Origin of the sequence: Chitinibacter sp. GC72 (genome assembly GCF_009760905.1) — a bacterium.
Taxonomy (GTDB): domain Bacteria; phylum Pseudomonadota; class Gammaproteobacteria; order Burkholderiales; family Chitinibacteraceae; genus Chitinibacter.
Genome location: NZ_VIRW01000015.1, coordinates 1 through 56,717, shown reverse-complemented (window position 1 = coordinate 56,717; position 56,717 = coordinate 1). Strand labels below are relative to the sequence as shown.

The window sequence follows — 56,717 nt, the reverse complement described above, 5'->3', positions numbered from 1 at the left end:
CATAAGGAGCCTCTTTATGAATGACTGCATTTTTTGCAAAATCGTCAAAGGCGAGATTCCTGCCAGCAAGGTGTATGAAGACGATGATGTGATTGCCTTCAAGGACATTCGTCCGGCTGCACCTGTTCATTTGCTGTTGATCCCTAAGCGGCATATCGAATCACTGCTCGACTGCACTGCAGACGATCAGGCGCTGCTGGGCAAAATGCTGGCGCTCACGCCGGTGCTGGCACGCGAGCAAGGACTGGGTGCGGGCTTTAAAACCGCAATCAACACCGGGCTGGCCGGAGGACAGGAAGTCTTCCACCTTCACCTGCACATACTAGGTACCCCACAACAGTAATTAACTGTAGGCCAGATATATACTGGCTCTGACAGCGATACCCCTAATAGAGAGTTCATCATGGGTTCATTCAGCATTTGGCACTGGCTTGTTGTACTGGCCATTGTGGTTTTAGTGTTCGGCACCAAAAAGCTGGGCAATGTCGGCAAAGATCTGGGCTCGGCCATCAAGGGCTTTAAAGATGGCGTGAAGGGTGAAGACGACGCTAGCAAAAAACCGGATACGGCGCGGGTGATTGACGCCAGCGAAAGCGACAAGAAGTAAGCCGTGTTTGATGTCAGCATGGGGGAGCTACTCCTCGTCGGGGTCGTGACGCTGGTCGTGATCGGCCCTGAGCGAATGCCCAAAGTGGCACGCACGGCAGGGATGCTGTTCGGACGCTTGCAACGCTTTGTCAATAATGTGAAAAGCGATTTGCAGCGGGAAATGCAGGCGAGCGAGCTGGCACAGATTCAGCAGGAAATCGAAGCTGAAACAGCGGCGATTAAAAACACCATCCATCAGCCGCTGGCTGAAACCCGTCAGGCGCTCAGCGAGCTTGAAGCCGATTTCAGGCTGACCCACAGCGATGACACCCCTCCAGCTACCAGCAATGCACCAAGCAATGCTGTAGCGGCACCCCAAGATACCGCAGCCAGTGATCAGCCAGCTGCCTCAGGCCATGAGCAGCAGCCGGATCTGTTTGCCGGGCTGCAGGCAGGCCCTCGCCCGGCTTCGGATCGGCGTTAAACCACAATGAAAGCAAGCCATGAGTGATCTGAGTGATAATTTGCAGCCGCTAATCAGCCATCTGGTCGAGCTGCGCACCCGCGTTGTACGCGGCATGCTGGTTTTTATTGTGGGGTTTGCAATTGCCTTTGCCTTCTCGGCGCAGCTCTACGATGTGCTGGTAGCGCCGCTGTCCTCGGTTTTGCCGGGACAAAAGCTGGTCACCATCGGCATCGCATCGCCTTTTCTGGTGCAGGTTAAAATCGCCGCGCTAGTCGCTTTTGTGGTGACGCTGCCGCATACGCTGTACCAGATCTGGGCTTTTGTCGCGCCGGGGCTGTATACCCACGAGAAAAAGCTGGTCGCACCGCTGGTGATTGCTTCCACCTTGCTTTTCCTGCTGGGCATGGGCTTTGCCTATTTCCTGGTGTTTGGCGTGGTGTTCAAGTTTATCGCCTCTGTGGTGCCTGCCAGCATGCAGTGGCTGCCCGATTCGGGCGAATATCTTGATTTTGCGATGGGCATGTTTGTGGCGTTCGGCGTGACCTTTGAAGTGCCGATTGCGGTGATTGTGATGGTCAGGATGGGCTTTGTCACCGTGGCCAAACTCAGGGAAATCCGCTCCTACGTCATTGTGGGTGCTTTTGTGATTGCCGCCGTGGTGACACCACCTGATGTATTATCGCAATGCCTGCTGGCCATCCCGCTCTGGCTGCTGTACGAAGCCGGCGTGCTGGTCGCATCGTGGTTGTATCAGCCCAAGCTGAACGAATCACAATCATCCTGAACCGAGTCTAACCATGCCATTCCAACTCCGCCTTTATCAAGGCCTGCTCTTTCTATTGGCCGCCGTTCCATGCGGCATTCCGTTTCGCTGGGATCCCAACCCGGTCTTTCCGTCCGAGCTGGCGGCATTTTTCTTTTGCATACTGATTACGCTAACTGGCGTATTAGTGCCTAGCGACACTCGCGAGAAAGCAAACCCGCCCTGGCTGGCACTAATGTGGCTGGGTTTTGCGCTGATGATCGGCGTACAGGCGCTGATCCTGCCGCACGGCTACGGCACCGAGCGGCTGTACCCCATTATTTACTCGCTAGGCGCTGCGGGTGCCGCATGGTCGCTTTCGCGTGCGATCAGCGTTTATGGTGCGCCGCAATTACTCAATATGTTTGCCTGGGGCTTGCTGGCTGGGGCAATTTTCAATTCCGGTCTGGCTGTGCCGCAGATTATGCAGCTGATTCAGGATGGCCCGCGGCTGATCTTTGGCAATATTGGCCAGAAGAATATGTACGGGCATTACCTCGCCTGGGGTTTGGCCAGCGCGGTCTATCTGGTGTCGCAAAAAGATGAAATGGCCAAGTGGGTATTCTGGATTGTGGCCGCATGGTTGTCGCTATCGCTGGCCTACTGCGGCTCGCGCTCGCCGCTGCTGTACGCGCTGGCCTGGTTGCCAATGGGTTTATTGCTGTGGTGGCGTGGCGCAGAAACACTACGCGATTTTGGCCGCGCGCTAAGCATCACCGCCTTGCTGATGATTGCCATGCAGTTTATCGCCCCATTGATCACCGATATTTTGCAAAGCCTGCTCAAAGCACAGAACGAAGTGCCCACCGGGCTGGCGCGGCTCGATTCCAATGGTTCGCGCCGTCTGGTTGAATGGGAAAAAGCCTGGCTTACCTTTCTGCAGCATCCGCTATTGGGCACAGGCTGGGGCAGCTATGCCGCGCACAGCAATGCGCTGCAAACCCGCCCCGAATTTGCCATCGTCTCGGAAAGCGTGCTCTTTACCCACGCGCACAACTCGGTGCTCAATCTGCTGGCCGAAACCGGCGCTATCGCCACCGGCATCATTCTGGCGGGCATTAGCTATGCCTACAGCAATGTGCTGCGCGCCTGGCGCAATCCGGTGGTGATGTACGCCGCAGCACTGGCTACAGTCTCGGTGCTGCACAGTCTGGTTGAATATCCGTTGTGGTACTTCCATTTTCTGGGGCCTTTTGCGCTGATTCTGATCTTTATGCAATCGGGCACGGCCAAGCTGGGCTTTGCTGCCACCTGGGCCAGAATGAGCTGGGCGCTATGGGGCGGCATGGGACTGGCGCTGTGCGTACTGGGTGGGCAGATTTACCTCAATATCTACCCCATCATGGATCCGGCACAGGACGAAAGCCTGAACGCAGACCGGATTGCCCGGCTGGAAGCCATGCGTAGCAATCCGCTGATCGATTATTACGCCGAACATGGTTTGTCCAATTACATTGTCGCCAGCAAGAGCGAAATGCCGTGGAAGCTGGCCATTTTGCGCGCACAAAATGCGGTACGCCCCTACCCTGGGCAGATGACCGATCAGGCCGTGATGGAGGCGCTGAGCGGTAATCAGGCACTAGCACATGAACTGATACGCCGTGCAGCGTTTGCCTACCCGGAAAGCTTTGATTATTTCTATCAGACCATCGATGGCTTTAGCGAGCCCGCCGTGCGCGCCCTGCTCAAAGACGTCGATGAAGCTCGTGACTTTTTCAATGCCAAACTGGACTTTAAAATCAAGCGCCCGCTGCTGCGCGACGAGCTGACCGCTAGCGCGGTGCAAGCGTCAGCCGCACAGTAAAGCGCCATTATGAAAAAAGCTGTCGCACCGCTCCCCCCGATTGATGGCCTTGCACCGAGCTGCGTCGCGCTCATTCCCGGCCCCTGGCCGACAGTACTGGCGTTTCTGGAAGAGAAATTCCCGTATCTGGAGCCGGGCGTGCTGGCCACGCGGCTACAAAATGGCGAAATCTACGATGATAACGGGCAAGCCATCCCGGCGGATTCGCCCTATCAGCCCGGTAACTATCTGTGGTACTACCGCACCGTGCGCAGCGAAACGCGCGTGCCATTTGAAATTGACGTTTTGTACCGCGACGACAGAATTATCGTGATTGATAAACCGCATTTCTTGTCGGCGATTCCGGCCGGGCGCTTTGTCAAAGAAACCGTGCTGGTGCGGCTACGCGTACTGCTCGGCCAGCAGGATATTGCGCCTGTGCACCGGCTGGACCGGGAAACGGCGGGCGTGATGATGCTTTGCCTAGATAAAAACAGCCGCAGCGCCTATCAGCAGCTATTCGAAAGCCGCAATGTGCAGAAAACCTACGAAGCGATTGCGCCGTATCGCGCCGATCTGGCGCTACCGCTGGTTCACCGCTCTCGCCTGGCGCATGAAGGCAGCAAAGAAGACGGCAAGTTTTTCTCGATGTCCGAAGTCGCAGGCGAGCCCAATAGCGAAACACGAATCAGCTTGCTGGAGCGGCGTGGCGACTGGGCCCGCTATCAGCTTGAGCCGCACACCGGCAAGAAACACCAGCTGCGCGCGCATCTGGCGGCATTGCAGATCCCGATTCTGAACGATCCCTGGTATCCGGTGGTACTCGACGATAAAGGCGACGATTTTAGCCAGCCGCTGCAATTACTCGCCCGCGAGCTGAAATTCATCGACCCGTTTAGCGGCCAAGAGCGTGTCTTCACCTCGCGCCGACACTTGCAGTGGCCTGCCGACGCCAACATGACAAAGGCATGATTACCCGTTACTTTGTCATGCCCACAGCCACAAAAACTACCGCGACACCGGCAGGCGCAGGCCATAGAATGAATCTCATGGAATACGCCTTGAACACGGATTCCAAACCAAGAGAGTTAAACCCGCGCAAGCGGGCTATTTTTTTGGGTATACGCCTGAAGGGCAATTACAGAAAAGGCCGCAGAGCAATACCCTGACAGCAAAGCAATCAGATTGCGCGAGCGTAGATAAAGAATTCGCGATTGCCATCGCCACCAGCGATCGGGCTGGCAAAGTAATCGAGTACCGCAAACCCTGCATTCTCGGCAGCGGTGCGGATTTTGGCTTCAACCTGCGGATAGAGCGCCTCATCGCGCACAATGCCGCCGCGCGCGAGTGCTTGAGGGCCTAGCTCGAATTGCGGCTTAACTAAAAACAGCAGCAAGCCATCGACCGAAAGCACCGAGCGCAGCGCGGGCAGCACCAATGTGAGCGAAATAAACGACACATCACCCACAATCAGCTCAACCCGCGCGGCTTGCGGCTCGTCGATCAAAGCTGGCGCAATTACTTCAGGGGTCAGGTTACGCGCATTCACGCCTTCAAATTGCGTCACACGCGCATCGGTGAGCAAGCGCGGATGCAATTGATCATGCCCGACCTCAACGCCAATCACCCGGCGTGCGCCTGCTTGCAGCAGGCAATCGGTAAACCCGCCGGTCGAAATGCCGACATCCAGCGCCAGCATGCCGCTCACATCAAGCTGAGCACTGGCCAGCGCGCCAGCCAGCTTCAGCCCACCACGCGAGACATAGCGATCCACCTCATCGGGGGTAACCGTAATCTCGGCTTGCGCATCAAGCTTGAACGCCGCTTTGCTAACCGGTTTGCCATCGGCAAACACCCGCCCAGCCGCAATCATCGTTTGCGCCTGCGTGCGCGACGCGGCGTAGCCTTGTTCGACCAGAAATAAATCAGCGCGTTGTAGACTCATTGCATCATCCGTATCAGATGAAGCTTTCATCACTGCGCAAATACCGCCACTGCCCTCGCGGCAAGTCGCCAAGCAGGATGCGACCGATACGGATACGCTGCAGGCCCACCACTTGCAGGCCGACCAACTCGCACATGCGGCGAATCTGGCGCTTTTTGCCTTCGCGCAGAATAAAACGCAGCTGGTCTTTGTTCTGCCACCAGACGCGAGCCGGCTTGAGCGCTTCGCCGTCGAGCGACAGGCCATGATTGAGCAAACGCAGACCGTCGGCTTTCAGATGGCCGGAAACGCGCACCAGATATTCTTTCTCGACTTGTGAGTTTTCGCCAATCAGCGTTTTGGCGACCACGCCATCCTGTGTCAGCACCAGCAGGCCTACAGAATCAATATCAAGCCGCCCGGCTGGCGCGAGGCCCTGGAAATGCACTGGCGAGAAACGAATCCCGCTGGTATCGCCTTCCCAGTGGTTTTCCGGCTGCACCAGCACGACCGCTGGCTCGTAGCCGTCTTCGGCCTGCCCCGATACATAGCCCACCGGCTTATTGATCAGAATGGTGACGCGATTGTCCTGAATCTGCTTGGCAATCGGATCGAGCTCGACCGTCTGGCTGGGCAATACCTTGGTGCCGAGTACATTGACCACTTCGCCATCAACACGCACCCAGCCTTTGGCAATGTATTCGTCGGCTTCGCGGCGCGAGCACAGACCCAACTGCGCCAGGCGTTTAGACAGGCGCAACATGTCCTCTGCGGGTTGTTGCTCTACTTGATCTTCCATGATTTTTCTACGTTTGAAGCCGACAATCCGCTATTTTACTGGTTTAATCGCAGGCATAGAACATGTTTTCTGACTGGTTTTCAGACGGGCGAACTTATCCGGCGGGCATGTTGTCTGAGCAAGCAGCATATTGCCAGCAGTAAACCAAGTCGCCTTTACCCATTCAATAGGATTTTCTGTGGAACATTATCTCGCCCTCAAACACCTGCATATGACGTTGGCGCTGCTCTCTGGCGCATTTTTTGTTTTTCGTGGCGTTTTAATGCTGCGGCAATCGGCATGGCTACAACATAAAATCTGCAAAATTGCGCCGCATATCATTGATACAGGGCTATTGGCCTCGGCGATTTATCTGGCGATCACCCTGCAACTCAGCCCCGGCAATTCACCATGGATCGCCGCCAAAATCGGTGCTTTGCTGCTGTATATCGTACTGGGAACGATTGCCCTCAAGCGCGGCAAAACCATGCCCATCCGCTGCACGGCACTGATCGCAGCATTGGCAAGCTATGGCTATATTGTGGCGGTGGCGATCACCAAGAATCCGCAACCTTGGCTGGCCTGATGCAGTGAGCACGAGGTATATCAATACAGGCCATGAATAGAAACAGCTTTAGCGATATACCCATCACACCCAACTATTCTTGAATGCTCCCGATGGGGCTGAATAAACTCAGCGGAATAGCGTTTAGTCTGGCTTGAGATTAAGTTGGACTAATTCTTGCTCATTGGCCACACGCCAGCGCGGCCAAGTTTTGGTCTGACTATGAAACTGCCAGCAAAAATAGGCTACACATGCGACGAAAATGATTGAAAGCCCAACTGCCACACTATTCTTGGCGGTAGCGGGTATCCACCGCCAAAACTCCGGCTGCAGCATTGCAAAAACAATCAGCATAGGCAGCATAATCACTTTGCTACCTTCAACCGAATGTCCATTGGGCACAATCACCGTTTCGCAAGCTCGACACAAGAAATAGGTCCGAGTCGGCAGAAACTTGCACTCGCCAGGATATGGGCGACGAATTGGACCCTTAAATCGCAGATTCACCCCGCAATGCGGGCAAGCATAATTCATTGTTCAGAATTCAAATCAAGGGCGAAGTCGAAAGCGTTGCTGCTGGCGCAGCCATCGTCCAATGCCCCGATTTACCGCCAATTTTCTCGACCAGCCGTACATCGGTCATCACCATGCCTTTATCAACGGCTTTGCACATATCGTAAATGGTCAGCAGCCCGACTTGCACTGCGGTTAGCGCTTCCATTTCGATGCCGGTGCGACCAAAGGTTTCGCAGGTCACCGAGCAGCGTACCGTTGATTTCACCCGGTCAATGCTAAATTCGACTTCCACCGCAGTCAGCGGCAAAGGATGGCATAGCGGAATCAGATCACTCGTTTTCTTGGCGGCCATAATCGCCGCAATGCGGGCAATACCGAGAACATCGCCTTTTTTATGCGAGCCGCCTTCGATCAAGCGCAGCGTATCGGGCAACATGCGGATATCACCTTGCGCGGTGGCGCTGCGCTGGGTTTCGGCTTTACCGCCCACATTGACCATATGCGCCTGACCTGCAGCATTAAAGTGCGTCAATTCGCCCGCCATTGGGATCGCCTCGGCGCCGGACAGGCGGCTAGCCAGGCTGGACAAATCCTCAGGCGTATTCAAATTGGGAAACAGGTTTTCCGGGAAGGTCACAAACACTGCGCCCTGCGCTTTGAGCCAGTCGCCCAGGCGGTTCTGTCCGCTGGACAGGCACTCGACCAGCGATGGCAAGACATCACGGCGCAGCAGGCAGATTGACCAGTGCACCTGGCCATCGGGCGTGCGTGCCACCACGGCGGGTGCGCCAGTGGCATTGAGCGCGGCGCGAAATTGCAGTAGCAGATCGCCGGGCAAAAAAGGCACATCGCAAGGCACAACCAGCATCCAGTCTGCCGGAGAGGCGAGCAAGGCGGCATGAATGCCCGCCATTGGCCCTGCCTGATTGGGGTAAACATCGCGCAGAACAGCATGGCCAAAGCTGGCGTAGTCGGGCAGATTGCGGTTGGCAGAGATCAGGATGTGATCAACCAGCACGGATTGTTTTTGCAAGGATTCGAGCACCCAGGCCACCATGGGTTTGCCCGATAATTCGATCAAGCCCTTGTCACGCCCCGCCATTCGGCGCGCTTCGCCCCCCGCCAATACCACTGCATCCAGCGTCATTTTCTCTTTCCCAGCGTTGCTGCGCCTCTTGGTCACTCTCTCTGGCCTCAACCCAGACACTGTGGGCGGCCGAGACTTCTTTTTTCCAAAAAGGCGCCTTGGTTTTTAAGTAATCCATAATATAGGTATTCGCCGCGTAGGCAGCAATTCGGTGCGCACTTGCAGTCAAAACCAACACAATTTGCTCGGCGGGCTGCAGCGCTCCGACACGATGAATCACCGTCACCGCATCCAGCGGCCAGCGCTCGCGGGCGCTCTCGACAATCTGCTGCAGCGCCTTGGCCGTCATCGCCGGATAGTGCTCCAGATGCAGGCTGACCAGCTCGGGCTGCGGATTCAAATCGCGTACGCGCCCGACAAACATCACGACCGCACCAATCGCCGGATCGCCAGCGAGCCGCTGGTATTCGGCGGCGACGTCAAAATCGGCTTCCTGTACGATGATTTTATCCACCGCCAAATCAGTCTGCATCTTAACCCCCGGTCACGGGAGGAAACAGAGCGACCTCGGCATTCGCCGGAATGGCGTCATCAAGCTGCGCCATCTCCTGATTGATCGCCACCCTGAATACGCGTGCGCCGCCGAGCTCTTGCTGCCAGACTTCACCACGCGCGACCAATTGCGCGACCAGCTCACGCACCGTCGCAGCACCTTCGGGTATCTCTTCCTGCGCCACACCGAGCGCATCGCGCAGGCGAGCGAAATACAGCACATTCAACATTTATGCCCCCAGAGCCGTAAAAGGAAGATAGCTGACCACATCGCCGCGAGCGATGGTTTGCCCGGCAGGCAGGTCGACCAGCCCGTCGCCCCAGACCATCGAGGTCAGCACGCCCGAGCCTTGCTTGGCAAACAGCTCGACTTGCCCAAACGAATTAAGCCGGGCGCGCAGAAATTCGCGCCGGTCTCCGGCTTTTTTCCAGTCAAAATTGGCGATCAGCGGCAAACGTGTTGGCAACACCTGCCTCACGCCTTGGCGCGCCAGAATAAACGGCCGCACCAGCATCAGGAAAGTGACCAAGGCCGACACCGGATTGCCGGGCAGGCCGATGAAATCGCAGCCGCCAATCCGGCCGAAAGAGTCCGATCTATCTACTTTGCCGTAGGCAAAGGGTTTACCCGGTTTGATGGCGATTTTCCATAAATTTAATTCACCTAGGTATTCGACTGCAGCCTTGACATGATCTTCCTCACCGACCGATACCCCGCCCGATGTCATCAAGACATCATGAGTTTCTGCCGCTGTTTTAAGTGCTTCAATCGTTGCGCTGCGGTCGTCGGCAACAATCCCCAGATCGCTGACGACACAGCCCAAAGCTTTGAGCGCATTGATCAGCACATAGCGGTTCGAGTTGTAAATCTGCCCGCCTCCCAGCGGCTGCCCCGGCTCGACCAGCTCGTCGCCAGTACTGAGCAGCGCAACGCGCAGCGGCGCCATGACCGGCAGTTCGGCAACACCGACTGACGCCGCCAGCCCGATCATTGCCGGCGTCAACACGCTGCCGCGAGTCAAAATGACCGCGCCAGCGGCAATATCATCACCGATTCGGCGAATATTCGCGCCGTCTTGCAAAACCAGATCGACGCTCAACTGACCATCGTTGACCGTACACACTTCCTGCATCGCCACCGCGTTCGCGCCAGCCGGAATCGGTGCGCCGGTAAAAATCCGCGCCGCCTCACCAGCCGCCAACGTTACGCCAACCTCACCAGCCGCAATACGCTGTACTACGGGGTATTGCTCCGGAGGGCATGCAAAATCTGGCACATGCAGGGCATACCCATCCATCGCGCTGTTATCAAAGCCGGGTACATTGATCGTCGAGCTTAAATCATCAGCCAAAACGCGACCCAGGGCGTCAGCCAGAGCAACGGTTTCAATCGTCGTGACCGGATGCGCTTGTGCGAGCAACTGCTCAAGGGCGGATTCAAAATCAAGCATCTGCTTTTTCCGAAAAATATTGAAGGATAAATCGCGCCAGTGCGGCGACGTCGTTCAGATCGAGTCTGGGTAGCTGGCACGCAGGCAGTAGATCGGGAGTATCGGTTGCGATGGCCATCACGTACTCGTCGTCAGGAAACAAGGGCGGCTTACCATTGTCGGCGCGCCAGACTTCGATTTTCGGAATGGCTTCGCGCTTGAAGCCTTCGACCAAGGTCAGATCGGCAGGCGCAAGCCGGGCGATCTGCTCGGAAAGGGTCGGTATTTCAGCCTGTGCCAACTCATGAAAAATTGCGTAGCGGTACGGCGAAACGACCATCACTTCACCAGCACCAGCTGAGCGAAAACGCGCAGAGTCTTTGTGCGGCGGCTCGAATTCCAGATCGTGATGCGAGTGCTTGATCACATTGACGCGCCAGCCGTAGTTGGCGAGCTCAGGCAATAATGCGGTAATCAGCGTGGTTTTGCCGCTACCGGAAAAGCCGGCGATGGCGAGGACGTGGGACATACAATACCTATGGATGTATCTTCATGCGATTTAGATCTAGCATGCGCTGCATGAATATACCCTAACCACCCGTTTGCGACATAAAACGGATCAGCTTGGCGGGCTGCTCGACAAATTCATGCCGTTCGGGCTTGAGTTCAATGGCATGCAAAATCGCCGCTTCCAGCTCGGCATCCGATGCGCCGCCACGCAGCAGTGGGCGAAATTCAAACGAGCTTTCCTGCCCCAGACACATATACAAAGTGCCATCGACGGTCAGTCGGACTCGGTTACACGTTGCGCAAAAATGCTGTGACATCGGCGTGATAAAGCCAATCCGCCCGATACCATCGCGCGTTTTCCAGTAGCGCGCCGGGCCACCACCCAACTCGATTACTTCGGGAATCAAATCGTAACGCGCCACCAACCGGTCGCGAATCGGTCCCAGATCGAGGTATTGCGTATTGCGCCCGGTATCGCCCATCGGCATTGCTTCGATCATGCGCAGAATATAACCGTGCGCAAAAGCAAACTCGGCCATCGTGTCGATTTCAGCGTCGTTCACGCCGCGCATCGCGACCATATTGAGTTTGATCGGACTCAGACCGACCTCGGCGGCAGCGTGCAAACCCGCCATCACATTATCGAAAGAATCACTGCCGGTGATTTGCGAAACGCATTTTCTATCGAGGCTATCGAGGCTGACATTGACTCGCGTGACGCCAGCGTCCTTGAGTGCCTGTGCGTGTTTGGCCAGCTGCGTCGCGTTGGTCGACAGCGCCAGATCGGCTAGCCCCAATCCGCTCAAGCGGCCTGCCAATTCGGGCAGATTGCGGCGCAACAGCGGCTCGCCCCCGGTCAGCCGTACACGGCGAACACCCAAGCGGGCAAAAGCGCCAACCAGCCGGGTGATTTCGTCGAAAGTTAGCCAGTGCTCGGGTTCCTCAAAGCCTTTAAAGCGTGCAGGCAGGCAGTAACTGCAACGCAGATCGCAGCGATCCGTCACTGACACCCGCAAATAATCAATCGCCCGAGCAAACCTGTCCTGCAACATCGTGCGCCCCTTCAAGCCGCCTTCAACCTAGGTTTTGAAAGCCGCTTCGAAAGCAACTTCAAAACCCACTTCAAAACCATCTCCAAATCATAGCCTGAGTATGCACCAAGCCTGCGCCGTACTGAATACCTATTCCGAGAGACCAGCACCAGTCATACTCTATTGGGTATATCCACGTAAACAATAGCTAAAAACAACTCTAGAAATATACCCCAGAGAAGTTGATTCAGTAGCCTTGCATCAGCGCATTCAGTAACCATACTCAGTCGGACTACGACCCACTTTCTGACAGTCGCACGACGGTTTTTCGATTAATGGCTGAGCTTGCTCTCTAGACAAGTCATACCAAGTACTTAGCTCAATAGCGCGCGGTATTGTTGAGCAAAGACCTCGATCGCGGTTTGATGCACCTTGTCAAACGGAGAGCGGGGCAGGTGCTCGACATCGTGCAGCACCAGCGGTGTCTGCCAGTGCAGCCCCAGCGCTTCAGCGGTCAGGCGCATCGGATACCATAGGGCTTCGCTGGAAATATCAGTGGCACCATCGTACAAAGCGCCAATCGACGCCGTACTCACCACCAGCAGCAGGTTTTTTCCGGCCAGCGCCTGCTTGGCACCATAGGCCCAGTCCAGCTCAAATACCTCATCCTGCCAGCGCTTGAGCATGGCCGGGCAGGCGTGCCAGTACAACGGAAACTGCCAGATAATCCGCTCGGCCTTCTGGCAGGCTTGCTGCTCGGCCAGCACATCAATCTGCCCATCCGGGTACATGCTTTCCAGATGATGGATTTTCACTTGTGGCAACTCGGCAATCTCGTCAAGCAAAGTGCGATGCGTTTGCGAAGTGGCCAGATGCGGATGCGAAAAGATAATCAGGTTTCTCATGGCTTATCCCCGGATCAATACGTCTTGAAAAAGTTTGAATAAAGATTTCACGCAGCGCACACCGTCACAGACCGAAACCAGACGGCGGGGCGAAGCAAGAAAGCCTGAGCAGTTTTGCTTTATTCCTTATGAGTATGGTTGCCAGCAAAACAATTGCCCCCCATTAGCCGGGAAATAAAGTGATAGGTGGCACGCACGAAAAGCGTATTTTTGCGCCCGAACACTGGCATTTCATCGGCAATTTGACAAAATCCCCATCCCCCACGGTTGATATTGGCTAAAATGCCCCCCATTGTCATAGCACTGACAAAGCGCTGGGCATTCCAGCGGGTACACAAGCTTGCAAACGGCGTCTCAGAACCCCTTGCAACCGGGCGCCACTGCAAGCGCGGCGGCTTCATTTTTTTGAACAGGATTAATTAAACTCATGGCTATTATCGTAAACGGCGTTGAAATCAAAGAAGACATGATTGCAAGCGAACAAGGCAATCACACCGAAGCGCCAAGCGCGCGCGACGCTGCCATTCAGGAACTGATCCTGCGTGAATTGCTGCTGCAAAAAGCCACTGCCGCTGGCATCCACACCGAAACAGCCGAAGAAGCCATCGGTACTTTGCTGGAAAACGAAATCAAGGTCACAGAAGCAGACGAAGCAGCTTGTCAGGCTTTCTACGACAGCAACCCGGAAAGCTTTACCCGTGGCGAAATGGCCGTTGCCAGCCATATTCTGTTCCCGCTGGGTGAAGGCCTTGCGGCCAGTCTGGCCAAGTCCAAAGCCGAAGGCGTACTGGCTGAAGTGCAGGCCAATCCGGCGCGTTTTGCTGCTTTGGCGAGCGAGCACTCAACTTGCCCGTCTGGCAAACAAGGCGGCAGCTTGGGTCAATTCGGCCGCGGCCAGATGGTGCCTGAATTTGAAGCGGCAGTATTTGCCACTGAAGCGGGTCAAATCACACCCGCTCTGGTAGAAACTCAGTTTGGCTACCACATCATTCAGGTGAACGAGCGTAGCAGCGGCGACAAAGTCAGCTTTGAAGAAGTGAAAGAACGCCTGCAGGCTTTTCTGACCGATATGGCGGGTCGCAAATTGATGCACGACTATCTGGCCAAACTGGTTGCCGACGCCAAAATCGAAGGTTACACCCTGCCTGCGATGGCTTAAAACCCGGCTGCGGTATGCCAATCACCGCGCCATACTGCTTGCAGCTCCTAGTACATCAGGAGCTGCAAGCAGTCTGCCTGAGTAAAGCTAGGCAGTGAATCCGCAGCGCGGCAATTTCGTCCATACCTGGCTTTTGCAATAATGGATTGGCCTCGAACAAAGCCCAATTTTTTGCCAGCGCCAGCGCACCCAGTTGTGAAGCGATGCCCTTGGCGCTATGGGCATGACGTTTGGCCTCATCAAGCTGCCCTTGCTGCAGCGCCAGCACAAAATCCTGCTCCAGATCTTGCAGACGGACAAAACCTTTTTCGGCCAGCGCCAGAAAGCGCTCATTCGAAAAACCCAGATAGGCCTGTGCCTGTTGCCAGGCCATCACCTTATCATCGGCATCCTCAACCGCCTGCACCAATATGCGCGAGCCATTAAGCCCTAACATTTCAAGCAGATCTTGCGCCTGATAAGGCTTGCTCAGATACCCGGCCAGCAAGGCAAACTCGGGGCGCTGGCGCAATTCGTACTCCGGTGAGGCCGAAATCAGATAGACCGGCTGTGTCATTCCCTGCTCTCTCATCTGCGCACACGTCAGCAAGCCGTCTGGTCCGGGCATGTGAAAATCCATCAGCACAAAATCGATCTCGGGCTTTTGCCGCAAAATCTGCAAGGCATCCAGCCCATTTTCTGCCCCCAAAGGCTTGGCGCCAGCTTCATCCAGTATTTCACAGAGCAAATCCCGGTTCACTTCCTGATCTTCCACCACCAGAATAGTTTTGCCCAAGGCAGACAAGCCTTCATGGTGAGTGACTGGCTGGGTCTGAGCCTGGGCTTCCTCAGCAATGGCAGCGATCAGTGTGACGATAAATTCACTCCCCTGCCCTTGCGTGCTACTGGCTTGAATATCACCGCCCATCAGGCGGGCAAAGTCGCGGCTTAAGGCCAGCCCCAAACCAGTACCGCCCAGATGTTTGCCGCTTTCGGTTTGCTCGAAAGGATGAAACAGGTTAGCTAGCTCGTGCGTGGCGATACCACAACCACTGTCACTGACTTTGGCGCGCAACAAATACTGCCGATTCGCGAGTGCCAAACCGCTAATTTCAAGTCGGACAAAACCCTGCTCGGTAAATTTCATGCTGTTGCCGATCAAATTGATCAGGATTTGCCGTAATTTGCCAGCATCAAGCAATAAGGAACCCGGCAAATCAACGGCATAATGAATTGAGAAAGTCAGTGCTTTTTGCTGCGCCATCAGCGCAAACATGCCTTCTAGCTCGCTTTTCAGATTTGCCAGGCGCAATGGCTCATTTACCAGCTCGAGCTTACCGCTTTCGGATTTGGACAAATCCAGCACATGGTTGAGCAAACTGAGTAAATGCTCGCCGGAATGCGCGATATGACCAAGATGCAATTTTTGCGTTTCGCTCAGCTCGCTATTTTGGCGCAAGCGTTCGGTGTAACCCAGAATCGACGTTAATGGCGTGCGGATTTCATGGCTGATATGCGCCAGAAAACGGCTTTTGGTCGCGTTGGCGGCCTCGGCCTGTTGACGAGCTTCGAGCAAGGACTGATTCAATTGCTGCAGTTTTCGCCGCTGCTGCTCGCTGCGCCACAAACCCCTGAGCGCCAGCGCAGCAAAGGCCAGCAGCAAAACCACCTGCAAAGACGCCAGCAGCATACGCCAAAAGCCCAGCTTGGCCAGCCGGTCTTTTTTTAGGTCATTGCGCTTGGTTTCTTCGGTGCGAATGCGCTGCACCATATCCTCGATCGGCTCTTGCTGGGCGTTAACTTGCTGCTGCAGCTGCGCCCAACGCGCTGGCGAGAGTGGTCGGGTGTGGATTTGCTGATCAATCGAGGTGACCAGTTGCTTGAGCGAGGGCAATAAGTCGGTTCGCAACACCGGATCGCTAAACTGCTTTAGCGTTGCATCCATTTCAAAGCTGTGAACTCGGCTGAACACAATATCGAACCGCAGCGACAGATCATCCTCATCGCGGTTATCAACCGCCTCGCGCAAACGGTTAAACTCACCGCGAAACTGGAAAATCTGCCATAGCTGATTGCCTACCCCTTGTTCGGCAAAATCCACCAGCTCGGCTTTTTGCTGCTGTTCGAAGTAAACGATCAGGCTGAAATTGAGCAGCAATACGCTGCTCATCACCAGCAAAATCAGCAAAAAGCGTCGACTCATTCTTATTCCACAATGATTTGTTTCAATTGCCAAGCGCAACGGCGGTAATACTCGGTCTTGCGCAGTTTCTCATGCTGATCAAACGGATACATGATAAACAGGGGGCCTTTTTCCCGTATCGACATGGTTTTGCCGTTAAGCCGGCTGGCCACGATCACATCATACTGTTGTGAGTCAGCGGCGGGCACATCAATCGTGTAGTCATTGAGCGCTTGTAATTTCAGGGTGTCGCCCTTCAATTTGGCCAGCTGCAAGACATCGCGCAGCAAGGGCCCTTCAAATGTTTGCGGCTCTGGATACCACGGCGTGGAAACCGTCATTTTCTTTTGCGGCAGCTTATCGAGCTCGGCCAGGCTGAACGCCTGCGGCGTTGTCACTTTGCCCACCACGTTCAAAATGACTTTGGGCTTGCCGGTATCTGCAGCGTGGGCAAGGCCGGTCAGCATAACAAACAATACAAGCAATAAATGGCGCAACATTGATTTTCCTTCCCAAGATTTAAACCCGCTCAAACCAGCATAATCTGTAATTTATAAGCCAGTTAAAAATACAAAAACAGACCAATAACTTGCTTGAACCCATCTATAAATTACAATCAATTCATACATTAAATTCGTGGATTACTGATTATGCACATCCTTTTTGCTCCTGCAATTGCTTTGGTAGCCAAACTCAGATTTGCCCAAAAATTTGTCCTGATTGCACTCATTCTGGCCATCCCCAGTTTTTACATGCTGGGACGCATCATTAGTAATTTCAATGAAAATATCGAATTCATCGAACGCGAAGGCGCCGGGCTGCAGGTGGCAATCACGGTGCGTAGCGTCATTGATCTTAGCCAGCAGCACCGGGGCCTTACAAGCTCTTACTTGCAAGGCAAGACCGATTTTGCTGCGGCAATCGAACAAAACGAAGAAAAACTGCGTAATCAGCTGAGCAGCACCGACGCCCTGTTCACCCAAAGCAGCAATCAAACCCTGCAAAAGCAATGGCAGGCGATCAGCCCACAAGTCGCACAACTAGCCAGCAGCTGGAAAAGCGCTACCCCGACAGCCAATTTTGCCAGCCACACCAAAACAATAGACTTGCTGCTCGGGTTTATGGAAGCTATTTCGCATGAATCAGGGCTGGCGCTGGATTCCGAAGTCGACAGCTATTATCTGCAAGCCATTTTTTTCAATGACTTATTACCAGTTGGCGAAACTGTCGCCAAGGCACGCGGTTTGGGTGCACGGCTTGCCAGTGCGGGTTCGGCCACGGCTGCCGAGCAATTGCAAATGGGCACTCTGGCGGCAATGATCGGAATTACGCCAAGTAATATCGAGAAAAAAATAGCGCACACCAGCAATCTGGGCGCAATCGAGAATGCCAAAAAACTGAATCAGGCACTCGCCGCACAACAAAACTATCTGCAACAGTCTTTTGCCAATGACACGGTCACCGTCGATCCTGCGGCACATTTTGCCCAGTTGAGCCAGACCATTACCCAGATCAATCAGCTATCTGACCAGATTCTGGGCGATGTTGGCCGCTCTCTTGAGCTGCGTGCCACAGAAATACGCCAGAACCGGCTGATTGCGCTGGGGATTTCCGGTGCCATGCTCTTGCTCGGCAGCTATTTATTAACCGGTGCTTTTTTGTCGATCATCCAGTCGGTCAAGCAATTACGCCAGGGGGCCGAGCGATTTGCACAGGGTGATCTAAGCCAGCTGGTACAGCTTAACGTCAGCGACGAGCTGGCCGATGTCAGCGAGAGCTTTAACAGCATGGCCAGTGGTTTGAAAAACATCATTGCGCAAATCCGCAGCAATGCCGGCGCAGTCTCCACATCGGCAGCGCAATTGAACCGCAATACCGAATCGGTTGTGCAAGCCTCGCGCACGCAAGCCAATGCCTCGGGAGAAATGGCAGCGGCCATGGAGGAGATGAGCGTCAGCATTGCTTCGGTATCCGAGCATGCAGGCTCATCCGAGGAGCAGGCGCGTTCGGCGCAAAACGAAGTCGACCAGGGCCAGAAAATCATGCAGGCGGTGCTGGGTGAAATTACCGAGCTGGCCAGCGATCTGGAAACATTGGGCGGCAATGTGGACAGCATGAAAAAGCATTCGGTTGAAATCGGCAAAATTGTTCAGGTGATCAAGGAAATTGCCGAGCAGACCAATCTGCTCGCGCTCAATGCCGCCATTGAAGCGGCGCGGGCTGGCGAGCAAGGTCGCGGCTTTGCCGTGGTCGCCGATGAAGTACGCAAACTGTCCGAGCGCACTTCGTCATCCACCGGAGAAATCCACCAGCTGGTTGCCACCATCCAGAAAGACACCGAAGCGGCCGCCATCGGCATGGACAGGGCGCGCAAGGAAATGGATCGCGGTAGTCAGCGTGTTGGCGAGGCCAACGATGCACTGGCGCATATCCGCGATAGCAGCCACGCCGAACTCAATGCCGTAGCCGAAATCAGCAGCGCCATGTCCGAACAAAAAGCCGCCTCGCATCTGGTAGCGCAAAGTGTCGAGCGCATTGCGCGCATGGCCGAAGACATTAGCCATAGCGCCGATCAGAATGCCTCACTGTCGAGCCAATTGCAGGATAGCGCAGCACAGCTGGAACGCCTAGTGAGCCAGTTCAAGCTGAGCTAAACCATCACCGTAAAATACACTACAAGGTATATTCATGTAGACCATGTTCAATAATGCCTTCATGAATATACCCCATGAGAATGATTCAAGCCGCTCTACAGCAGCCTGTCACTGGCTAATGGTTTCTCCGCATCGCGCCCGCTGCAGCAGGCATCTATGCTCTTGGTATCAATCCGAGGGTGGCAAGCATGCAGATCATCATCATTGGTGCGGGGGTCGTGGGCGTCACAAGCGCTTATTACCTGCAACGCGCCGGACATCAAGTCACAGTGCTGGAACACCATCCAGCTGCAGCACAGGAAACCAGTTTTGCCAATGCCGGGCAAATTTCGCCGGGCTACGCCGCGCCGTGGGCTGCGCCGGGCGTGCCGCTCAAAGCGATCAAATGGCTGGCGCAAACACACGGCCCGCTACGTGTTCGCCCCAGCGCCGATGCGTTTCAGTGGGAGTGGATGGCCAAAATGCTGGCCAATTGCACGGTGCAAGCCTATCAGCGCAATAAAAACCGCATGGTGCCGCTAGCAGAATACAGCCGCGACCAGCTCAAACTGCTGCGCGCCCAAACCGGGATTCAGTACGAAGGACGCACGCTGGGGACTTTGCAGATTTTCCGCAAAGCCGCACAGCTGGACAATGGCCGCCGAGACGCCGACTTGCTCGCCAAAATGGGCGTCGCACATGAATTGCTCGATCGCGACGGCATTATCAAGGCCGAACCCGCACTGGCACATAGGGCAGCACAGCTGGTCGGCGCACTGCGCCTGCCCAACGATGAAACCGGCGATTGCCAGCTCTTTACCCGCCAACTGGCCAGCATGGCCGAACAGGCCGGTGCCATCTTTCGCTACGGCGTCGATGTGCTGGGTTTGCCGGTAAAAAATGGCCAGATTACTGGCGTACAGCTCTCTGGCGAAACGCTGCATGCCGATCAGATTGTGCTGGCTGCCGGATGCGCATCACGGCAACTGGGCCAATTGTTGGGGCTCGATTTGCCGGTTTATCCGGTCAAAGGGTATTCGATCACCGTGCCACTGGCGCCGACCGGGACAACAGCGGCCGAAGTCGCTCCGCGCTCGACGGTGATGGATGAAACCTACAAAATCGCCCTCACGCGCTTTGATCAGCGCTTGCGGGTGGGCGGCATGGCCGAAGTCGCCGGTTACGACAAGGTGATCGACCCCAAACGGGTTGCGACGCTGAAAATGGTCGCCAATGATTTGTTTCCGCACGCCGGAGACTTGACTCAGGCTACGCCGTGGACAGGCTTAAGGCCAATGACCCCCGACGGCACCCCCATCATCGGCGCTACCCGCATCCGCAATCTGTGGCTGAACACCGGCCACGGCACGCTGGGCTGGACAATGGCCTGCGGCTCGGCACGCGTACTCACCGACCTGATCAATGGTGATCGCCCCGAAATCGACACCAGCGCACTGGGTCTGGCGCGCTACGGCTAATCAGCAGTATGTGCCGCAATCGGTCAGAGCAAGACGGCAGCATAAGTTCACCGAAGCAAGCGGGGATATTCACACTTGGTATTTGTCAGGTAGCAAGCACATGGGCAAGGCCGATACAGTGATACTTTCTGTGCAGACCTTCTTTAACCGCGGTCTGCTGTTCTTTTGATCGAGCTCCTCGCCTATTGCTATCTCAAACCCTGATCCAGAGGAGCTCCTTAAGTGGAGCTCAATATGAACAACACTACCTCGCCACGGCCTACTTTCCCACGGCACACCTTCAATCTGCCGGTGCTCATCCCCAGCCTGATCACGATTGGCCTGCTGATCGCCCTGACTACGCTGGCCCCGCAAGCAGCTGAAAGCCAGCTACTGATCATCCAGAACTGGATTACCGTCCATTTTTCCTGGTTTTACACGCTGGCGGTGTCCGGCTTTTTTATTTTCCTGATTGGCTTGGCCATCAGTGACTTTGGCAAAATCCGCCTGGGTGCCGATGATGCCGAGCCAGAATTTAGCCTGACCTCCTGGCTTGCCATGTTGTTTGCCGCCGGGATGGGCATTGGCCTGATGTACTACGGCGTTGGCGAACCCTTGATGCACTATGTATCGCCCCCGCTGGCACAAGGGCAGACGCTGGCAGCCGCCCGCGAAGCCATGAGCAGCACGTTCCTGCACTGGGGCTTTAATGCCTGGGCGATTTACGGGCTGGTGGGTCTGGTGCTGGCCTATTTCGGTTTTCGCTACAATTTGCCACTGTCGCTACGCTCGGGTCTATACCCGATATTGCGCGAGCGCATTCATGGACCGATTGGCCATACCATCGATGTCTTTGCGCTGTGCTGCACCTTGTTTGGCCTTGCTCCCTCTGTCGGGCTAGGCTCGGCGCAGCTGGCAGCCGGTCTGCATCAGCTCACCGGCTGGAATACCACCGGGCTGGCTCTCCAGCTGGGGCTGATTGCCACCGTCATTGTGCTGGCTGGCATCTCGGCGGCCACGGGTCTGGGCAAAGGCGTTCGCCGCCTTTCCGAGCTAAATTTGCTGCTGGCGGTCTCGCTGCTGCTGTTTGTGCTGTTTACCGGCCCGACGCTCTTTTTGCTTGGCGCATTTGGCGACAATCTAGGGCATTACCTTAATCAGTTTATCAATCTGACCTTCCGCAGCTTTACCTACGCGCCCAGCAGCACCGCGGGCTGGTTTAGCGGCTGGACCATCCTGTACTGGGCGTGGTGGATTTCATGGTCGCCCTTTGTGGGCCTATTTATCGCCCGCATTTCGCGCGGCCGCACCATCCGTGAATTCATCACCGGCGTGATTATCATCCCGAGCATCTTCACCTTCCTGTGGATGACCGTCTTTGGCAATACCGTGATCTGGCTGGATATGAATATTGCCCACGGCGCGCTGGCGGCCACGGCAGGGAATGTGGACGCCTTGCTGTTCAAGTTTTTTGACTATCTGCCATTTTCCAGCATCGCTTCGATCATTTCCATGCTGCTAATCCTGGTGTTTTTTGTCACTTCGGCCGATTCGGGCGCGCTGATGCTTGATACTTTATCGTCACGCGATCCGGAGCACTCGCCAGTGTGGCAGCGTCTGTTCTGGGCTGTTTTGCTCGGCCTGACGGCCGCGACGCTGCTGAGTGCAGGCGGGCAAAAAGCCCTGATGACGATGACGCTGATCGCCGCGCTGCCATTTACCATGGTGATGATTCTGCTGGCCTTTTCGCTCTGGCGCGGTCTGCTGGCCGATCAGCGCCATTCACAGCAGAAATTCACCCCGGCCAGCACCTTCTGGACAGGCCAGCACTGGAAACAAAGACTGGAGCAGATTCTGCATCAACCTAGCCAGGACGATGTGGCACGCTTTATTCGCGAGACGGTCAAACCGGCACTCGACGAAGTCGCACTGGAAATGCAGCAACGCGGCTGCAAAGCCACCGTCACCACGCTCGATGATGGCGCCATTGCGCTGTGCGTACCGCAGCCGAATTTGCGCGACTTTATCTATGGTGTACGCGCCCAAGCCCGCCCGGTGGCCAGCTTTGCGCTGCGCGATGCCAATCTGCCCGCCAGCGAACGTCAGCACACCTTCGAGCCCGTCACTTTCTTTGCCGATGGCCGCCGTGGTTATGACATTGAATACCTGCGCACCGAAGAGCTGATTGCCGATGTGCTCAAGCAATACGAGAGGTATCTATCGCTAAGCCACAGCCAGAATACTCATCTGATCAATACCACCCCAGAGCATAGCCAGGGTCTCGCATAATCAGCAGCCATACACTGGCCTTTTTGCGCCGAAACGCGCTGAAATCGGAGTAAAATCAGCCTATCTTTTTCAACCGCGCGGCCCTGCTCCACAAGAGCAGCGGCCCAGCACTGCCACGGGATGTCTCATGCACACCAATCGCCCTTTCCCAACGACCCGCCTGCGCCGCATGCGCCGTGACGATTTTTCCCGCCGCCTGATGCGTGAAAAAATGCTCACCGCCAGCGATCTGATCCTGCCCGTGTTTGTGCTCGACGGCTGTAATCGGGTCGAAGACATCGCCTCGATGCCGGGCGTGCAGCGCATGAGTATGGACAAACTATTTAGCGTGGCCGAAGAAGCGCTCAAGCTCGGCATCCCCGCCTTGGCGCTGTTTCCCGTAATCGAGCCGCAACTCAAAACGCTCGATGCACGCGAAGCGTGGAATCAGCGCGGCCTGGTGCCGCGCACCGTCGAAGCTCTTAAAATGCGTTTTCCTGAGCTGGGCATCATCACCGACGTCGCGCTCGACCCGTACACGACGCACGGGCAGGACGGCATTATTGATGACAGTGGCTATGTGCTGAACGACGAAACCATCGCCGCGCTGGTCAAGCAAGCCGCCAGCCACGCCGCTGCGGGTGCGGATATTGTCGCGCCATCGGACATGATGGATGGCCGCGTAGCCGCCATTCGCGCTGCGCTCGATCGCGACAATCACATCCACACCCGCATCCTCGCCTACTCGGCCAAATACGCCAGCGCCTTCTACGGCCCATTCCGCGACGCGGTGGGCTCGGCGGGCAATCTGGGTAAAGGCAATAAATATACTTACCAGATGGACCCGGCCAATAGCAATGAAGCGCTGCACGAAGTGGCCTTAGATCTGGCCGAGGGTGCCGATATGGTGATGGTGAAACCGGGAATGCCCTATCTGGATATCGTCCGCCGAGTGAAGGATGAGTTTTCCGCGCCGACTTTCGTCTATCAAGTCTCGGGTGAATACGCGATGCTCAAAGCCGCGTCGCAAAACGGCTGGCTAAACGAAGAAGCCGTCGTGATGGAAAGCCTGCTCGCGTTCAAACGAGCCGGTGCCGATGCGATTTTGACTTACTACGCGATTGAAGCGGCGAAGTGGCTGGCGAAGTAATATGCCCTTCACCATCGACTACTCATTAACCGGAACTGGCTGGGCAGAATGCATCATTTCCTCCAAAGACTACAAATGTGAAATTTCAGCTTCATATTTATCGGATGCTTTAGGAAGTCTTGTTGTCTCTGCTATTGCCATCCTTTCTGGTGCACAAACCATTTCCATTGGTTTCGACGAAGAGCCAGGCGAGTATCGTTGGTGCATTAAGTTAATTGATGCAGACAAAATACAGCTAACGATTTTGGGCTTCACTCAGCTTTGGGGCTTACTTCCAGACAGCGAAGGCGATCAATTATTTAGCACTGAATTGACCACAATCGAGTTCGGTATTGCTATCCGCGATGCGGCGCAGAACATATTTAACAAACACGGCGTAGTTGGATACAAAGAACGATGGTCGGCACACGACTTCCCAAGTGAGCAATTATCCCTACTCAATCACTTGATTGCCCTTTAGCAAGAAAATCAATCTCTGCCGTAGAGTGGGACGAGCGCAGTTCAGTAGATAATGCCTCCGAATTCGCTTCGCTCTTTCGGAGCTACAAGGTGTCGCCCCTCTACGGCGGCCATTTTCAAATGGGTATATGGCTATGCAATATACAAATAGCACTCTCCAGCAATATACCCATTGCAAAATATTCACTCCATCAGCCTACACCCGCAAAGTGTTACCATGACACTATCTTCCATCCACGCTCCTGCCCGCCGACCATTCTAATCGCCCTCTCAGCTCGCTAGCCCTTTAGCGCCTTGGCAGATCGATGAGCGTCCAACGCCCGCATTTGCACCCAAGGCTCTATGTCTACCCCCACACTTGGCTATGCCATCAAACACCAGCACGTTGCCGTTGCCGGTGGTGCCGACCTGCATATTCGCTCCTTACTTGATAAGCAGCAGTTTTATGATCCACTCGGCGTTGCCGAGGCTGCAGGGATTTCGGAGGCTTGCTGGTCGCTGTTTGGTCAGGTCTGGCCTTCGGCGCAAAAAATGGCCGATTTGATGCAAGATTTTGCTTTTGGCGAGCGGCGCATTTTGGAAATCGGCTGCGGCTTGGCGCTGGCAAGTATGGTCATTCATCGCCGCGCTGGCGATATTACCGCCAGCGATTGCCACCCGCTGACCGAAGCTTTCCTCGCTGAAAATAGCTTGCTCAACGCCATGCCGACGCTGAAATACGCGACGGGTAACTGGGGTCGCGCCAACCCTGATTTGGGTGTTTTTGATCTGATTATCGGCAGCGACGTGCTGTACGAGCGCGATCAGCCGCTGGCGCTGGCCCAATTTATCGAACTGCACGCGGCACCGGTGTGCGAAGTGCTGATTATCGACCCCAATCGTGGCAATCGCAGCGCGTTTAACCGGCAAATGCACGAACGCGGCTTTGTGCTGAGTGAAGCTCTGATTACAGCGCCGCTCAACGACGGTAGCGCCTATCGGGGTCGGCTACTGCGCTATCAACGCAATATATAGCTCGATGCAGCGGTCTAGACCCACCCATACACTACACGGGTATATTTCTAAAAATCATCATAATAATGATAACTATGAATATACCCCTCATTAAAAATGGGAACCTAGCCAACCTGAAAAGCCAGTGTCCACCAGATCACAAACTCACTGACTACAGCTTGACTTTGGCAAATGACTTGATGATATTGATCTCGGCTGCACAGCAGCTATTCCGGCACCCATAGCCGGAAAATATCAAACATAATCAAGGATGGAAGACCATGAACATCAAGCTTTTAGCGCTTAGCCTGGGTGGCGCACTGCTGGCGCAAGCCAGCCTGGCCTGCTCGCCACCACCGCAAATGACGCCACCGCCACTACCTGCCGGTCTGGATGGCCGCCTGCCAGTCACTTACCCGGATAAAGACCCGAATTTTCCCTACATTCCACCAGTCAGCAACGGCCAATGCCCGGTGCAACTTGAGCGCTACAGCAATCAGGCCAGCTTACCGGGGCTGAATGATGCCGAAACGGATCGCGTTTATGGCGCGGCCAATCCGCTCACGCCAGTCTGGGATGCGGGCAAAGTCTACAATACTGGCGATCTGGCCAGCCTGGACGGCATCACTTACATTGCCAAATGGTGGACGCAAAACGAAAAACCCGGCCAGGCCTGGGGCGCCTGGGAAGTGCAAAATAGCGGCAGCCAGGCTGCTGGGCCGCAACCCTGGAGCAGCAGCAAAGCCTACAGTGGCGGCGAGCAAGCGGCATTCAATGGCCGGATCTACCAGGCCAAATGGTGGACACAGAATAATCCCCCCGATCAGGCTGGCAGCCCATGGGAAGACAAAGGGCCACTGCCTGTCAACAGCACCAGCCGCCCGCCGCAATTTAGCGCCAAGATCAACCGGCAAGCCGATGGCAGCTTGAAAGCCAGCTTTGTCAGCCCGCAAACGGTCTACCTGATTACCTTCACCGAAAAAGTGGGCGCAGCTTGCCGTACTGAAGTGCATGTCGATACCAGCTCTGCCGACTTGCCAACCCCCGTCACCATGCTGGAACGCTGGGAAGTACGGATCGACGGTAAAGTGGTCAGCAGCCTGCCGGGCCCGCAAGCCATCCGCACGCCCAGCGTGCTGCCCCCGGCACCACGCAATCTGCCAAGCAACCCGGACGGCAGCTGCAGCGTGGCTGAAGGCACGGTATTGAGCAAAACCACGCATCCAAACGGGATGATGTTTGTCGCCAATACCGAGATCAGCGCCAGCAACGCAGCAGGCAATTACGCCAGCGTATGGCTCTGCAACGGCAACGCATGCCGCCCAAGCACGCTACTGGCCAAATACCGCTTTGCCCAGCCAATCTGGCCATAAACGCTACGCATTGAGACCCTTGCCCGGTAACAAATACGGGCAAGGGTTTGACGTTGGCATCCGGCAGATAAGCTTTAGCCAGCCTACACATTATCTGCAGGCCTCGTAGCACTCGATAGCCAGGCTCCGTTGACACTTGAAATGCAGACTTCTTTTTGACCAATGGCCATAGCGCATCTGCGGTCAAACCTAGGTTTTCATACTCCCGCTGATTGTGTAATTTTTCTGATCCAGATGTATTTTCTGATTCGTGCCGTCGTCAGCACGGCCTTGCAGATGTCTTCCAGCATGACCAGGGCAAAGACCAAAGGCAGGCTGAGTTTGAGGATAAAGGCGCCGATCAGGGCGATCGGGATGCCAATGCCCCACTGGCCTATCATGTCGATTTTCAGCCCGGCGCCCACATCGCCACCGCTCCGTAACACACCGCTAATGCCAACGGCATTGATAGTTTTCACCCAGAAGGTAAAGACCATGATTATGTAGACCGCAGTGGCGATACCGGCTTTGTCGCCCGTCAGTTTGAACATCGTCAGAAAAATCGGCATGATCAGAATTAGCAGCACGCCCAGACCCAGCGAAGTGCATACACTGTATTTGAGGTATTTAAAGCCGTTTTCCTTGGCCTGGCGGAACTCGGATTGGCCCAGATAATTACCGAGTAAAATGCCGGTTGCCGTCGCCAACCCCTGTTCGACCGACGCGGCAATCGATTCTAGCGGCGTCAGCGAGGCCATCACCGCCAACGCTTCGGTGCCGATCCGGCCATAAATCACGCTATAGGTGAAAATCCCTAGCGCCCAGAGCAAACCATTGATCGTCGATGGAATCGAAATAGCCAGATAGCTTTTGAGCTCGACCTTGCTAATCGTCGGCAAATCGGCCAGGCGGGGCAGCAAATCTTTCACCTTGCGCGAAAAAATCAGCAGCATGATCAGTACCTCGATCACCGAGCTGATTACCGTCGCCCAAGCGGCGCCCAAAATGCCCAAAGCCGGCAATCCCAGATGGCCAAAAATCAGCACATAACTGATCACAATATTGAGCGCGACGCCAATCAGGCTGCAGTAGGTCGCCAGCGAAGCACGGCCCGACACCCTCAAGGCAATCCCCAGGCAGTTGCTGATCGCCAAAAAGACAAAAGCCAGCCCGAAAACGCGCAAATAACTGGCGGCGTTGCTAATCAGTGCCGGGTCGGTACTGGCCAGCGAGATCAGCCATTCAGGCGTTAACCCGAACAGAATCAGCATCGGTGCAAGCACCATCACGGCGGACGTCATCAGCCCCAGCCAGATCGATTTACGCAGGCCGCTGGTATTGTTTTCACCCCAATACTGGGCACCCAGTACGCTGCTGCCGCTGGCCAAGCCACCCATTGCCACCATGCCCACCATAATGGCCTTGCTGGCAATGCCGACCGAGGCCACAGCCACTATCCCCAGTGAAGAGGTCATCAGAATATCGGTAATATTGCGCGCCGATAGAAACAGGATCTGCATCGTAATCGGAATGGCAAGGCGATAAAAACGCAGTAATTCTGAACTCATGCTATCAATCTCCGGATTTGTCAGACGCTCCCCCACGGGGCTGCAATGCAGCGCGCTGGGGCTGCTGCCCATTACTGTGCCGATTGCTGGCGCAAGCGCCAATTGGCCGGGCATTGCTCGGCATATAGCGTGTGTGCAGTGGCTAATCAGGGTTAAGTTTTGTCGCTTTCGCGATTGAATCTGGCGCGAAATTCGCTGGGGGATAGTTGCTTGATGCGCTTGAATTGCCGGTTGAAGTGCGTCAGATGGGTGTAGCCAACGCGGTAGGCAATGACGGAAATGGCGTCCTGCCCTTCGATTAGCGCTTCGCAGGCACGGGCGATGCGCAGCTGGCTTAAATAATCGGACAAAGTCATGCGGGTGTGCTGCTTGAAACTGCGGCACAGGCTGTTGGCCGACAAATTGGCCAATTGCGCCAGCCGCGCCAGATCAAGCGGTTGATCGTAGTGATCGACTAAATATTGCGTGACGCGATTGAGCCGCAGCTCGCTGCGCGGTGGTGTTGGGCTGGAAAAAGTAGCCGCCGACAGCGGCGTTGGCGTGTCTTGCGCCAGCAGCTGCAGCACTTTAAACAGCAGCACCAGCCTGTTCATCATCGAGGCGTTCAGCATGTCTTCCATCAGTGGCTGCACTTGCGCCAGTGTCGCCGCCGAATACAGCAAGCCATGCTGCGCCTGCGCAAAGGCTTGCAGCAATGGGGTACACTCAGGACAAACCTGACACAGCTGTGCCAGCCATTCATGCGTAAACCAGATCACGCGGACTTCGATTTTCGCCTGCTCATTGAGCGCCGATACCGCCCAGGTATGCGGCAGATTCGGGCCGGTAAGTACTAGATCATGCCCGTGAACAGCCGCAATATGGTCGCCAATATAGCGCTGCCCTTTGGCATTGAGCACCAGCGACAATTCGTACTCGGGGTGATAATGCCAGTTGAATGGCAGGCTGCTTTGCTGATGGCGAGTGAAAAATGACCAAGACTCGCTGTGCGCCACACTCACGACTTCATAACTGGCTTTCATTGGATAGCAGGGCTTTGGCTATGGTTCTTGATGCGAGAACCAAATGGTTAAACATGATAGGGAACGAGAGCGCTGCGCTTCATCCTGCGCTGGTCATTACAGCCAATCCATACATGCAAGCAAGGACGAAAAGCAGGGATAACAATAAGAAAATCATCCGGGCAAAACTGGCATTGCTGTCTTTCGAACGATTTTTAGCAAGGCCATTCAGATCAAGCTTTAAAGGAATACCAAGCATATCTGCCAGCTGCTCGGCATACTTGATCGTTTCTTGTTCATTGGATGAACCACGAAAATAAAGCTCGTCATCCTTTAATTTAATCACTGCCGAATACTGGGTTGCGACTGTTTGCGTGCGCTCACTCAACTCCGTTTTGTGTGTTGTTGAAGCCATTCGAACCTGTACCGCTCGCATATTCCCATAAGAATAAAATGTCTTTTGCGGTGCAAACCATAAGCCATTCACACGTTTGAGTTGCTGGTTCTGATGGTCAAAGTAGCGGTAATCGACATAGCTTGCCAAATACACTCCCGCCATTGAAACCCCCAAGGCGAAAGTGTAAATGATGGCCTTTATCAACGGCTCCAACTGCACATTCGAATAGCCAGCAAAGCCAATCCACAGGCCAAAAAGCATGCAGATCAGCCCAGCAATCGCCTTCCAGAGGGTAATCCGGACATTAAAGAAGTCAATGGTCGGCATATCAGTGTTCCTTGCCCGAGGGCTGCGCATCTGCTAGGTACACCAATCGAATAAATACCGATTGGCTTGTCGTGGAAAATGCGGCTGACCCGCTCGAATTTGAATCCGGGATAGGAACTTGAACCTAACAGAATCCTTACCCGACTTAGTGCGTTTTTTCCGCTTCGGCCGGAATAGGCGGCAATTCTGGAATCGGTGGCAAGGCGCTGGTTTGCTCGGCTTCGATCAGGATTTTGAGTGCCTGCCAGTCGCTGCTGCCCATTTGCGATTTGCTGCAGACCAGAGTCTCATCACCAATTTGCCCTTCAGCGTGCAGGGCCAGCAAGGCGTCCCATTGCACCGGGCCTTGCGGTTTGCGCTCGGCGTCGAGGTAGAAATAGTCGACGACGGTAATTTCTTTGAGCTTGCTGCTGCCTTTATCAAGCAGCTGCTTGCCTGCTGACGCGGCCTGCTTGCCGATTTGCATACCTGCACCAGCAGCGCTTTTACCCAGCTGCAGCACTTTGCCGCTGGCGTTACCGATCAGTGCGTTCAGGCGCTCGGCGTCGTCGCCACCGATGGTCTTGAGCACACCCATGTCGTGGATTTCTTCGCCACCGCTAAATTCCAGATAAGGCGCCGATTTAAAGCCCAGCTGGCTGGAGATAAACACATGCGGAATCTTGCCGCGCTCGACGTTATACGCCTTGGTCACTGCATTGTATTGCTCGCGGTAGCCGTGCAATTGCGCCTCAACCTGCTGAATGCTGTCGATCAGGCGGTTGTATTGCTGATTGCTTTTCAGGTCGGGAAACTTCTGCGCCAGACCTGCCATGGTGTTCAAGGCTACGGTCGACTGGTGCACCATATTCTGGATCGACGTCAGGCTGCTGTCCTCAGACACTTTCAGCATCACCAGCTTTTCGCTGTCCTCATAGCTTTTGACCACGTCGATCAGCTGGTTGATCAGCGAAATCTGCTTTTTGGCCACCACGCCAATATTTGACCAGGCTTCTTTGACATTCTCGGCGCTGCGGCGCAAGCCGTTATAGCACCATAGAGCCAGGCCACCCAGAATCAGCGCAACCCAGAACAAGAAACTGAACACATCAGAAATAAACTCCATACCACCCCCGCATAACACAGTGAATGAAAAACCCGAAAGCCGGGTGTAGCCGCCACGGAGCAGCCGCACTGCTTAACTTTTACAAGACTGACTATTTTATTTCATCGCCATGTCTTTGCCATTGAATGCGTGCAAGTGTTGCTTATAGGTAAAAACACGGATGCCACACAGCCAGCGTGCTAAGTCCGTCTTGGTTTGTACCGGGGGGCAGGGTTGGCGTGGTAACTCCTGCCAAGCCACAATTACCCTATACATGTATTGAGCCACAAGCCAATATTTATATAGCTCCTGTACAAATACCCATAAATAACAATCTTTACCAAGACCAGCGGGTCGGGCGGCTCAGGCTTGTGCTTTATTCCCTGACGGTGAATACTGCACTATCGCCTTCGCAAAAACGGAATTTCATCGTGTGGACGCGCCTTCAAGCCTGCCTTCGCGCCACTCGCGCGCTCAGGCTACCGCTGATCTTGCTGCCCCTGCTGCTGGCCACCCCGGCTCGAGCCGAAGATTTGCGCGCCTATACCGAGCGTTTTCCGCCTTTTAACTACCAGCAAGAAAATCAGCAAGCCAGCGGCATTTCATACGAGCTGCTGATGTTGATCGCCAGCAAAGCGCGCTTGCGTATTAAAACCGAATTCTTACCCTGGCCCAGGGCCGTAAATCAAAATAGCCACGACGCCAACAGTATTCTGTTTACCACCGTTCGCACGGCACCGCGGGAAAACAGCTATCTGTGGGTGGGGCCGGTAGACCCGTGCGATATTGCGCTGATCAGGCTGAAAAGCCGCAATGACATTCAGCTGGACACGCTGGCCGACGCCCACCCGTACAAGGTGGGCGTGCCGGCCTATGGGGCGGATATCGAGATTTTGCAGCGGAACAATTTTCCGGCCGAACAGCTGGAAAAAATCCCGTCCTCGGGCAGCATTACCAGAATGCTGTACGCCGGACGCTTTGATCTGGTTTCCGGCATCCTGCTGAGCCACGCGTACGAGGCCAAAACAGCCGGGCTCAATCCGGCCGAGATGACGGTGGCCTACACGCTGCAGCCGGGGCTGGGCTGCTATTTCGCCTTTAACCCCAAGGTTCGCCCCGATTTTTACCAACGATTTCTGCACGCCTACCAGGCGCTGGTGCAGGATGGCACACTTAGCCGCCTGCAGGCCAAGTACCTGCGCTAAAACCGCCCGCCGCTGGCGCAGCGCAATGAATCGCCAGCCAGAGCGCCCCTTCACTCACCCGGCGTACCGTGTGCGGGGTTTGCGCCGGGATCAGCAGATAGTCGCCCGCGTGCAGCGCAACATTTTGCCCGGCCACTTCCAGCGTGGCCTCCCCTTGCAGCAGTAGCACCCATTCATCCTGAGTCTGGATGTATTCCTGCTGCGCGATCCGCGCCGAGCTGATGATCCGCTCGATCAGCAGGCCCGCCTGCTGGTGCAGTGGCTCAAAGCGCTCGCCGTCCAGCGGCGGCAGCGCATCGGCAAACAGATTACCTACTTGCAAGCCAGCCGCCAAAGACGGATCGGCGGGCATTGCTCGAGCAGGCGGCGTATTGCTCAGTATGTCGAGCACCTTGCCCAAGCCTGCAGGCATCTCACTTTGCCCGGCGCGAATATCAAGCTGATAGCGCGAACTGGTTGGTGGTGTTTTGGGGCTATCGCTCATGACAAACTCCGATGTGTGGCAGTAAAAAATACGCAGCGCAGGTATCGCCGGATGCCCACGCTGTGCTTCTGGCTCAAAAACAGCACATGCAGCTAATCAGCCGTCCTTCGCTGTGCCGGGTTCAATCAATGACGGGCATCGAAGATAATCCAGATACTCGGGTTTAGCTGGTGCTGCGCCAGCATAATCCGGCTAATGATATTATTGGGGTATATCCCCATACATTTTATTTATTGATACCTACAGAGCAATACACTGACAGGTATGTGTGACGCCAGCAATTGCTTGGGTACTATCCTGCACCCAGCCAGCAGCCACATCAGGGAGATGTCCCCCATCGGGGGCATTCATTCTTTGACTGCAGATGGGCGCAGCGCGCGGCTCACTTGTCTTGCCAATTCGTCGTCACGGTTGTAGCGGTGCAATATGCCCGGCTTCCAGCGACCACGGACCGCTGTACTGATAGCTCATCACATTGATCCAGTCCACTGTGGCTGCGGTGGCCTTCCAGTCGTACTTCGGCAGATTGGCCGGATTAGCCTCCGCGGCCAGCGTCAACAGATAGGGTTTGCCAACGGCCTGCGCAGCCGCATCGAGCTTGCTGCGCAGCGTTTTGAACAATTTCAGGTAATTGTCCATATCGGCGCGCCGCCACAGATTGTCCGGGTGAACGGCAAAGCTTGGGAATTCCCAGTCGATATCCAGACCATCAAAACCGTGTGTGCGCATAAACGCAATGGCGCTGTCGGCAAAATGCTCGCGGCTTTGCACGCTTAAACCGGCATTGGAAAAATACTTCGACCCCTTACCGCCAATTGAAATCAGCGTTTTCAGCTGTGGATGCTGCTTTTTCAACTCGGCTAAACGGGCAAAATTAGCCAGATCGCCCCAGCCCTGACCATTGCGCCATTCACCGGGATCGGCCATCACCACCTCACCCACCTCATTGACGGCAGCAAAAGCAAAATTGAGGTGGGTGTAATGCTCGGCCTTGATTTTCAGCGGTGTGAAAAAGCCAAAAGTCGGGTACTGCCCCCAGGAAATGTAATAACCCACCACCTTGTACTGACTCGCCGCCAGCGTCGCCCCGCCCGCAGTTGCAAGCAGGATGGTAAGGCATAAGGCATTGATTTTTTTCACGATGAAGTCCACGGTAGATCGCAGGATTGCTGACACTAATTTAGAGCTAGCCCCAGGCCGATGGAATGTTTGATCCTATGCTGCAATTTGTCCGATTCTTGCAGTGCCGATCGCCAGGCGGCCTTGATACAAGGCAATCAGCCCCAGCGGGCGTGGGCGTATAATGCCGGCTTGTTAAACAGAAAATCAGGAATCGTCATGTCGAATTTGCCACCCTGTCCGGCCTGCAGCTCAGCTTTTGTCTACGAGGACACCGGATTGCTGATCTGCCCCGAATGCGCACATGAATGGACTCCGGGCGAGGGCGCAGCGGCCGAGGAAGTGCGGGTCTGGAAAGACGCCAATGGCAATGTGCTGCAAGACGGTGATTCGGTGACGGTGATCAAGGATTTGAAAGTGAAAGGCTCATCGCTGGTCGTCAAGGTGGGCACCAAGGTGAAAAACATCCGCCTGATCGACGGCGATCACGATATCGACTGCAAGATTGATGGCATTGGTGCAATGCAGCTAAAAACCGAGTTTGTGAAAAAAGCCTAGATTTTTAGTTGATAAAGACAGCGCCCGCCCAGCGCTGTCTTAATGCTTATGCTGACGAAAGCGAACGGCCGCGCCGCTCGCCTGGCTTAGATACATCAGCCCGATGTAAATTCCGGCAAAAATCAGCATCCATGCCACCGGCAACAACAGCAATAGCAGCGCCTGAAACGTCGTCGGCAACACGCCGCTTAACACGCCAAAAGCCAGCAGGCACAGCACGCCGGCCAGAATCGGCGTGACGCACATTTTCATTGATAACTGCATGATTTGATCTCCGGTTTTTTATGTCTTGTGATTGCAGTTAAGGACAGAAAAACCGGATCTCACAGCGCCGTTTATCCGCCGAGCAGCAGCACACGGCGATGTATCAGGGTATGGGCAAACAGCTTGATGCGCGACAGGTGTGCGCCCATATACCGTACGCTGGTATGGCTTATTGACGCGCGAAAACGAACTGACGAATGGTGAAATTCGGCTAGGCCGCCGCAAACCATGCTAAACCGGATCACGGGAAGTAATAGGTATATCGCTACAGATCAATTATTAATTAACCCACAGCAATATACCCCAATACAAATCAAAAAACTCAGCCCAAAGTAGCAAACGCGGATCACATCCCCATATAGCGGCCGGGGCGATGATTGATGGCAATCACCAGATTGAGCGCCAGCGCACCGGCCACCGAATAGAGCAATTGCTGCGTGCTCACCATCGCCGCGCCGCAGGCCAGAATGGCCAGATCAAAACCCAGCTGCACATGCCCGGCACGCCAGCCAAAACGTTGCTGCAGATACAGCGCCAGCACCGTTACGCCACCTAGGCTGGCCTTGTGCCGGATCAGCATCAGAATGCCGACACCAGCGAGCAGGCCGCCGATAATACTGGCAAACAACGGGTCCAGCCGGGCAAAGCCGATCCAGCGCGGCAGCAAATCGGCCAGCAGCGATAGCGCGGCAATGCAGGCAAAGGTTTTCAGCGTAAATTCACGCCCCAGCACGCGGTAGGCAAACAGGTAAAACGGCAGGCTAATGGCAAAGAAAATCAGCCCGTATGCCCAGTGCGTGGTGTAGTGCAGCAAAAAAGCCAGCCCGGTTACGCCGCCGGTCAGCAAACCGGCCTGCTTGAAAAACTGGATCGCCAGCGCCATCAGCAAAACGCCAGACAGCAGCCCCTGCGCGTCTTCCAGCCAGGTATGTCGTTTTGGCATATACCACCCCCTGGAAAAAGGCGCAGCTTAAAGAAAAAACCTGGGCATGGCTGTCGGGAGTTTCCGCAGCGGAGCTTAATGACCTGTGTTTATAGAACTTAGTGCGGCGCGACAACGCTGTGCGCAGGCTCCGGCCAGCTCATATAGATGTTCAAACCTTGGCCCGGCTCACTGTCGACGCGGATACTGCCGTACATTTGCTGGACCAGCAGTTGATAAACCCGCGTCATGCCCAGACCATTGCTGCCCTGACCAAAGCGCGAAGTAAAAAATGGATCAAAGATTTTTTTTACCATCGCCGCCGACATTCCGACACCGTCATCCTGATAATTCAGCTGAATATATCCGGCCTTGCGCGACCAGCTGAGCGTAATCCGGCCCTGTTCCCGCCCAATAAAAGCATGGGAAGCGGCATTTTCAAACAGCTGGGTGATAATCTGCGCCAGCGCAATCATCGGGAGGGCGGTTTCGATCACATCATCACCTTTCAGGATGATCTCGATCGGCCGGGAAGCAAATTGCTGGGCCAGCTCGTTAACCAGGCCGCGAATAAAATGCCCCAGATTGACGATTTGCCAGTGATCGGCCGATTGCTGTTTGGGTAAATCGCGAAAGCGCTCAATTAGCTCGACAATCCGGCCCAGATTGCGCACCAGCGTCTGGCTGGCTTCACGCTGTTGCCCCAGATAGGTCGCCAGCACCGATTTACCGAGTTTACCAGTTGCAAACTGCTGATCCAGAGCGGCCAGATTGGCCTCGATAATGCTGGCTGTCGTAATGCAGATGCCCGCAGGTGTATTGAGCTCGTGCGCCACCGCCGCCACCAGTGAGCCGAGTGCACTCACCCGTTCACCGCGCTCCAGCTCCAGCTTCATTTGCTGGCGCTCTTCGGCAGCAAGACGACGCTCGATCAGCTGCTGCAGCAAGCTGGCGCGAAAAACGTCGTCGCGCGTCCAGTTGTGATACTCCTCGGGCGTACCACTACTCAGCACCAGCAAGCCTCGTCGGCCAGCTTGCCGGATAGGCAGAAATAGCAAGGAGGGCCAAGGCAGACCGAGTAGACGGGCAAATTCTTCAGCCGACTCGTGCAGATTGGTCAGCGATAGGGGCAGTGGGGCTGTTAGCTCATTGAGCAGGCGGTAAGTTGTCGGAAATATCGCCTGCTCAATCAATTGCGCAGCGCGACCGCAGGCAGGCTCCTCAACGCCCAGCTCGCCGCCATCATGATACGGATTGGCAAACCACAGCCCTATCCAATCCACGTTAAGCAAAGGCTTGGCCCGAGCCAGCAAGGTCGGCAGCGCCATGTCACTCTGGTCTTCGTTGCCATCTTGGAATGACAGTGTTAACAACTGTTCCTGTGCATCCTGCTCGGATAAATCCAGAGCTTTCATATTCCGGTGCACCGGAACCAGGCTGCGTTTGAAATGTTCGGCGGACAAGCCGCGTTCGATATGCGCCCAGCGCAGCGCCTCGATCAGATTGCCCTGCACTTCGTAGGCATTAACCAGATCAACAGCATATTCAAGCTGGCGAGCCAGCGAATTGGTCTTTTCCGCCAGCGCATACGCCGCCTGCAGGCTTTCGATTTCTCCCACTCGGTTTTGCTGGACACGATACAGCTCGGCTTGCGAATCCAGGCTAACGCTTTCAAGCCAGAGATAGTGGTATTTTCGCGCCATCATGATGGCTTTATCCAGATTCTGTCCGGCCAGCTCCAGCTCGCCTAGCACCATTTCGACATGACCAATATGCCAGTACGACTCGGCAATGTATTCACGAACATGCCCACGCAGTGAATACTGCAGCCCTTCGCGAAAGTGCTGCAGTGCCTTTTCCCATAATCCAAACTGGATAATGTTGACGCCTAGGTTGATCGCGTATTTCGCTGCCAGATAATCGTCCCCCGATTGACGCACATTATCGGCTGCACCCAGCAAATAGCGGCGACCTTCGTCAGGATTTTTCAATTCGACATTGGCCTGGGAAAGGCCGATCTGCGCCTCGACTGCAGTCACATAATCGCCACTGATCTGAGCCAGCTCCAATGACTGCATCCACGCCTCGATGGCCAATTGATAGCGCCCATGCACCTGGGCAATACGGCCCCGCGCCTGCAGCAGGCGTGCACCTTGCGCCGTTAACCCCAGAAATTTGGCCTGGGCGATTCCGGCCTCGACTTCGGCAGCAATCAGATCGTTTTCGCCGCGTCGCTCATGGATCAGGTAGCGGATATAGCAGGCATCAAGCAGCAGATCGACTCGCCCGGCCTGCTCCGCATGCTCGGAAAAATTCACTGCCAGCTTAAAAGCCAATAGCGGGTGATCGCGAGAAATCCGGTCTATCCGGGCAAGTACGGGGTCCACAATGTTGTCCTTCGAGCTTCTTCGACGCCAGCCTCAATGCAGACGTTGATCGCTACATTATGGAACGGAATTTGGACTTTGCCGCCTCAATGCCGGACAGAGAGGGCCTGTATTGCACTCAGAATCATCGGTAATACCCATTCATGAGCAACTTGATATACAAGCCCAACGTCAACAGACCTTAGGAGAGAAACCATTGCCCATCATGGTAGAGATTATCGTTACCCAGCCAGACGCCACCGCCCACATCGACAAAGACATCAATATGAAAGCGCGTGTCTTTGCGCTTGAATTGCGGCTTGTTATAGCTACCGTGTTTGGCGCCCAGCGACAGATGCACGCCGCACAAGCGCTCGTAGGTGCCAATATCGCTAACGGTGTACTCGCGGCTGAATGCGCGGTTCAGCCCCAGCCCCAGCTCGCGCAGCCAGACTTCGCCTTCTACCTCGCGGATCTTCGCCAGCACAGCGTCAAATTCCGGCGTACTGTGCTCAACTGCAGTGATTCTGCCGGCTTCAATGACGATGGTGATCGGCTGTGGCGGAAAATTGCAGTGAAAGGTGGTATCGCCAAAAACAAAAACATCAGCGCGCCCGCTCACCGCCTCCAGATCAATCGCTTCGGTAAACACCTCGCCAATCGGAAACTGGCCGCCGATATTTTTCATCGCCCGGTAGTCGCCGACATTGAGCTTGGCAGGCTCCAGTCGCGTTGCGTAGGTTAGCGTATTGCCGCTGCCGCTAACCAGCCGCGCGTGCGGTGCTGCGCCAATTCTGGCCTGCAAGGCCGCTCCAGTACCGCGATAGTAGTCGGCGTCATAAGCCAAAGCCTCGATATAGCGTGGTGCCTCAATACCTACCATGCGTGACAGATGCACATGCTCGATCACCTTCAAGCCCTGCGCAAACAGCTGCACACGCAAACGGTAGGCATCCAGCCGGAAATGCGTAGACTGGATCAGCACCACCAGCGCACCGGCAGGCTGCGCAGCAAAAGCGGCCATCACCGTATCGTTGTCTACCGTACTGATTTCGATTACCTGCGCCTGCGGCAGAGCCGCACGGTAAGCATCGGCCAACACCAAGGCGAGCGGGCATTCGGTGTCATAGATAACCAGCGCGGGCTCGTCGGCAGTATGGCCAATCGCCACCTGCACAATATCGCGCACATGCCGGGCAGCAGCGGCGCGGTGTTCAGCGTTGAGTTCACAGTAAGACAGCTTTTCACTCATGGGGTATACGGTCCAAATTCAATATAATCAAGCCATTTCGAAATATACATAGCTAGGTATATACATAGCAGCAAGTACACGCAGCATTATCGCATGGGCGCGACCAGCTGCGCTGCGTAACGGCAGTACGGCGTATCAGCCCCGGCAATGCGCGACCAGCTCATCAATGACACAGCGCAATTTCGGTGGCAGATAGCGATGCGCCGGATACAGCAGATAGGCCATTCCGGCGTATGAAGTGCCAAGCTGCCAGTCGGGCAGGACGCGAATCAGGCGGCCATCGGCGAGCGCGGCGCGGGCGGTGAAGTCGGGCAGGCTGGCAATGCCGATGCCATCAAGCGCGGCGTTGAGCCGCATTTCACTGTGATTGACTTTCAAAGCGCCACGAACGGCCACCGTGACTTCTTCAGCGCCGCGACTCAAACGCCAGCGATGATCAACCGGCGTTTCGCCCAGACAAATACACGGATGCTCAAGCAAATCCTGCGGCGTTTGCGGCGTACCGTGGGCGGCCAGATACGCAGGGCTGGCGCACAGCACTTGCGTCACCTGCTGCAGCGGAATACCAATCAGGCCCGGCGGTGGCTGATCGCCGATGCGAATCACCAAATCAATTTCATCGTCGAGCGGATCGAGTACGCGGTCGGTAACGACCAGATGCAGCTCAATGCCAGCGTGCTTGTGCAGCAAGGGCGTAATCATCGGCTGCAGCACCGCCCGCGCAAAACCACGCGGTACACCAAGCCGGACGCGCCCTTGCGGTGCAGTCATATATTGCTCGGAAACATTCAGCGCGTCCTGCCCGGCGGCGAGCATGGCTTGGCAACGGCTCAGCGCCGCGTGTCCGGCGTCGCTCAGACGCAGGCTGCGCGTGCTGCGTTCGAGTAGCCGAACCGACAGCGCGCGTTCCAGCCGCGCAATTTGCCGGCTCACCGCCGAAGCGCTGACGCCCAGCTCTTTGGCCGCCGCCGAAAAACTGCCACATTCGACAACACGGACAAACACAGCCATATCGGGCAGCAATTGGATCAAGGTATTTGTGCTCATAGCGCATCAATGTTTTGCATGGACTGCTAATTATCACGCATTGCGAAGCAATTGATAATCAAGTCATCAAACAGGATGGGCTTGACGATGAAACAATTAGAGAATGTCTGGGCGCAACTGATGTTGCTGGCCGTGGCCATCGTATGGGGTAGCAGCTATGGCGTGAGCCAAAGCGCCTTGCTGTTTTATCCGGTGCTGGGCTTTCTGGCCTTGCGATTTTTAATCACTTTTATCGTGCTATTGCCGAATTTTATTCGCCTATCGGCGATAGATCGGCGGCAATCGCTGCGCATTGGTGCACCGCTGGGCATCTTGATGGCGGCGATTTTTGCTGGCGAAACCTATGGCGTCACACTCACCAGTGCCAGCAATGCGGCGTTTTTAATCAGCCTGAGCCTGCCGCTCACGCCCTTGGCGCAATGGTTCTTGCTCGGGCAAAAGCCAGCGACCAGCACTTGGGCTTGGCTGGCTTTGGCGCTGCTGGGCGCAGCTTTGCTCAGCGGCATCTCGCTACACAATACAGCGCTCAATGTGGGCGACGGCCTGATTCTGCTCGCGGCTGTGTTGCGTGCGCTGGTCGTAACGCTCACGCGCAAACTGACGCTGAATCGCCCCACATCGGCTTTGGCACTCACCACCGTACAGGCAGGTATCATCGGCAGTAGCATGCTGGCATTGGCCTATATGGCAATACCCTTAGTCCAACTTACTTTACCCACCCACAGTGAATTTTGGGTCAAGCTGCTGTACCTGATTTTCTTTTGCACGATCTTCGCTTTTTTCGCGCAAAACTGGGCAGCGAGCCGACTAGCGCCCACTCGCGTTGCGGTACTGATGGGGCTGGAGCCACTATTCGGTGCGCTGTATGGCGTAATAGCACTCGGCGAGGTCATCAGCCGCAGCGGCATGCTCGGCGCAGCGCTGATTTTGTTGGCGGTGTTTGGTTTGACGGGATTGGTGGACGGTTTATTTTCCGGTGTTCAACCAGCGCAATATCCCGCCTGCAGCGTGACGGCCGGTGGCGAAGCAGGCGGTCAGCAGGTAGCCACCAGTAGGTGCTTCCCAGTCGATCATTTCGCCAGCGACAAACACACCGGGCATGGCCTTGAGCATCAAGCCATCATCGAGCGCGTCCCAGCGCACGCCACCGGCGGTGCTGATTGCTTCGTCAATCGGGCGCGGCGCGATCAGCTTGATCGGTAATGATTTGATTGCGGCGGCGAGCTGATTGACATCCGTAAATTGCTCTTTTGACAGCATTTCATGCAATAAAGCCGCTTTTAAGCCTTCGATCTTGAGTTTACGGCGTAAATGATTCGCCATTGAATCGGCACCGCGTGGCTGCTCCAGCGCGGCGATGACATCATTCAGTGATTTTTGCGGCAATAGATCGACATATAAAGTGGCAAAGCCATCGGCGTTAATGGCCTCGCGCAGGCCGTGCGAGAGCGCGTAAACCAGACTGCCTTCAACGCCCCCCTCGGTGACGACAAATTCGCCGACTTTTTTTACGCCATCAGCGCGCGTACCAGCTGCGACGGCTTTCAGTGGCGTTCCGGCGAATTTTTTCGCCAGAAACGGCGACCAGCCGACGTCAAAACCGCAATTGGCCGCCTGCAGCGGCGCAACTGCAACGCCCTTGTCGCTGAGCAGCGGCAACCAACGACCATCCGAGCCCAGTTTCGCCCAGCTAGCACCGCCAAGCGCGAGCAATACGGCGTCGAATGAGCGGCTGATTTCACCGTCGGGTGTCGCAAACTTCAGTGATCCCGCTTCGCCCCAGCCCAGCCAGCGATGGCGCGGATGTACCGTGACGCCACCGGCTTTTAGCCGCGCCAGCCATGCGCGCAGCAAAGGCGCGGCTTTCATTTCAGTGGGAAAAACCCGCCCCGAGGTGCCAACAAAAGTCTGAATCCCCAGCCCATGCACCCAGTCGCGCACCGCTTCGCCGCCAAATTGCTCGAGCATCGGCTCAAGCGCGGCAGCCGCTGCGCCATAGCGCGCCAGAAACGGCTCGGCGGGCTCGGAATGCGTGATATTCATGCCGCCAACGCCCGCGAGCAGAAATTTACGCCCGACCGACGGCATGGCGTCGAACACCTCAACCCGTACGCCGGCATTACTCAGCACTTCGGCGGCCATCAGCCCGGCCGGGCCGCCGCCAATAATGGCGATGGATTGAGGATGTGTAGTCATAAGATCTTCCAGTAAAAACTAATGCGGTGAAAGGCCCAGATGTTGCGGCCTGTGTGAATCAATGCGGGATTAATAATGCGGCGGGATTTCGTCAAACAGGCTGCGCGGCGCTTGCTGATCGGGTACGGCCTGATTTTGTTGCAGTGCCTGCAATGCGGCCGCCAGCTGGTCGATCTGCAATTGCTGGCGTGAAATAATCTGGTTTAGCTCGTCGAGCAAATCGTCCTGCAAGGCCAGACGGATTTCCAGTTCGGTAATACGCTCGTCCATGATGATTTCCTCTGTTTGAAAGCGCCCATTATCCCCCGAAACAGCGCTGCTGCGCGCCAAAATCAAAGCGCACGAAATGCTCAAGCACTATTCCCGCCCATCGCTACCTTGCCTGAGGGATCGGCGAGAACTTATGTCCCTTACTGACTTGAACAGCGGCGCAGAGCGGATTTTTCCCTGCCACAGCATCGGCAGCAAGCACCACACAATCCAGCAAAAACCAAATAAAGACGCGCTCGCGCCAAAATTCACCCAGCGCATTTCCAAAGTCATTTCCATCGCCTGCAAATAGGCGGTGTAAGTGGTATCGACACAGAACACCAGAATCAAAGCCGCGACGAGCCCATCTCGCTGCAGCAGTGCCGCGTGAAAGCGTGGCATCAGCGCATACGTGGCCAGCGCCATCAGCGCGCTAATGCCGTAATCCCAGTCGCCAAACTGGTAATAATCCGCCCCCAGCACCAGCAAAAGCAGGCCAATCAACAAAGTAGCAATACGCCACGGCATTAGATACCAGCTCATCCGATTTAACTCCTTGTAAAAATGGCAAACCGTGCCGACCCGTTGGAGTCGGCGCGGTCAATTAGCCCGCTATTTCGTCGCGGTGCGCTTTCACCACCGCCATCATTTTAGCGTCGGCCTTGCTGGGGCGATACTGGGAGTGGGTATTGCCTCCTAGCTCTTTCCAGTCAATGTTCCGGGTGAAATACATCACGCAGGCCAGCAGTGCAAACATCGTCAGGCTACCCATTAGCAAGGCCATGTCTTCCGATTGCAAGATGCCGAACAGCAAACCATACAGCGCAACCAGTACCGCAGCAAAGCCCAGACCACGTCGCCAGCCTGCCAGTACAAAGCTGATATAAAAGCCTTGCAACGCCGCCGAGGCCAGAGCCGCCAGCCAGTAGGCTTTATTAAAGCCAATATGCTCGGACAAGGACAATGTGAGCAGAAAGAACATCGCCAGCCCCAGCCCGACCAGACTGTATTGCACCGGATGCACCGACAGCTTGTGCATGACTTCCATTAAAAACACCGCGCCAAAAATCAGCAGCATAAATAGCTCGGCGTATTTCATGGTGCGCTCGTTGAGCACATAGCGGTCTACCGGGTCGATCAGGCGCAAGCCGACACGGGCGGCATTGCACTGGGATTCGTCCTTGCTATTGCAGTGCATGGTCATGCTGCCGCCAGTGGCCAGCTCGCTGGTTTGCCAGCGGGCGCTAAAACTATTGGCGGTAATCGTGCGCTCCAGCGGTGCAAAATTGCCGGCAAAGCTGGGATGTGGCCAATTGCCGGATAAAGCAATCTGGCTGCTATCGCCCACCGGTTCGATCAGCAATTGGGTGCTGCCCGCCAGATTGAGCTTGAAATTGAAATCCAGTTGCTGGCCTTGCTGCTGAAGCACAGCGGATTCAGCCAACGCCAGCGGCGCATGGACACCTCCTCCTAATTTGGCATGCCGCGCACCGGGAGCAAAAGTGAGCGTCTGGCTGGCAGCCACACCGCTCAATTGCTGAATACCGCGCACATCGCTCAGGCCCAGCGCCAGATAGGGCGTTTGCCACTGGGTGGTAATACGCTCGCGCGCGGAGGCCGCCTTGGCCTCGTACTGACCCAGCGCCGGTATCGCAAACCGGCCACTTAGCTGCAGCTGGCTGCGGTAAATCGGCGCTTCGAATAAGCCGCGTTTAAGCACTTCCACCGCCAGCTGGCCACGCGCATCAAACTGGCTAGGGGTCAGCACCAGCTGATCGCTCACCTGCGTATCTTCCCAATAGCTGGCCTTGTCTTTGGTTGCCTCGATCAGTTTGCTGCTGGTCTGCACATAGGGCAGCACCAGAAATGGCCCCAGCAGCGTTTGCTCGCCCGCGCTGAACTGGGCAATTTCACTTCGTACGGTGTCGGCACGCTGCTGGCGCTCGCTCACCAGATCCCGCACAAACGCCAGCACCACCAGCATTAGCACCATCAAGCCCAGCATGGCAGCCAGTTTCATTCCGATTTTCATGATCATCTCCTGTGTATTTATTGCACGGATTCATCATGACTTAGGGATATGGATAACACGCGCAGGCAATGTGGAGATTGTGTGAAGAAGATCCATAGCCGCCGGGCAAACTACCAAAGTGTGAAATGCACCACAGCTTTTTTGACTAGAAGCTGACGCAACCCTAAGATTCAGCCTTTCAATTTTTCTGGGTATGAATGATGAAACTGCATTCGATTGTATTAGCGGCTCTGCTGGGCACCGCACTGGCACCATCGACAATGGCATTTGACATTGGCAAGGCGCTGAAAGTCGGCACGCAAGCACTCCAAGCGGCCACACTGACCGACGCTGACGTGAAATCGCTGGCCAATCAAGCCTGCGTACAAAGCGATGCCGAATCGAAAATCGCGCCAGCCAAAAACAAATACAGCAAACGCCTCGATACCATTGCCAAAGAACTGGGCAAGGAAATCAACGGCCAGCCTGTCAATTACAAGGTATACCTGGAGCCGGAAGTGAACGCTTGGGCGATGGCCAATGGCTGCATCCGAGTCTACAGCGGCCTGATGGATCTGATGACCGACGACGAAATCATTGGCGTATTAGGCCATGAAATGGGCCACGTGGCATTGGGCCATAGCCGCAAGGCCATGCAAACCGCGTACACGGTATCAGCCGCCAAATCGGCAATTGGCGAATACGGTGGTAGCACCGCAGCAGCACTCAGCGGCTCGGAGCTGGGCAAATTTACCGAAACACTGATCAATGCCCAGTTCTCACAATCACAAGAGCTGGATGCCGACAATTTCTCCTACGATTTGCTCACGCAAAAGAAACTCAAACGTGAAGCACTGATCAGCGCCTTCCAGAAGCTGGCTCAACTGAGCGGCGGCGAGCACAGCATGCTGGCCTCTCACCCAGCTTCAGCGGATCGGGCCAAAAACATCGAAACCCGGATTGCCAGCAATAAATAAGCGGTAGCAAGCAGACACGAAAAGGGCGGTGATTTCACCGCCCGATTAACTAACGTATACAGCTAAAGCTCTTCTCTATAAAAGCCTGCGGCTATATACCTAGCGTAAATCAGACGTGAGAAACTATGCCACCCAGCAACGCTCAGAACCACAGCCAGCTTGCAGCCCACATTGATTTGAACAGCCAAGCATTGATGATTAATGGGGTAAGCATCCGTTTTCCAATCCCAATCTCCGAGCTCGAAAAGATCTTGGGCCCCAGCAGGCATGCCAAGAAAACACCTGATAGCTACAACCATGTTTTTGCCTGGGATCAACACGGCATTACCGCCTTTTCCAAACAGGGCGAAATAGCAGAAAGCATTGACATCAATTTGATTCAAGAAAAATACGAAAACCAAGCTAGGCAGGCATTTTCTGGCACCTTTACTCTTGAGCAGCATGATATTCTGGATTATCGCAAGAGCAACAAAGACAAGCTGGTCAAGCTGTATTCTTCGGACAGCAACAAAGCATTTATCATCAATGGCATCAGCGCTTGGTTTGGCATGGATAACGGCGAGGTAACTGGCATTTCACTCTCCTCCCATCAGCCGAACGAAACACCAGCACCTGCCGAGTATGCCGCGCTGGACCCACGTTTTACCGAACTAGCCACCATCATCAATGCATGGGTCGCTGAAATTGGTCTTACCGTACCTATCAACAACGCATATTACAACTTAGCTGCGGGTGCTTCTGCCGCAACCATCAAACAATACGCCGAAGTGGATAAAGGCAACCTTATTCCTGACGAGCTACTCAACTTCTACGCGATTCATGATTATTTATACAACCCGGTTGCTGCCGCTTTTTGTATTGAACTGGAAGACTGCGAATATTACATTCTGCCGCTAAAGGAAATCCGCACTGAATGGCAGAGCATTCAGGATCTCCAGCGTGGCGAAGATGATTTAGACGACATTGATTTCAGCCAATACAGCGCAAAAATCAAGGTGGACGACTACGCAAACCCGAAATGGATTCCGTTTGCCAGCAATCTAGCGGGAGACTATCTGCTATTTGATGCCGACCCCGGCGTGGCAGGTACTTTCGGCCAGATCATCGATTTTCAAAATGAAACATGGAGTCGTGACGTGGTAGCAACTTCGCTGTCCGAGCTATTTAGCAATGACACTGCAGAGTTACGACGCAATGCAGGCGAGCGCTATGAATTTATTCTGGAAAACGGCTAAACATGCACGTCAGAAGTACAATGGCTTCTTCTTTCTGAGCGCTCAGCGGCAATTTCAATTCAGCGCGACTCGCGTTGTTTGGCCCATTTCTCGAATGACTGAAACAGCCGACTTCGCGTGGCTTGATCCAGGCTGCCTTTGCGAAAGGCGATATGGATCGGGTCTTTGAATAGCTTGGTAAAGACCAGAAACTCGTCGGCATGGGCTTTGAGCTCGGGGTCGTTGGCGACAAACTGACTCAGGCCTGCCGGCGCGTTGGCAAACAGGGCAGCATCGATGCGGCCTATAAGCAGGTTTTTCAAGCGAGCGCTGTGCGATGAGTCGCGCACAAATTCAAACACGCCATTTTTGGCCGCCTGATCCAGCTCCGCGCCATAGCTCACGCCAATCAACGCGCCGATTCGCTTGCCGGATAAATCTGCCACGCTCTGATAGCGGATCTGGCGGTTTTTATGCATGACCAGCGTAATGCCGCTATCAAAAAGCACCGGGGAATAATCAAACAGCTCGGCGCGCTCGGGCGTAAACGAAATGCCGATAATGCCGCCCAGCCCGTGTTTGGCCAGATTGTAGGCGCGGTTCCACGGCAGCAGCTCGGCCTTGAGCTTGAGGCCAGTGTCTTTTTGCACAAAATCGATCGCCTCCAGCGCAATGCCTTTGGGGTTGCCCTGCTCGTCCAGCCAGCTGATCGGGCGATAAGTGTCCGAGGCGTAGATGGTAATCTCGGCAGGCGCCGCCGCTGCCATTGCCAAGCAGCAAGACGCGATCAAAGCCAATACAAACCGTTGCATGCCATTTCCCTTCTGGTGACCGTGAATCATCTTAGCTTGCCGCCCGACAGGCTGCGAGGCGCAAATTGATTAATACGGGATTAATGCGAATTCATGGGGATAATTGGACTGAGTGGCACAGAATAAGACCTAAACCAGCGGCAGCAGCAGCTGGGCCAATACGCCCCGTGGGTGATTATCCAGCCGGATCTGCCCGCCATGCAATTGGACTATCGCACGGGTCAGCACCAGACCCAGCCCGGTGCTTTTCTGACCGTTGCCGCGCGGCAGGGAGTAAAAACGCTCAAATAATCTGCCCAACGCATAGTCAGGTATTGGCTCACCATCATTGATAATATTGAGCTGCAACTCATTACCCTGCCTGAGTATATTAATCTCGATCTGCCCATTGCGCTGCGTAAAATCGATGGCGTTTTGCAGGATATTGCGAATCGCCTGCCCCAGCAGAAAGCCTTCCCCCCAAATCAGCGGCGCTTCAGCCCCCCAGTCACCCGTCCAGCTGATTTGCCGCGCGCCCAGCTGGTTATGCAGCGCCTCAATTTGGGTGCGGATCAGCGCGGCCAGATCCAGCGCCTGCGCATCGTGCAATTCATGCCGGGCCTCCAGCGAAGCCAACTGCAGTAAATAATCGACAATTTTCTGCATACGGACGACTTCTGCGTCAATATGCAGCAAAAATCGCTGCCGATCTGCGACGGCCAGTTCGTCCTGCAAAATTTCTGCCGAAGCACGAATACCCGCCAGTGGCGATTTGAGTTCGTGCGTCAATTCATGCACATAATTTTCGATATACGCCTTGCCATCGAGCTCGTCGCGCATTGCGCCCAAGGCGCTGGCCAAGCTGGTCAGCTCGCGATTGGCAATAAAACGCGGCACCGGCGCGGGCTTGCCAGCGCTCACGTCACGGGCAAAATCGGTCAGCTGCGTAATGCCACGGCTCAGCCACCACGAAAACAGCGCCCCGGCGATCAGCCCGGCAATAATCACCGCAATCACGATGCGCGACAATTTGCGCTCGCTGCGTTCAATATACGGCTGCATCGCCAGATTGGGGCGGCTGACGGTGACGACGCCGATAATCTGGTCGCCATTTTTGATCGGCGCGGCGACATGCATCACGGTAGAGAGCGGATTGTCCGGGTCAGCCAGCGTTGTTCGCGCACCGTATTCGCCGCGCAAGGTGCGCACCACGTCGCGCCACTGGCTGTAATCCTTCCCGACGGCTGTGCGCTCCGAATCAAGCAGCACCTTACCGCGCGCGTCGGTGACATACACGCGCAAATAGGTGCGTTCATGTTTAACATCGGTAATCTGCGCCTGTGGCCGACGCAGGGCAAACTGCGCCATCGCAGCGGCAAAGCGCCCATCGTCGAGCCGCCCGGCGACAAAATCAGGCTGGATCATCGCCGCCAGCAAATTGGCCGTATCAAGCAGCACTTCTTCGGCTGACTGGCGCATCGCCGGTTTGACCTCTTCGCGCACCAGATTAAGCACATACGCCGCCAGCAAGGCGACGAGCAGAAAATAGCCGAGGAAAATTCGCAATGAAAAACGCATTAGCTCACCGCCAGCGCATAACCAAAGCCGCGATGTGTAGCAATCGGGTCCAGGTCAGCCCGCACGGCGCGTAATTTGGCGCGCAGGCTTTTGATATGGCTATCGATGGTGCGCTCGAAGCTATCCTCGGCCGCATCGCCCAGCGCATCGAGCAATTGCGCCCGGCTCAGCACATGCCCCGGGCGCGTCAGCAGCGATACCATCAGATGGTATTCACTGGGAGTCAGCACCAGCGCTGATCCACAGAAAGATACCCTTCTAGCTGCAGCATCATGGACAAACAGACTTTGTATTGGCGCAGAAAGCGGCGCAGTTGATACTGTCGCCTCTGGCGCGGGGCTGGCGGCGCGGCTGCGCTTCAAAATTGCCCGCACCCGCGCTGCCACTTCGCGCGGGCTAAATGGCTTGACCACATAATCATCCGCGCCCAGCTCCAGCCCTAAAATCCGGTCAAACTCCTCCGCGCGCGCGGTGAGCAGCAACACCGGCATGTCGCTGGATCGGCGTAGGCGCTTGAGCACCTCAAAGCCGCTATCGTCGGGCAGCCCCACATCCAGAATCAGCAAATCGGCACGATGCGTAGCCAGATACGCTTCACCTGCCTGCGCCAGGCCAAAATGCCTCACCTGCCAGCCCTCGCGCTGCAAGGCAAAGCCCAGCGTATCGGCGATGGCCGGTTCGTCTTCGATCAATACAAGCTGAGCGGGTTGAGTCATGGCAAGCGGTGAAAAATACGGAAAGCCTATTGTAACCATTCTGCCACCGCAGCCCGCAGATTTGGCCGCAATTGCGGCGAATGTCGCGAATATCACGCCGGAATCGGCACCAGCCCACCTTGCCCAGCAATTCTCAACAAGCCCTCCCCAGATTACGCTAAGCTGAGAGCACACGCTGACCTTGCACAAAGAGCCATCATGTCCAGTAAAGCATTTACCGATTTGCAGCAATGGGTGACCTATCTGGCCGAGCAGCCGATCCCGATTCTGACGCACACGCATCTGGAAATGCGCGGCTACCATGCGCGGATCGACGAGATCGGCCTGCGCGAAATCGGCGAGCTGATCCGGCACGACCCCTTGCTCACGCTCAATATCCTGCGCTATCAGGAAGCGCACCGCCACAGCCGCCAAACCACCGATGTCACCACCATCGAGCGGGTCTTGTTGATGATCGGCGTGACGGGGTTTTTCCGGCTGTTTGGCTCCTTGCCCAATCTGGAAGCGCAGGCCGATACGCAAAAAATCGTGCTGTATGGCGCCCACCGCACCTGCTCGCGCGCCTATCTGGCCTCGTGCATTGCCGAAATGCTCAGCCATTACCGCCGCGACATCGAGCCCGCCGAGGTGATCACCGCCGCCTTGCTGCACGACACCGCAGAAATCTTGCTCTGGCTAACAGCGCCACGGCAGATGATGCAGATTCAGGAAACCTTGCGCAGCAACCCCAGCCAGCGCAGCCAGGAAGTACAAATCAAAATGCTCGGCTGCAAAATCAACGACATCCAGCAAGGGCTGGTGATGGAATGGCATTTGCCACGCACGCTGCTGCACCTGATCGACGATCATTTTGCCGACGAGCCGCGTGTGCGCATCGTCAATCAGGCCGTCGCGATGGCGCGCCACCTGGAAAAAGGCTGGGATAGTCCGTATTTTCTAGACGACTTGCAGCAATGCGCCCTGCTCTTCAAGCTCGAACCCTATTTGCTCTACGAGCAAATCCGCGACGTCGCGCTCAAAGCCGCCCGTCACTGGGCCTGGTACGAAGAACAACCCGCCGCCGCCATGCTGATTCGCTAAACTCAACATCCATCAATTCAACCACAGGGTATAGCCAGCAAAACTATCTATATAGCTAGCTTCAGCAATATACCCATCATAAAGTGCAAACATGAGTATTCAATTTAACGGCGTCAACCTCTACACCATCGCCCAGGCCTGCGAATTTGACCCACCGCTACACGCCCGCATCCTGAATCTGGGCGGCGACTGGCTGGTGCTATTTGGCAAAAAACTCGCCTTCACCGACGACGCCGATCTGGTCGGCATCCTGTATGAAACCGGACAAACCGCCCCCGTCGCCTTCAGCAGCAAAACGGCTGCGGCCGATTTTCTGGATCAGCACGCGCAGCGCTTTGCGAGTGTGTCGTGCTGATCATCATGTAATCGCGCAGGCGTATTTGACGCGGAGCGGCAATACGCTGGAGATGAGGCGCATCGTGCTGCGTAGTGCCTACGGCGACTACGCAGCGCGATACTGGAGAGAACTTGTGGCTTTTTCAACAGTACAGCAAGCGATTGCATACGTAGCAAAAGGTTATGATCATGCGTCTAATTGGTTGGCCAACAAATTACACTGAAGATAAAGGTCTGACGCCGATATATCTACAAGATGTCGATATTTATGCGAGTGCAGATGAATTGCGTTCACTAGCATCATTTTTGATGGATGCCGCAGCTCAACTTGAGCAGGCACAGTTAAACAGCCAAGAATTAAATATTGGTATTGATTTTGATAATGAATACCCAAATGCTGAAGTCGGTATATGGATCGGTGTCATCCACCATAAACCAGAGCTGTAGGTTGGGCTCAATGTAATGCAGTCCAACGTTTAGCGCGATTGTTGGGCTTCGCAAGCTCAGTACCAACCTACAAAATCATTCTACTCTGGGTCGCTGGCAGCCTCCCTTTTAATCCAATCATTAAATCGCACCCAAAGAAAAAGCCACCTTCCGGTGGCTTTTTGGCATTCAGGCCGTTTGATAATCAGTCTGAACATTAATGGTATTGCTGGGCGATCTGCTGGCTGGCGACTTTGGCGGTCGTTTGCAGCACGCGGTGCAGCGCCATATCTCGCGCTTGCGGCGCGGGTTGCCAGTCGGTTACCGGCTTGCGCTGGTCGCCGCGGCAGATCACGATTTGAAACCAGCCTTCCATTTCGCTAGTGCGAGTGGATGGACGAGCTTCGATATTGAAGTCAAAAGTTGTTGAGGCCATGATGGCTGCTCCCTTAAATTGGGCGCTTTGTTTTTATTTGAACTGAATCATTGGATAACACGCGCCTTACACACCATCACATGCTGGATGGAAAAGCACCAAGAAGAAGAGCACTGGGTTCACGAAGGAACTTCTGAATCAGCGGGCTTGGGTAAGGCCAAGCAAGAGCGGCAGATTCGTTTCAGATAAGCTGAGGAGGCTTGCTGGAGGGAACTGCTGGAAACACATTCACGACACACGTCGTGCAGGGTGCTCAATCAAATTAGTGCCGCGACTTTACGGGATAAAAAAAGCCCTGTCAAATCATATATTTGCTCAATGTCACTATTTACACTTCGCGATCAGCGTACCGGCTCTAGCCTGAGCAGTGCGCCGTCGGCTTCGTCGGTAAGCAAATAGAGCAAGCCATCCGCGCCCACGCGCACATCACGAATGCGCCCCAGCTGATCTTTCAGCAGGCGCTCTTCGTGCACCACACGATTGCCGTTCAGCTCCAGCCGCACCAGCATCTGGTATTTAAGCGCACCGACAAACAATTGCCCCTGCCAGCGCGGAAAAGCCTTGCCCTGATAAAAAGCGAGGCCAGATGGCGCAATGGATGGCGTCCACTGGTAAACGGGTTGCTCCATGCCGGCCTTGGCCTTGCCTTCGCCGATCTTGGTGCCCAGCCCGTAATTCACGCCATAGGTGATCACTGGCCAGCCATAGTTGCGCCCGGCGCGCACGATATTAAGCTCGTCACCGCCTTGCGGGCCATGCTCGGTGGCCCACAATTCACCTGTGGCGGGGTATATGGCTGCACCTTGCATATTACGATGCCCGTAGCTATATACCTCTGGCTTTTGTGCAAATGGCGCGTCGGCAGGGAAGCGTCCATCATCGTGCAGGCGTACCGCTTTGCCGGCCAGATCATCCAGCTGCTGCGCTCTGTCCTTGTCACCACGGTCACCCTGCGTAATCAGCAGCATGCCCTGGCGATCAAACACCAGCCGCGAGCCAAAATGCACGCCGCTGCTACTGCCGGGTTTTTGCCGATAAACCTGCTGCACATTGTTTAGGCGATGGCCGTTCGAGTCCTTCTCATCCCGGACAAGCTGGCCGCGCGCAACCTGGGTTGCGGCGCCATGACCTTCGCGACCAGCGTAGGAAAAATACACCCAGCGATTTTTGGCAAAATCAGGATGCAACACAACATCAAGCAAACCGCCCTGCCCGCTGGCAACCATCGGCGGCAAACCGGCAACGGGGCGCGGGTCTAGCTCGCCATTGGCGGCAATCAGGCGCAAACGCCCCGGCCGTTCGGTCACCAGCATGCGGCCATCGGGCAGAAAGGCCAGCGCCCACGGATGATCCAGGCCACGAGTCAGCGTCTTGACGCGAAAGTCATGCCGCTCCGAGCGAATAATCCCATCACTGGCGGCCACAGCAGCGTTTACCAATCCCAGTCCAATCAGCAGCATAGTGCGTGCATCAATTAGCCCGATCCGGGGTAGACCACAATGGGCATGATGTGTCTCTGGCAATGCAGGCATGGCGATACTCCCCAGGGTCTGGTTCGCGTGTGGATGCGCAAGATCTAAGCACCCTGCGCTGTGTGAGCGCTATGCTGATTGATAGTTCACCACATTCATCAGGCCAAGCATGCAAGAGATCAGCACACTTCCCGCCAGTGCCAAGGCGCTGCAACGCGGCAACGATACGCACAAAGGGCATTTTGGCAGCGTGGCCGTGATTGGCGGCGCAGAGGGTATGTGTGGTGCGGCCTTGCTGGCCGGACGTGCGGCGCTATTACTGGGGGCGGGTAAGGTCTGGGTTGGCCTGCTCGATGCGCGCCTGAGCGTGGATATACTGCAGCCCGAGCTGATGCTGAGCCCTGCAGAAACGCTATTAAGCCAGCACCAGCCCAGCCATATTCTGGCTGGAATGGGCATGGGTATATCGCCAGAAGCGTGGCAGCTATTGCGCCGGTGCATGGATACCCCGGCACCATTATTGCTGGATGCCGACGCACTCAATCTGATTGCCGCCGATACCGCGCTGCAAGCGCATTTAGCCCGGCGCAGCGCCCCCACCGTCCTGACACCGCACCCGAGCGAAGCCGCGCGCTTGCTGGGCACCAGCACCGCTGCGGTTCAAGCAGACCGGCTGGCAGCGATGCGTGCGCTGATCGGGCGCTATCAATGCCATATCGTCCTGAAAGGCCATGGCACGCTCGTCGGATGTGCTGATGAGCTCACCATCAATCGCAGCGGCAATGCAGCGCTCAGCAGCGCCGGGCAAGGCGATGTGCTATCGGGCATCATCATGAGCCTGTGCGCGCAAGGGCTGGCGCTGATGGATGCCGCGCGCTGCGGTGTATATCTGCATGGCCGCGCCGCAGACGACTGGCTGGCCACCCATCCCGCTGGCATCGGCCTTACCGCGTCGGAAACGATCATCCTGGCGCGGCAGGCGCTCAACAAGGCCCTATCGACGATATCCAACACTTAATTTTTACGTCATAAAACTGCAACACACTGCAAGGCTAAATAAGGGCAAAATGGTTAGAGAAACAATATAAACCGTTTATACCTTTCAGGAAAAAACCATGCCCAGCAAATCTGCCCTGCTCAATTCAGCCGAATCGATCGCCAACGCCAATCAATCGGCTAATCAACCCGCCAAGCCAACCCCAGCCTCAGCGGGTAACAAGCCGCACACGGCAGCCAAGCCCGCCACCCCCACAGCAGCACCAAAAGCAGCGAACAAGGCCGCCGCGCGCCCGTCTGCTCCGGCAAGCAAACCGGCAGTAAAACCTGCAGAGAAGCCCGCCGTAGCGCCTGAAGCAGTAGAGAAAGCCGAAACCGCAGCAGAAAGCGCCGCGCTGGATCAGGCCATTGAAAAAGCCGCGCAACCGCCCAAATTGCGCGCCAAACAGGCGGCAAAACCCGTCGCCCAGCGTGAAAGCAAAGCTGAAAAAACCGCCAAGCCTGCCAAAACCAAGAAACCCAAGCTGGTGCGCGATAGCTTCACATTCCCCGCCAGCGACTACGCGCTGATCGCCGAAACCAAGCAACGCATCATCACCGCAGGTGTTGAAGTGAAAAAAAGCGAGCTCATTCGCGCGGGCCTGAAAGCGCTGGCGGCAATGGACAACGCCCAATTGCTGGCGCTGGTAGATGGACTGGAAAAAATCAAAACTGGCCGCCCCAGCAAGTAACTCGGCGACACTGACACGGCATGAATCTACACAACGCTGCCAGCGGCTTAAAGCACATCGCTTGAGCTGCCGCAGTAGTCTCCCCCGTTGAAAACAGGGGGGATTTGGCATTATTTCAGCCATAAAGTTGGATCAAATAGTGCATAAATTCCCCCTAGCCCCCTTCTGCGAAGGGGGGAACAAATGCGAAAAACGGGTGTAAATACTGATGCTCACGCGGGCGACAACCAGCCCAGTTGTCCGTGGCAGGATTCATTAAGTTGCGCGATCAATTCATCAGCCACATCAGCGGTAACGGCAAAATTAAACACCACCTGGCTGCCGTGCTCCACCTCCAGTTGCACGGCAGTATAGGCTGCCAGAGCACGCCGGATATGGCCTTCCAGCGCATACGGTGCACAGCAGCGCAGTGAAGTCATTTTCAGTAGCGGGATTTTCTCGGCCAGCAGCAGTGCTTGCGCCACCGAATCGGTATAGGCGCGCACCAGCCCACCCGCACCGAGTTTGACGCCGCCAAAATAGCGCACCACGGTGGCCAGCACGCCTTCCAGATCCTGATGGCGCAATACATCCAGCATCGGCCGCCCCGCCGTGCCCGACGGCTCGCCATCATCCACCGCCGCCGATTGCCCACCGGCCAGCAAGGCCCAGCACACATGCGCCGCCGTCGGGTGAGCGGCCTTGAGCCCAGCCACAATCTGCTGCGCCGTGCTGCGATCACTCATCGGCTGCACGCAGGCGATAAAACGGCTTTTTTTGATCACCAGCTCGTACTGAACTGGGGCTTTGAGACTAAAAGGCATAATGGCGCGCGGCAAAGATAAGCTGCACAAAGTAGGCCAAGCCGATGCAGAGATCAACTGTTTTTTGCGGTAAAAGGGCGCGTGCGGCGAGGCTGGATCAGGCTGCAGGCGCACAAGCATTGAACCGCCCATTCAAATCGGGCATGGCCGCCAGCAAGCTTGGAATGATCCAGACAATCAGGGAGACAGCACACGACCCAAAGCTGATTATTGCAAGCTACAAACGTGGTAAGAGCAACGAAGTTAAATCCAAATTTTGTATTCCACAATAACTTCAAAATTCAAAAAAATTTGTTCTAAGTAATCACGCATAACTAATTTTAAATTTCGAACCGAAGCCGGATAAAAGGGTGTGGACTTCTTCGACCAATTTATCCTTGCTCCACGACTTGAAGCTACGCCAAAAATGCTTGGCGTGTTTCCACACGATCTCGATCAAATTGAGCTCAGGGCTATACGCTGGCAAGTACATCACCACAAAACGATGATCCACCAACCAACGATTGACCACCTCTTCATCAAAATGGTGATGCACTGTCGCG

The 56,717-nt window shown here is 55.4% G+C and carries 59 protein-coding genes and 2 pseudogenes (1 of these 61 running past the window's edge); 26 read left to right on the top strand and 35 right to left on the bottom strand.

What is annotated here, in order from left to right:
- The 7 genes in view from FLS37_RS16775 to FLS37_RS12265 are tightly spaced (at most 60 nt apart) and all read left to right on the top strand, a layout consistent with a single transcriptional unit that may run on beyond the window.
- Positions 1-5: the 3' portion of a phosphoribosyl-ATP diphosphatase gene (locus FLS37_RS16775; protein ID WP_198314611.1), read on the top strand. Its footprint begins 322 nt before the window's first position; the window shows 5 of its 327 coding nt (coding positions 323-327); its start codon lies off the left edge, out of view; it ends in the stop codon at positions 3-5.
- Between the two features lie 11 nt (positions 6-16).
- Entirely contained in the window at positions 17-343 is a 327-nt protein-coding gene (locus tag FLS37_RS12290) for a histidine triad nucleotide-binding protein (RefSeq protein ID WP_157670240.1), read from the top strand.
- A gap of 60 nt (positions 344-403) precedes the next feature.
- Entirely contained in the window at positions 404-607 is a 204-nt protein-coding gene (gene tatA, locus FLS37_RS12285) for a Sec-independent protein translocase subunit TatA (RefSeq protein ID WP_157670239.1), read from the top strand.
- Positions 608-610: 3 nt separating this feature from the next.
- Entirely contained in the window at positions 611-1,072 is a 462-nt protein-coding gene (gene tatB / locus FLS37_RS12280) for a Sec-independent protein translocase protein TatB (protein WP_157670238.1), read from the top strand.
- 19 nt (positions 1,073-1,091) lie between these two features.
- Entirely contained in the window at positions 1,092-1,838 is a 747-nt protein-coding gene (gene tatC / locus FLS37_RS12275) for a twin-arginine translocase subunit TatC (RefSeq protein WP_157670237.1), read from the top strand.
- 13 nt (positions 1,839-1,851) lie between these two features.
- Complete coding sequence (locus tag FLS37_RS12270; RefSeq protein ID WP_157670236.1) at positions 1,852-3,660, top strand: PglL family O-oligosaccharyltransferase; 1,809 nt, start codon at positions 1,852-1,854, stop codon at positions 3,658-3,660.
- A 9-nt stretch (positions 3,661-3,669) separates the two neighbouring features.
- Positions 3,670-4,611: a pseudouridine synthase gene (locus tag FLS37_RS12265; RefSeq protein ID WP_157670235.1), complete on the top strand. Its 942-nt coding sequence runs from the start codon at positions 3,670-3,672 to the stop codon at positions 4,609-4,611.
- 208 nt (positions 4,612-4,819) lie between these two features.
- Here the strand turns inward: FLS37_RS12265 and FLS37_RS12260 are convergent, their stop codons facing one another.
- Together FLS37_RS12260 and FLS37_RS12255 are read right to left on the bottom strand one after the other, a co-directional pair.
- The gene (locus FLS37_RS12260) at positions 4,820-5,584 is read right to left on the bottom strand and encodes a TlyA family RNA methyltransferase (RefSeq protein ID WP_157670234.1); all 765 of its coding nucleotides are present in this window, start codon (positions 5,582-5,584) and stop codon (positions 4,820-4,822) included.
- A 13-nt stretch (positions 5,585-5,597) separates the two neighbouring features.
- Entirely contained in the window at positions 5,598-6,362 is a 765-nt protein-coding gene (locus FLS37_RS12255) for a pseudouridine synthase (protein ID WP_198314610.1), read from the bottom strand.
- Between the two features lie 178 nt (positions 6,363-6,540).
- Here FLS37_RS12255 and FLS37_RS12250 point away from each other — a divergent pair, with 178 nt between their 5' ends.
- Entirely contained in the window at positions 6,541-6,927 is a 387-nt protein-coding gene (locus FLS37_RS12250; RefSeq protein WP_157670233.1) for a SirB2 family protein, read from the top strand.
- 523 nt (positions 6,928-7,450) lie between these two features.
- Here the strand turns inward: FLS37_RS12250 and moaC are convergent.
- The 9 genes and pseudogenes from moaC to FLS37_RS16770 form a co-directional block, all read right to left on the bottom strand.
- The gene (gene moaC / locus FLS37_RS16925) at positions 7,451-7,966 is read right to left on the bottom strand and encodes a cyclic pyranopterin monophosphate synthase MoaC (protein ID WP_232522591.1); all 516 of its coding nucleotides are present in this window, start codon (positions 7,964-7,966) and stop codon (positions 7,451-7,453) included.
- Positions 7,967-8,068: 102 nt separating this feature from the next.
- Positions 8,069-8,524 (bottom strand): annotated as a pseudogene (locus tag FLS37_RS16920) (molybdenum cofactor guanylyltransferase); the annotation flags it as partial.
- The gene (moaE, locus tag FLS37_RS12240) at positions 8,511-9,041 is read right to left on the bottom strand and encodes a molybdopterin synthase catalytic subunit MoaE (protein ID WP_198314609.1); all 531 of its coding nucleotides are present in this window, start codon (positions 9,039-9,041) and stop codon (positions 8,511-8,513) included. The gene moaE and the pseudogene FLS37_RS16920, both read right to left, overlap by 14 nt.
- A gap of 1 nt (position 9,042) precedes the next feature.
- Positions 9,043-9,291 carry a molybdopterin converting factor subunit 1 gene (gene moaD, locus FLS37_RS12235; RefSeq protein ID WP_157670231.1) on the bottom strand — a complete coding sequence of 83 codons (249 nt, stop codon included), beginning with the start codon at positions 9,289-9,291 and terminating at the stop codon, positions 9,043-9,045.
- On the bottom strand, positions 9,292-10,512 hold the full coding sequence (gene glp, locus FLS37_RS12230) for a gephyrin-like molybdotransferase Glp (protein WP_157670230.1): 1,221 nt from the start codon (positions 10,510-10,512) through the stop codon (positions 9,292-9,294). It lies immediately after the preceding gene.
- Positions 10,505-11,020, bottom strand: a complete 516-nt coding sequence (gene mobB / locus FLS37_RS12225) for a molybdopterin-guanine dinucleotide biosynthesis protein B (RefSeq protein WP_157670229.1) — start codon at positions 11,018-11,020, stop codon at positions 10,505-10,507. Before mobB ends, glp begins: the two co-directional genes overlap by 8 nt.
- A gap of 61 nt (positions 11,021-11,081) precedes the next feature.
- Positions 11,082-12,053: a GTP 3',8-cyclase MoaA gene (gene moaA / locus FLS37_RS12220; RefSeq protein WP_157670228.1), complete on the bottom strand. Its 972-nt coding sequence runs from the start codon at positions 12,051-12,053 to the stop codon at positions 11,082-11,084.
- A gap of 353 nt (positions 12,054-12,406) precedes the next feature.
- Positions 12,407-12,937, bottom strand: coding sequence for an NAD(P)H-dependent oxidoreductase (locus FLS37_RS12215; RefSeq protein WP_157670227.1), 531 nt, complete (start codon positions 12,935-12,937; stop codon positions 12,407-12,409).
- Between the two features lie 119 nt (positions 12,938-13,056).
- Positions 13,057-13,338, bottom strand: coding sequence for a hypothetical protein (locus FLS37_RS16770; protein ID WP_198314608.1), 282 nt, complete (start codon positions 13,336-13,338; stop codon positions 13,057-13,059).
- A 26-nt stretch (positions 13,339-13,364) separates the two neighbouring features.
- Between FLS37_RS16770 and FLS37_RS12210 the strand changes: the two genes are divergently transcribed.
- A complete protein-coding gene (locus FLS37_RS12210) occupies positions 13,365-14,096 on the top strand; it encodes a peptidylprolyl isomerase (protein WP_157670226.1) in 732 nt (243 codons plus the stop codon).
- 55 nt (positions 14,097-14,151) lie between these two features.
- Here the strand turns inward: FLS37_RS12210 and FLS37_RS12205 are convergent, their stop codons facing one another.
- Positions 14,152-16,278 carry an ATP-binding protein gene (locus tag FLS37_RS12205; protein ID WP_157670225.1) on the bottom strand — a complete coding sequence of 709 codons (2,127 nt, stop codon included), beginning with the start codon at positions 16,276-16,278 and terminating at the stop codon, positions 14,152-14,154.
- Between the two features lie 2 nt (positions 16,279-16,280).
- The gene (locus FLS37_RS12200; protein WP_157670224.1) at positions 16,281-16,757 is read right to left on the bottom strand and encodes a molybdopterin-dependent oxidoreductase; all 477 of its coding nucleotides are present in this window, start codon (positions 16,755-16,757) and stop codon (positions 16,281-16,283) included.
- Positions 16,758-16,907: 150 nt separating this feature from the next.
- Between FLS37_RS12200 and FLS37_RS12195 the strand changes: the two genes are divergently transcribed.
- The 7 genes from FLS37_RS12195 (at position 16,908) to FLS37_RS12165 (ending at position 26,590) form a co-directional block, all read left to right on the top strand.
- Positions 16,908-18,911 (top strand): methyl-accepting chemotaxis protein, encoded by a 2,004-nt coding sequence (locus FLS37_RS12195; protein WP_157670223.1) that lies wholly within the window; start codon positions 16,908-16,910, stop codon positions 18,909-18,911.
- Positions 18,912-19,042: 131 nt separating this feature from the next.
- Entirely contained in the window at positions 19,043-20,368 is a 1,326-nt protein-coding gene (locus FLS37_RS12190; RefSeq protein ID WP_308418763.1) for a D-amino acid dehydrogenase, read from the top strand.
- Between the two features lie 234 nt (positions 20,369-20,602).
- Positions 20,603-22,636, top strand: coding sequence for a BCCT family transporter (locus tag FLS37_RS12185; RefSeq protein WP_157670221.1), 2,034 nt, complete (start codon positions 20,603-20,605; stop codon positions 22,634-22,636).
- Positions 22,637-22,763: 127 nt separating this feature from the next.
- The gene (gene hemB, locus FLS37_RS12180) at positions 22,764-23,765 is read left to right on the top strand and encodes a porphobilinogen synthase (protein WP_157670220.1); all 1,002 of its coding nucleotides are present in this window, start codon (positions 22,764-22,766) and stop codon (positions 23,763-23,765) included.
- Position 23,766: 1 nt separating this feature from the next.
- Positions 23,767-24,225: a hypothetical protein gene (locus tag FLS37_RS12175; RefSeq protein ID WP_157670219.1), complete on the top strand. Its 459-nt coding sequence runs from the start codon at positions 23,767-23,769 to the stop codon at positions 24,223-24,225.
- A gap of 341 nt (positions 24,226-24,566) precedes the next feature.
- Positions 24,567-25,238 (top strand): methyltransferase, encoded by a 672-nt coding sequence (locus FLS37_RS12170; RefSeq protein ID WP_157670218.1) that lies wholly within the window; start codon positions 24,567-24,569, stop codon positions 25,236-25,238.
- A gap of 260 nt (positions 25,239-25,498) precedes the next feature.
- A complete protein-coding gene (locus FLS37_RS12165; RefSeq protein WP_157670217.1) occupies positions 25,499-26,590 on the top strand; it encodes a carbohydrate-binding protein in 1,092 nt (363 codons plus the stop codon).
- A 197-nt stretch (positions 26,591-26,787) separates the two neighbouring features.
- Here the strand turns inward: FLS37_RS12165 and FLS37_RS12160 are convergent, their stop codons facing one another.
- The 4 genes from FLS37_RS12160 to FLS37_RS12145 form a co-directional block, all read right to left on the bottom strand.
- A complete protein-coding gene (locus FLS37_RS12160; protein ID WP_157670216.1) occupies positions 26,788-28,137 on the bottom strand; it encodes an MATE family efflux transporter in 1,350 nt (449 codons plus the stop codon).
- Between the two features lie 152 nt (positions 28,138-28,289).
- On the bottom strand, positions 28,290-29,159 hold the full coding sequence (locus tag FLS37_RS12155) for an AraC family transcriptional regulator (protein ID WP_157670215.1): 870 nt from the start codon (positions 29,157-29,159) through the stop codon (positions 28,290-28,292).
- Positions 29,160-29,238: 79 nt separating this feature from the next.
- Positions 29,239-29,862 carry a hypothetical protein gene (locus FLS37_RS12150; protein WP_157670214.1) on the bottom strand — a complete coding sequence of 208 codons (624 nt, stop codon included), beginning with the start codon at positions 29,860-29,862 and terminating at the stop codon, positions 29,239-29,241.
- 145 nt (positions 29,863-30,007) lie between these two features.
- Positions 30,008-30,967 carry a LemA family protein gene (locus FLS37_RS12145; RefSeq protein WP_157670213.1) on the bottom strand — a complete coding sequence of 320 codons (960 nt, stop codon included), beginning with the start codon at positions 30,965-30,967 and terminating at the stop codon, positions 30,008-30,010.
- Positions 30,968-31,377: 410 nt separating this feature from the next.
- Here FLS37_RS12145 and FLS37_RS12140 point away from each other — a divergent pair, with 410 nt between their 5' ends.
- The gene (locus tag FLS37_RS12140) at positions 31,378-32,151 is read left to right on the top strand and encodes an ABC transporter substrate-binding protein (RefSeq protein WP_157670212.1); all 774 of its coding nucleotides are present in this window, start codon (positions 31,378-31,380) and stop codon (positions 32,149-32,151) included.
- Here the strand turns inward: FLS37_RS12140 and FLS37_RS12135 are convergent.
- Together FLS37_RS12135 and FLS37_RS12130 are read right to left on the bottom strand one after the other, a co-directional pair.
- On the bottom strand, positions 32,120-32,635 hold the full coding sequence (locus tag FLS37_RS12135; protein ID WP_198314607.1) for a cupin domain-containing protein: 516 nt from the start codon (positions 32,633-32,635) through the stop codon (positions 32,120-32,122). The genes FLS37_RS12140 and FLS37_RS12135 overlap by 32 nt on opposite strands.
- A gap of 405 nt (positions 32,636-33,040) precedes the next feature.
- Positions 33,041-33,775 (bottom strand): glycoside hydrolase family 18 protein, encoded by a 735-nt coding sequence (locus FLS37_RS12130; RefSeq protein ID WP_157670211.1) that lies wholly within the window; start codon positions 33,773-33,775, stop codon positions 33,041-33,043.
- Positions 33,776-33,973: 198 nt separating this feature from the next.
- Here FLS37_RS12130 and FLS37_RS12125 point away from each other — a divergent pair, with 198 nt between their 5' ends.
- Positions 33,974-34,312: a zinc ribbon domain-containing protein YjdM gene (locus FLS37_RS12125; RefSeq protein ID WP_157670210.1), complete on the top strand. Its 339-nt coding sequence runs from the start codon at positions 33,974-33,976 to the stop codon at positions 34,310-34,312.
- Between the two features lie 39 nt (positions 34,313-34,351).
- Here the strand turns inward: FLS37_RS12125 and FLS37_RS12120 are convergent, their stop codons facing one another.
- The 5 genes from FLS37_RS12120 to FLS37_RS12100 all read right to left on the bottom strand — a co-directional run bounded on the left by FLS37_RS12120 (position 34,352) and on the right by FLS37_RS12100 (position 40,163).
- Positions 34,352-34,576 (bottom strand): hypothetical protein, encoded by a 225-nt coding sequence (locus FLS37_RS12120; RefSeq protein WP_157670209.1) that lies wholly within the window; start codon positions 34,574-34,576, stop codon positions 34,352-34,354.
- A 346-nt stretch (positions 34,577-34,922) separates the two neighbouring features.
- A complete protein-coding gene (locus tag FLS37_RS12115; protein ID WP_157670208.1) occupies positions 34,923-35,519 on the bottom strand; it encodes a YitT family protein in 597 nt (198 codons plus the stop codon).
- Between the two features lie 98 nt (positions 35,520-35,617).
- A complete protein-coding gene (locus FLS37_RS12110; protein WP_157670207.1) occupies positions 35,618-37,885 on the bottom strand; it encodes a HAMP domain-containing sensor histidine kinase in 2,268 nt (755 codons plus the stop codon).
- Positions 37,886-38,066: 181 nt separating this feature from the next.
- Positions 38,067-39,116, bottom strand: coding sequence for a hypothetical protein (locus FLS37_RS12105; protein ID WP_157670206.1), 1,050 nt, complete (start codon positions 39,114-39,116; stop codon positions 38,067-38,069).
- A gap of 135 nt (positions 39,117-39,251) precedes the next feature.
- Entirely contained in the window at positions 39,252-40,163 is a 912-nt protein-coding gene (locus tag FLS37_RS12100) for a LysR family transcriptional regulator (protein ID WP_157670205.1), read from the bottom strand.
- 75 nt (positions 40,164-40,238) lie between these two features.
- Here FLS37_RS12100 and FLS37_RS12095 point away from each other — a divergent pair.
- A pseudogene (locus FLS37_RS12095) lies at positions 40,239-41,099 on the top strand (DMT family transporter); the annotation flags it as partial.
- 30 nt (positions 41,100-41,129) lie between these two features.
- Here the strand turns inward: FLS37_RS12095 and FLS37_RS16915 are convergent.
- The 4 genes from FLS37_RS16915 to creD form a co-directional block, all read right to left on the bottom strand.
- Entirely contained in the window at positions 41,130-42,359 is a 1,230-nt protein-coding gene (locus tag FLS37_RS16915) for a TIGR03862 family flavoprotein (RefSeq protein WP_157670204.1), read from the bottom strand.
- A gap of 69 nt (positions 42,360-42,428) precedes the next feature.
- A complete protein-coding gene (locus tag FLS37_RS12085) occupies positions 42,429-42,629 on the bottom strand; it encodes a SlyX family protein (RefSeq protein ID WP_157670203.1) in 201 nt (66 codons plus the stop codon).
- An 87-nt stretch (positions 42,630-42,716) separates the two neighbouring features.
- On the bottom strand, positions 42,717-43,151 hold the full coding sequence (locus tag FLS37_RS12080; RefSeq protein ID WP_157670202.1) for a hypothetical protein: 435 nt from the start codon (positions 43,149-43,151) through the stop codon (positions 42,717-42,719).
- Between the two features lie 61 nt (positions 43,152-43,212).
- Positions 43,213-44,640 carry a cell envelope integrity protein CreD gene (gene creD, locus FLS37_RS12075; RefSeq protein ID WP_157670201.1) on the bottom strand — a complete coding sequence of 476 codons (1,428 nt, stop codon included), beginning with the start codon at positions 44,638-44,640 and terminating at the stop codon, positions 43,213-43,215.
- 197 nt (positions 44,641-44,837) lie between these two features.
- On the opposite strand from creD, the gene FLS37_RS12070 reads away from it, so the two are divergent.
- Positions 44,838-45,596 (top strand): M48 family metallopeptidase, encoded by a 759-nt coding sequence (locus FLS37_RS12070; protein ID WP_232522590.1) that lies wholly within the window; start codon positions 44,838-44,840, stop codon positions 45,594-45,596.
- Positions 45,597-45,772: 176 nt separating this feature from the next.
- On the top strand, positions 45,773-46,831 hold the full coding sequence (locus FLS37_RS12065) for an SMI1/KNR4 family protein (RefSeq protein ID WP_157670200.1): 1,059 nt from the start codon (positions 45,773-45,775) through the stop codon (positions 46,829-46,831).
- 59 nt (positions 46,832-46,890) lie between these two features.
- Here FLS37_RS12065 and FLS37_RS12060 read toward each other — a convergent pair whose 3' ends face one another.
- The 3 genes from FLS37_RS12060 to creB form a co-directional block, all read right to left on the bottom strand.
- Positions 46,891-47,622 carry an ABC transporter substrate-binding protein gene (locus tag FLS37_RS12060; RefSeq protein ID WP_157670199.1) on the bottom strand — a complete coding sequence of 244 codons (732 nt, stop codon included), beginning with the start codon at positions 47,620-47,622 and terminating at the stop codon, positions 46,891-46,893.
- Between the two features lie 129 nt (positions 47,623-47,751).
- The gene (creC, locus tag FLS37_RS12055) at positions 47,752-49,179 is read right to left on the bottom strand and encodes a two-component system sensor histidine kinase CreC (protein ID WP_157670198.1); all 1,428 of its coding nucleotides are present in this window, start codon (positions 49,177-49,179) and stop codon (positions 47,752-47,754) included.
- A complete protein-coding gene (gene creB / locus FLS37_RS12050) occupies positions 49,179-49,895 on the bottom strand; it encodes a two-component system response regulator CreB (protein WP_157670197.1) in 717 nt (238 codons plus the stop codon). Before creB ends, creC begins: the two co-directional genes overlap by 1 nt.
- A gap of 198 nt (positions 49,896-50,093) precedes the next feature.
- On the opposite strand from creB, the gene FLS37_RS12045 reads away from it, so the two are divergent.
- The 3 genes from FLS37_RS12045 to FLS37_RS12035 all read left to right on the top strand — a co-directional run bounded on the left by FLS37_RS12045 (position 50,094) and on the right by FLS37_RS12035 (position 51,758).
- Positions 50,094-50,975, top strand: a complete 882-nt coding sequence (locus FLS37_RS12045; RefSeq protein WP_157670196.1) for an HDOD domain-containing protein — start codon at positions 50,094-50,096, stop codon at positions 50,973-50,975.
- A 91-nt stretch (positions 50,976-51,066) separates the two neighbouring features.
- Positions 51,067-51,330 carry a hypothetical protein gene (locus FLS37_RS12040; RefSeq protein ID WP_157670195.1) on the top strand — a complete coding sequence of 88 codons (264 nt, stop codon included), beginning with the start codon at positions 51,067-51,069 and terminating at the stop codon, positions 51,328-51,330.
- Between the two features lie 164 nt (positions 51,331-51,494).
- Positions 51,495-51,758, top strand: coding sequence for a hypothetical protein (locus FLS37_RS12035; RefSeq protein ID WP_157670194.1), 264 nt, complete (start codon positions 51,495-51,497; stop codon positions 51,756-51,758).
- A gap of 196 nt (positions 51,759-51,954) precedes the next feature.
- Here the strand turns inward: FLS37_RS12035 and FLS37_RS12030 are convergent, their stop codons facing one another.
- Positions 51,955-52,173: a hypothetical protein gene (locus FLS37_RS12030; RefSeq protein WP_157670193.1), complete on the bottom strand. Its 219-nt coding sequence runs from the start codon at positions 52,171-52,173 to the stop codon at positions 51,955-51,957.
- A gap of 341 nt (positions 52,174-52,514) precedes the next feature.
- The gene (locus FLS37_RS12025; protein WP_232522588.1) at positions 52,515-53,705 is read right to left on the bottom strand and encodes a PQQ-dependent sugar dehydrogenase; all 1,191 of its coding nucleotides are present in this window, start codon (positions 53,703-53,705) and stop codon (positions 52,515-52,517) included.
- 109 nt (positions 53,706-53,814) lie between these two features.
- On the opposite strand from FLS37_RS12025, the gene FLS37_RS12020 reads away from it, so the two are divergent.
- Together FLS37_RS12020 and FLS37_RS12015 are read left to right on the top strand one after the other, a co-directional pair.
- A complete protein-coding gene (locus FLS37_RS12020) occupies positions 53,815-54,663 on the top strand; it encodes an NAD(P)H-hydrate dehydratase (protein ID WP_157670192.1) in 849 nt (282 codons plus the stop codon).
- A 97-nt stretch (positions 54,664-54,760) separates the two neighbouring features.
- A complete protein-coding gene (locus FLS37_RS12015) occupies positions 54,761-55,372 on the top strand; it encodes a hypothetical protein (RefSeq protein ID WP_157670191.1) in 612 nt (203 codons plus the stop codon).
- Positions 55,373-55,584: 212 nt separating this feature from the next.
- Here the strand turns inward: FLS37_RS12015 and FLS37_RS12010 are convergent, their stop codons facing one another.
- Both FLS37_RS12010 and FLS37_RS12005 read right to left on the bottom strand, forming a co-directional pair.
- A complete protein-coding gene (locus tag FLS37_RS12010) occupies positions 55,585-56,175 on the bottom strand; it encodes a YigZ family protein (protein ID WP_157670190.1) in 591 nt (196 codons plus the stop codon).
- Between the two features lie 304 nt (positions 56,176-56,479).
- Positions 56,480-56,717: transposase (locus FLS37_RS12005; RefSeq protein ID WP_198314540.1), on the bottom strand; the 238-nt coding region annotated here is incomplete at its 5' end.

Bases quoted from the DNA above. Each gene is read 5' to 3' on its own strand.
- FLS37_RS12015 (WP_157670191.1), top strand. From the start codon at position 54,761: ATGCCCAGCAAATCTGCCCTGCTCAATTCAGCCGAATCGATCGCCAAC.
- FLS37_RS12150 (WP_157670214.1), bottom strand. From the start codon at position 29,862: ATGCCGACCATTGACTTCTTTAATGTCCGGATTACCCTCTGGAAGGCG.
- FLS37_RS12165 (WP_157670217.1), top strand. From the start codon at position 25,499: ATGAACATCAAGCTTTTAGCGCTTAGCCTGGGTGGCGCACTGCTGGCG.
- FLS37_RS12160 (WP_157670216.1), bottom strand. From the start codon at position 28,137: ATGAGTTCAGAATTACTGCGTTTTTATCGCCTTGCCATTCCGATTACG.
- FLS37_RS12270 (WP_157670236.1), top strand. From the start codon at position 1,852: ATGCCATTCCAACTCCGCCTTTATCAAGGCCTGCTCTTTCTATTGGCC.
- FLS37_RS12115 (WP_157670208.1), bottom strand. From the start codon at position 35,519: ATGCCAAAACGACATACCTGGCTGGAAGACGCGCAGGGGCTGCTGTCT.
- FLS37_RS12080 (WP_157670202.1), bottom strand. From the start codon at position 43,151: ATGAGCTGGTATCTAATGCCGTGGCGTATTGCTACTTTGTTGATTGGC.
- FLS37_RS12175 (WP_157670219.1), top strand. From the start codon at position 23,767: ATGCCCTTCACCATCGACTACTCATTAACCGGAACTGGCTGGGCAGAA.
- FLS37_RS12260 (WP_157670234.1), bottom strand. From the start codon at position 5,584: ATGAGTCTACAACGCGCTGATTTATTTCTGGTCGAACAAGGCTACGCC.
- moaD (WP_157670231.1), bottom strand. From the start codon at position 9,291: ATGTTGAATGTGCTGTATTTCGCTCGCCTGCGCGATGCGCTCGGTGTG.
- FLS37_RS12020 (WP_157670192.1), top strand. From the start codon at position 53,815: ATGCAAGAGATCAGCACACTTCCCGCCAGTGCCAAGGCGCTGCAACGC.
- FLS37_RS12060 (WP_157670199.1), bottom strand. From the start codon at position 47,622: ATGCAACGGTTTGTATTGGCTTTGATCGCGTCTTGCTGCTTGGCAATG.
- hemB (WP_157670220.1), top strand. From the start codon at position 22,764: ATGCACACCAATCGCCCTTTCCCAACGACCCGCCTGCGCCGCATGCGC.
- FLS37_RS12010 (WP_157670190.1), bottom strand. From the start codon at position 56,175: ATGCCTTTTAGTCTCAAAGCCCCAGTTCAGTACGAGCTGGTGATCAAA.
- FLS37_RS12105 (WP_157670206.1), bottom strand. From the start codon at position 39,116: ATGAGTGAAAAGCTGTCTTACTGTGAACTCAACGCTGAACACCGCGCC.
- FLS37_RS12155 (WP_157670215.1), bottom strand. From the start codon at position 29,159: ATGAAAGCCAGTTATGAAGTCGTGAGTGTGGCGCACAGCGAGTCTTGG.
- moaA (WP_157670228.1), bottom strand. From the start codon at position 12,053: ATGTTGCAGGACAGGTTTGCTCGGGCGATTGATTATTTGCGGGTGTCA.
- FLS37_RS12025 (WP_232522588.1), bottom strand. From the start codon at position 53,705: ATGCCTGCATTGCCAGAGACACATCATGCCCATTGTGGTCTACCCCGG.
- FLS37_RS12120 (WP_157670209.1), bottom strand. From the start codon at position 34,576: ATGCAGTTATCAATGAAAATGTGCGTCACGCCGATTCTGGCCGGCGTG.
- tatC (WP_157670237.1), top strand. From the start codon at position 1,092: ATGAGTGATCTGAGTGATAATTTGCAGCCGCTAATCAGCCATCTGGTC.
- glp (WP_157670230.1), bottom strand. From the start codon at position 10,512: ATGCTTGATTTTGAATCCGCCCTTGAGCAGTTGCTCGCACAAGCGCAT.
- FLS37_RS12290 (WP_157670240.1), top strand. From the start codon at position 17: ATGAATGACTGCATTTTTTGCAAAATCGTCAAAGGCGAGATTCCTGCC.
- mobB (WP_157670229.1), bottom strand. From the start codon at position 11,020: ATGTCCCACGTCCTCGCCATCGCCGGCTTTTCCGGTAGCGGCAAAACC.
- creB (WP_157670197.1), bottom strand. From the start codon at position 49,895: ATGACTCAACCCGCTCAGCTTGTATTGATCGAAGACGAACCGGCCATC.
- FLS37_RS12200 (WP_157670224.1), bottom strand. From the start codon at position 16,757: ATGTTGCGCCATTTATTGCTTGTATTGTTTGTTATGCTGACCGGCCTT.
- FLS37_RS12030 (WP_157670193.1), bottom strand. From the start codon at position 52,173: ATGGCCTCAACAACTTTTGACTTCAATATCGAAGCTCGTCCATCCACT.
- FLS37_RS12135 (WP_198314607.1), bottom strand. From the start codon at position 32,635: ATGAGCGATAGCCCCAAAACACCACCAACCAGTTCGCGCTATCAGCTT.
- FLS37_RS12145 (WP_157670213.1), bottom strand. From the start codon at position 30,967: ATGGAGTTTATTTCTGATGTGTTCAGTTTCTTGTTCTGGGTTGCGCTG.
- FLS37_RS12210 (WP_157670226.1), top strand. From the start codon at position 13,365: ATGGCTATTATCGTAAACGGCGTTGAAATCAAAGAAGACATGATTGCA.
- FLS37_RS12035 (WP_157670194.1), top strand. From the start codon at position 51,495: ATGATCATGCGTCTAATTGGTTGGCCAACAAATTACACTGAAGATAAA.
- FLS37_RS12170 (WP_157670218.1), top strand. From the start codon at position 24,567: ATGTCTACCCCCACACTTGGCTATGCCATCAAACACCAGCACGTTGCC.
- FLS37_RS12255 (WP_198314610.1), bottom strand. From the start codon at position 6,362: ATGGAAGATCAAGTAGAGCAACAACCCGCAGAGGACATGTTGCGCCTG.
- tatA (WP_157670239.1), top strand. From the start codon at position 404: ATGGGTTCATTCAGCATTTGGCACTGGCTTGTTGTACTGGCCATTGTG.
- FLS37_RS12085 (WP_157670203.1), bottom strand. From the start codon at position 42,629: ATGGACGAGCGTATTACCGAACTGGAAATCCGTCTGGCCTTGCAGGAC.
- FLS37_RS12125 (WP_157670210.1), top strand. From the start codon at position 33,974: ATGTCGAATTTGCCACCCTGTCCGGCCTGCAGCTCAGCTTTTGTCTAC.
- FLS37_RS12070 (WP_232522590.1), top strand. From the start codon at position 44,838: ATGATGAAACTGCATTCGATTGTATTAGCGGCTCTGCTGGGCACCGCA.
- FLS37_RS12195 (WP_157670223.1), top strand. From the start codon at position 16,908: ATGCACATCCTTTTTGCTCCTGCAATTGCTTTGGTAGCCAAACTCAGA.
- FLS37_RS12215 (WP_157670227.1), bottom strand. From the start codon at position 12,937: ATGAGAAACCTGATTATCTTTTCGCATCCGCATCTGGCCACTTCGCAA.
- FLS37_RS12040 (WP_157670195.1), top strand. From the start codon at position 51,067: ATGAGTATTCAATTTAACGGCGTCAACCTCTACACCATCGCCCAGGCC.
- FLS37_RS12045 (WP_157670196.1), top strand. From the start codon at position 50,094: ATGTCCAGTAAAGCATTTACCGATTTGCAGCAATGGGTGACCTATCTG.
- creD (WP_157670201.1), bottom strand. From the start codon at position 44,640: ATGAAAATCGGAATGAAACTGGCTGCCATGCTGGGCTTGATGGTGCTA.
- creC (WP_157670198.1), bottom strand. From the start codon at position 49,179: ATGCGTTTTTCATTGCGAATTTTCCTCGGCTATTTTCTGCTCGTCGCC.
- moaE (WP_198314609.1), bottom strand. From the start codon at position 9,041: ATGCAGACTGATTTGGCGGTGGATAAAATCATCGTACAGGAAGCCGAT.
- FLS37_RS12265 (WP_157670235.1), top strand. From the start codon at position 3,670: ATGAAAAAAGCTGTCGCACCGCTCCCCCCGATTGATGGCCTTGCACCG.
- FLS37_RS12205 (WP_157670225.1), bottom strand. From the start codon at position 16,278: ATGAGTCGACGCTTTTTGCTGATTTTGCTGGTGATGAGCAGCGTATTG.
- FLS37_RS12185 (WP_157670221.1), top strand. From the start codon at position 20,603: ATGAACAACACTACCTCGCCACGGCCTACTTTCCCACGGCACACCTTC.
- FLS37_RS12100 (WP_157670205.1), bottom strand. From the start codon at position 40,163: ATGAGCACAAATACCTTGATCCAATTGCTGCCCGATATGGCTGTGTTT.
- moaC (WP_232522591.1), bottom strand. From the start codon at position 7,966: ATGGCGGGCGAATTGACGCACTTTAATGCTGCAGGTCAGGCGCATATG.
- FLS37_RS16915 (WP_157670204.1), bottom strand. From the start codon at position 42,359: ATGACTACACATCCTCAATCCATCGCCATTATTGGCGGCGGCCCGGCC.
- FLS37_RS16770 (WP_198314608.1), bottom strand. From the start codon at position 13,338: ATGAAGCCGCCGCGCTTGCAGTGGCGCCCGGTTGCAAGGGGTTCTGAG.